Origin of the sequence: Paenibacillus pabuli NBRC 13638, from assembly GCF_001514495.1 — a bacterium.
Lineage (GTDB): Bacteria > Bacillota > Bacilli > Paenibacillales > Paenibacillaceae > Paenibacillus > Paenibacillus pabuli.
Window position 1 is genome coordinate 57,672 of record NZ_BCNM01000006.1, and the last position, 57,671, is coordinate 115,342.

Sequence of the window (57,671 nt, forward strand, 5' to 3'; positions counted from 1 at the left end):
ATCGATCTTCACCCCGAACAAATGCTGTTGTCGTATGTGTGAGTCGATCGGCCAAATCATGCACGGAAAATGCATCCGGGTTCTTGTGAATCACGCTGCACGGCATAATGGTAAAAGCAATCCCTGATTCAACACAGCTAAGCAGGTTATCCATCGTGCTGACTTCAATCATATTTCGAGCAGACAAACCCTCTTCCTGCAAAAACTCCTCCGCAATTTCACGGTATGGACAGCCTTGGGGAAAAACAACCCACGATACCTGACACAGGCTTTCGGGTGGTACGTCCATCCGTTTGGAGATGATATGCACCGTGTCCTGCATTTCATATTCCACCTTCAGCCCCTCTTTCACACAAGCGCCACTAATAAAGGCACCATCGATCTCATACTCCTGTATTTTCTTGCGCAGCACTTTGGGTGAAGTGGCATTAACAAGTGAGATGGAAACCTCGGGATAGGTCACTTGGTATTCATTGAGAATCTCCATGAATCGGCTGGATGCTGCTGTCTCTACAATTCCGATTTTTAACGCGCCTGAAGGTTCACCGGGATCAGTCATATCCTGCTCCAGATCGTATAACAGGTCACGGATGCGTGTTGCATACTGGACAAACTGTTCTCCCTTGGAAGTCAGCACCACCCCTTTGGGAAAGCGTTTAAACAACTGTACCTGATATTCCTGCTCCAGTTTTTTGATGCGTGTGGTGACGTTGGATTGTGCGTAATTCAATTCTTTGGCGGCCTGCGAGATTTTACCTGATCGTGCCACCGCGAGAATAATATCGATATCCGAAAGTTCCATGACTCTGGCCTCCTGATTACTTTTATCTATATAAGTTCCACTAATGGAAATTTACAATGGCACTCCGATGACAGAACAACCTTCCGATCGCTGTTATCCCCAGATTGTTTAGTTAGGTATCTCTCTGAGAGATACATCTATATATTTCAATCATTTTACGATATATATATGCCGGCTTACAATATCGTTATCAACAGCGCATTTTAGAGCGATGGAATCATGCAAAATACCGATAATGAAGAAGGAGTTGTGATGAGAATTATGTCTACATTACTGAGCCCGGTGACGATCAACGAATGGCATTTGAGAAACAGGTTGGTGATGGCACCTCTTACCCGAGGGTTTGCCAATGAACAGAATGGTACGGTGACGGATGAGATGGTGGCATATTACGAGCGGCGTGCCCGGGATGGTGTGGGGCTGATCATTACAGAAGGTATCATCCCTTCGCTTGCAGGCAAAGGCACCTATGGCATTCCCGGATTATATACAGCAGAACAGACCGCTTCATGGAAGAAAGTAACGAATGCCGTCCATAAACACGGAGGGACCATCATCGCTCAGCTGTGGCATGTGGGCAGACTGTCTCACTCGGATCTAATCGGTACCGCTCCGATGGGACCTTCCGACCTTCAGGCGCAGGGAAGAGTCCACAAACTGCATAAGCCATATCAGATACCTCAAGCCATGAGCTTGCAGGATATCCAGACCACCATTCAACAATTTCAAATGGCTGCCCGTAATGCGGTACTGGCTGGATTCGATGGAATTGAGCTTCATGCCGCGCATGGTTATCTGATTGATCAATTTATCAACGAGAAGACGAATCACAGAACGGACGAATACGGAGGCGATATCCAGGGGAGATTGCGTTTTCTTCGGGAGATCATTATTGCAGTCCAAAAAGAAATCAGCGTGGATCGCATATCGGTACGATTTTCCGAGAAAAAAGATGATGACCCTTCCTATGTCTGGGCAGACAAGGCTGGAGTGCTGAACGCCTATCTGAATCTGTTCCGCGAGACAGGCATTACAATCTTGCATCCTTCAACAGATCAATACACCAGAGTCTGGGAGGGGGAACACAATTTCCATGAGGCGGTTCGCCAGCAGTGGGAAGGTATCATCATTGGCGTAGGGGATCTTGAGGCGAAAATAGCAGAGCAGGCTGTGCAAAATCGGAGTATTGATTTGGCAGCGTTCGGCAGACCGTTTATCGCCAATCCCGATCTGGTGCAAAAATTGCGTACGGGGCAGCCGCTGGTCGAGTACGATGCCAATGCACATTTGACTGTGTTGGTGTGAATGTAGAAGGAAAAGGGCAGAAGCTGATCCTGTGGATCAGTCTGCCTGTTGTTTAACGAATCGTATACAAAGTCGTCTGTTTTCGATGCTGACCATGGTTGACTGTCTTTAATGCAGCAGCAACTTGCGGAGGAAGGGTCAGACGCTGTTTGATTGATCCAGCAGCTCCATTTCGCTTTTCCTGATTGAGCTTTTTTCAATATACCCAAGAAGGATCATGCACAACGCATAGACCAGACTGAAGGCCAGAATAATGATCCATACACTCTTCATATCCATGTTTTTGATGAAAATGCCTGTCAGATATGGACTAAGTGTGTAACCCAGACAACCTACGAATAGCAGCAGGCCGTTAAACCGTCCCTGATGTGTATCGGGTACACGCGCAGCAATATACAGATTGATATTGGTCTGCACCAGTATCTCTCCAATGGTCCACAGCACCGTGGATAGGGCGACGATGGAAAAATGGGGGAAGTAACCGAGCAGGTTCAAGGCACCAAATCCAATTCCATAGAAAAGTGCGCCCATAGCTATGGAGTTCAGGGCAGTTAATTTGCGTGTAGCGGACAGAATCAAGGTGGTGAGAATGATGACGCTAATGGCATTAATGGTCATGACTGAACCGTAATAAGCTGCCCCATTCTCCCCAAACGAGTGATTCATCTGGAGCGGGAGGCTAAAGGAGTATTGCATATAGATAAAATAGTTAAGGAATGATACGACGATAAAGAAGGCAATAAGTGGATTTTTCATCAGCAATCTGAATAACGGCGAAGGCGGTTGGCTCGATAGTTGTTGTTCAGCATGTGGGCTGCCTGTTGACGCCACTGCCTTGTGTGCGCCGACCTTGACCTGGTTGATGATGATAAAGGTGGATATCAGAAATACGGTGCCGATACTTATAAAGACGATGTTGACGTGGTCCTTGATGAAAAAACCGGCGATCAGTGGTCCGATGGCGATCCCCAGATTGGCCCCCAAATACATAAGGGAGAAGGCGGATTTGCGCTCTTTCTCCTCTGTACACAGTTGAATAATCAGTGCATTATAGGCAGGCCGGGTAATGCTGATGAAGAACATGACTGCAATCAGAAGATAACCAATGGTAATGGTGCCTGACCAAAAGGAACAGCATATAATCAGGAGGGCAGACAACGATTGCCCGATGACAATGATTGTCTTTTTGCCCATTAGATCGCTTAAATATCCGCCGAGAAGTACACCGGGACCGCTAATCAGGGCTGCCATGGATACAAAGATCCCTGCACTGACCACATTCATTCCCATCTGTAGCGTAAGTACCAAGGTAATCAGGGAGAATACAAAATCTCCGGTGCTGTTAATCGTTCTGGCTAGACAGAGATAATAGATAGTGCGGCTCAAACCTGCGTATGTTTTGAATAAAGACAATAATTTCAGCCCTCCCCAGATCAGCGTCACTCCAGACAAAAAACAGTAAGGCTCCTACGTACTTTTTATACCGTTTCGGCAACCGTCACTTCAATCTTGAAGCGATCGTACATATCCAGCAGGGTTTGACGCAATCCCTCGAACGAATCTCCCTCTACGATGGCAAACCCTGATCGGGTCATGGTATCGTTTACGTCCCCGGCGTGCTGCCCCACTTGATAGGATACATTGAATTCAATGATGCCAGGGATATCCTCATAATCCTCTATCCCGGATATGCGTTGAATCACTCCTGCGCGTGAAGGAAAGCAGACCATGCCTGTGAATTTACAGCTCGTCTCCTGCTGCTTAAATTCATATATTCCAACCTCCAGATCGGTGACGGCTTCGAAGAAATCAACGCCATGGGTGTTCTTGATACAAGGAGGCATAACATGTGACCCCCCGATTCTTGCCCCAACTTCTCCAAATACCACTTCTCCTTCCGGAGTTAGAAAAAGTTCAGCATGTGTTACGGATTGATTGATGCCCAAGGCAGCAATGACCTGTTCATTGACTTCCTTGATGTGAGGGATAAAATCAGCTTCCGTGCCTTCAGGAAATGTAATGCTGGCCGGAGGTTTCTGCTTCGTCGCAATATCCAGACAGTTATACAGGTATTGGGAAACGGATGAAAATACCACCTTGCCCTTGGACACAATGGAATCACAATGAAACTCCGTACCGTGGATGAATTCCTCCAGCAGATCCCTTTGCTGTGCATGTCTTGTATGGTGAAGATAATGTACCAGTTCATCCATGCTGGACAATTTGAACGTATTGATACTGCCATATCCGCTGAGTGGCTTCACAATAATCGGGAACCCGTGTATCGCAGTGAAACGAATATAGTCCTGTTCATGTAGGGCAATGGCAATTTCGGATGTCCGAATTCCGCGTTGATGAAGCATTTGTTTCATAATCCATTTGTTGCGGACAGCCTCAGCCTGATTGCGCTGCATACCTGGGATGCCGAATTCGGAGCGGAGCTGACCCCCGATCTCAATGGCATTTTCACCCGGAGTTAACAAAGCGGAGATGAAATGGGATTCTCGGATCTGAATGATATGCTCCCGGATGGCGTCCACGGATTCCAGATGATCGACATATCTAATTTCATCAAAAAAGTCCCTGAGCACCTCATCATGATGCAAATTATGCCGTTCAATAATCAGAATTTTCTTGTGATCCGTCCATTTTTGCAAAGGTTTAACGAAATTTAATCCAGTTGGAAGCCTGAAATCAGATATGTATACAATCGTTTTCATACGCTCTCATAAATCCTCCCTCAACGAAATACTAAAAATAGAAAAAATACATTTCATAACATTATAGCTCAACATTTTCCATTTTCAATACCCTTTTTAGCGGGAAATATGAACGGAAATACATATTTTTGTTACGTTAAAGTGTTAATTGACAATAGGAATTTTTTGGTATACGATCTTTAGCGGATTAGAAATAAAAAGGAGGATATAGAAATAAATGGAGATTACCAAAGGCAAATATGCCGTACTGGGAACATTGGGAGACGATGAAGGATTCCTGACTTGCAGCATGCATATCGCGAAGAAGCTCAATAATTCTGAACGAATCAAGCCATATCCCGAATTTGAGGCGGCTGCAGAAGACTTGAGATCAGGGGTAATATCCTGCCTGCTGGTCCCCGGGGCGTATCCCAAGCTCAACAGCTTCATCATGGATTCTGAACTAGCGGTGTCTGAGAGCTTTGTGGAGAAGATTCCTGCGCTGGTTCTATCCGGCTGCCATGCGGTATGTCCCGATCAGATCGACATTATCTATCATCATCCAGCAACCACATACCTGTTATCTGAACTTGATACAACCTATAGTGAGAACAGCACCGTATCGTCCAACCCTGAAGCCTGCAGAAAGGTTCTGCACAACATGGAGAAGTCCATTGCGCTCACGAATCAGCTCTGCGCTGATCATTACGGGTTAGTGACCTATAAGGTATTACGTGAGGGAATCAACATGCCGTGGGTATGTTTTACCCAAAATACACAGAGGGTGAATGCAGTCATATGAAGAGAATTGCTATTATACTGGATAAAAATCTGGAGCCGGGAGCCGCGGCTAATGTGGCTGCCCTATTGATGGGACAAGCAGCCCTGAACGAACGGGGGTTATATGCTGATCAACCTGTACTCGATCAGAGCGGGGTTCAGCATGCAGGCATACAGTACAGTACGGTCATTCTAAAGGCAGGGGGGAATCAACTGATTAACCTGGTCAATTCCTGCTCGGATGACAGCGGAGGATTGAGCCATGTTGTTTTTTCACAGACAGGCCAATCGCTCAACAATGCCTTTGAACAATATGCGAGTGAGATTGCTTCGATGGCATTGGAAGCCACCAAAGTGGTAGGGGTCATTGTGTGGGGAGAAGATGAAACGGTTCGGGCAGCGACCAAAAAATTCAGTGTCATGAAATAAGGGAAAAGGGCAGAAGCTGATCCTGGAGATCACTCTGCCCTTCTTTACATATGAAAGGATGCTTAAGAGTTGCTGACGACAGCAGCTTTCTTTTCGGTTAAGTAGTATACGAGTGCCAGCAGAGGCATCACCAGACCAATCAAAGTGGTGAGACTCCAACCCCCATGCGCATAAGACCAGCTGCCAAGTGAGGATCCAATCGCGCCCCCGATAAAAAAGATCGACATGAAGATCCCGTTTACCCGTCCTCTTGCTTCACTTAATGAATAGATAATACGCTGCCCCAGCACCAGATTACCCGAGACCGCCATGTCGAGCGTGATGGCAACGATCACAAGAAGTACAAGGGTAGCGGTAGAGTGACCCTGGAACAGATAGGCGAGCCCAAAAGAACCAGCCGCGATAACCATGGCGAGTCCGGTTAATATGCGGGTAAAGCCTTTATCCGCCCATCTTCCGGCAATGGGTGCTGCAACGGCGCCTCCGACGCCAGCCAATGCAAACCATGCAATTCCTTGCTGGGACATGCCATACTCATTGGCGAGCTGCATGGGAACTGTAGTCCAGAACAAGCTGAAGGCGCCAAACAGGCTGGCCTGATAGAGGGCTCGGCGGCGGAGCATGGGAAATGTTTTTAACAGGGAACCCAATGACAGGATTAATTGTCCATACTTCATCGCCGGTTGGGGCTGACGTGCAGGAAGTGCGCGTGACAGGAGCAAGGTTAACAATACGATAATGATTGCGGAGAAGACAAAGACCGCTTGCCAGCCGAGCAGACTTGTAATAAAACTTGCGACAGGGCGAGCCAGCATAATGCCCAGCAGCAGGCCACTCATCACATTACCGACCACCCGTCCGCGCTGCTCCTCCGAAGTGAGGTAGGTGGCGTAGGGAACCAGAATCTGTGCAACGACGGAACCAATACCGATGAAGAGGGAAGCAGCCAGAAATAATATGGCATTGGGAGAGAAGGCGGCGGCAATCAATGCAACGACCAGAATGATGAGGAAAAAAGTGATCAGCCGCTTATTCTCCAGAATGTCACTGAGCGGTACGATGAACAGCAGGCCAATCACGTAACCGATCTGTGTTAACGTCACAATCAGTCCGGCAGCAGCAGAGGAAAGCCCTGTTGTCATGCTGATCGGTCCTATAACCGTCTGAGCATAGTACAAGTTTGCCGCAAGTAGCCCGCATGCCGCGGCCAAAAGTAAAATCAACCAGCTTGGAACCGGGGTTGTCTTCACATCGTTTTGCAAATGCATGATTATCATCCTCCAATTTTTATGTTAATGATCCTTAGTACCCTAATGGTTCCACTCACACCATGACCGATCAGGCGTCCAAACCTTTGCGGTACTTTTTATGGATTCACTAATTACTAAACGATTCGTTTACTAATTACAAACATATAATAAACTAAACGTTTAGTATTGTAAATAGGCGATAGGAATTTTTTGTATGTCGAAGTAAGGTAAGAACGAAATTGTTTAATGTATCGGTGTTTTAGTATAATGAACGTACAGTTTTTATGAATTAGAGATGCATTTGTTACACCAAGGAGGGCTTATGATGACAGCCAAAAGAGGGCGTCCCCGCAATGTGGAAACCCAGAATGCGATTCTTGCAGCTTCCTATGAATTATTATTGGAACACGGCTTCGGAGCGGTTACGATCGAAAAAATTGCTGAACGTGCTAAGGTGAGCAAAGCAACGATATATAAATGGTGGCCCAATAAAGGGGCTGTCATTATGGATGGGTACATGTCTGCGGCAACGGCAAGATTGCCTGTACCGGATACAGGATCGGTATTCGAGGATGTGCGCATTCATGCGAGCAATCTGGTTGATTTTTTGATCAGCCGGGAAGGAAAAGTGATCACACAAATTGTTGGAGAGGGTCAGTCTGATCCAGGGCTAGCAGAAGAATACCGAACCAGATACATCCAGCCTCGTCGGCGTGAAGCGTGGGGAATTTTTGAAAAAGGTGTAGAACGGGGACAGTTGAAAAAGGATTGTGACATCGGACTGTGTATAGACCTCGTCTATGGAGCGATGTTCTATCGCATGTTGGTGACTGGCGAACCGTTAGATACTGATTTCGTGCAGCGTTCGTTGATCTCATTGTTTGAAGGTATTAAGTCTTGATCATAGAGTAGGCATCTTGGAGGAGGAGTAAGGTGATTCGTAAGAATCACCCTGGATGCTAGAAGCTTTTGGATGAATGGGGAGTGCGTGGAGAACGGAGAACTACACCTGGAAGATGGGTGAGATGGCTGGGGGCCATGAATCGGGAGAATGCGAAGTGGAAGAGGGAAGTGACTGATTCAAGATCGGGGGCTCGTTCCATATGAAACTGGGGATTTCACGTCGTAACACGGGCGCTACATCTTGGGCGAAGCGTTCTACCTGCTCCAGCTGCTCTGCATGGCTGAGTCCATCCACGCTGATGCTCAGTACCTGATGTCCATATGCGGCATGGTAATTGAGGATCTTCTCAATGACCTGCTCAGGACTACCAATGAGTACAGGGCCATGCGCAATGTTATCCTCCAGGTCCTTAAAGGGTGACTGGTTGTGCTGCGCAGCGGCCGTAGCATGAAAGGCCTCATAATAAGGCGTATAACGACGGATCGCCTCTTCGCGTGTATCGGCGAGGTACAGGCTGCCTGCCCCGGAGCCGACCACTGCTTGGCTCGCATCATGGCCATAATAATCGAGACGCTCTCGGTAATGGTCAATTAACGCTTTATATTTTGCCTGCGGGTGGAAGGAATTTGAGCTAAATATCGGTTCGCCATACTTAGCTGCAAGCTCGGTAGAGCGGGTGCTCGATGCGCTGCCATGCCAGATCGGAATGGATTGCTGGAGCGGTCTCGGCTGAGTGGTAACCTCTCGAAGGGGAGGGCGATACGTTCCCTGCCAGGTTACATTCTCTTCAGTCCACAGCCGTTTCAGCAGTTCATAGCGTTCACCGAGTGAATCCCATTGCTCCTCTTCGCTAATGCCAAACAGTGGATAGTGCCGAGGATCATTGCCTTTCCCGATAATCATCTCCAGACGTCCGCCCGATAGTTGATCCAGCGTGGCATAATCCTCCGCAACCCGTACCGGATCAAGTACACTGAGAACAGTGACGGTTGTGAGCAGCCGGATGCGTGAAGTGGCAGCAGCGACAGCGGTCAGTACAACGGGTGGTGAGGAAGACAGAAAAGGTGCACCATGCCGCTCACCAATTCCATATGCATCGAATCCCAGCCGTTCAGCTAGCTTGGCTTGTTCCAGAATGTTGTGGAACTTCTGTTGTGTTGTGAGAGCTTCTCCGGTGACCGCATTGGGCAGATTCATCATGAGACTAAACAAGGCAAATTTCATCTAACCTACTCCTCGGACTGGAATGGAAAAGCATCTGTGTTGTTTAATCCCATGGAAATAGTAGGATATTTAAGTTGGAATTAACTTTACCATGTTGCAAGGCATTCTTCTAATGGATTTTTTCTATAAGGCGGAATAAAGTCGATTCTCCCTGTAAATATGTGGAGGAAATTGCCACGATTTTTATTGACCGCTGTAAAATTTAGGATTAAAATTGTGCATATCATATAAATTCAAATTTATGGATTTTCATTGTGGAGGTGGGAGACATGGAACCTACAACTACGATACGCTCACATATTGAGGACTACATCAGGAAACAAGGGTATACCCTTCAATACTTTGCCGATATATCGGGCGTTAACGCGGGAACGTTAAGTGCGATCATCAAAGGGACAAGGCCCATCGCCATGGCTCAACTCGATCTGATTACAGAAGGCATGAAGCTGGAAGAGGGTCATTTCTACGAAATATACGGCGCTGAATGTTTCGTGGAGTCTGCCCCGCATTGGAGAAGGCTAGAGCCGTTTCTGCAGCGTTGTGCCGAGCTGGACAAGCTCGAATGTATTCAGAGGGTAATCCAGCAAGTGACGGATGATCGTTCGTATATTTCGGAATTGTTCGAGATGGCAGAAGGCATGCTTGAGCGGGGACAGAAGAGGGCGGCACGCATGTTATATGAATGTGTGGCGGAGTGCGAGAAGTATCAACACTCGGAACGCCTCGCGTTGTGCCAGTATCGCATCTTCACACTTTCGCTGGGTCAGGATCAGCATGAGAATCTAAGGGCGGCAGTTCACTTCGAGCCGTATATTAATCGGCTGGATGAAGAGCGACAGCTCGATGCGATCAAGGATCTGGCTAATACATATTTGGCTTTGAGATATTGGGACAAGGTGTCCGATCTTGGGGGAGAGCTTGAACAGAAAACAAGCTTCCTGAACTCTTATAAAAAGAGAAAGTCGGAAACTCTAAGAATTGCATCTTATCCTATTTTTGTATATTCCGCATATTCAAATTTGCTAAGAGCAGCCGCATGTGATGGAAGGGAAGAATACTCTGAAGCCCTCCGATATACTGAGGCGTACTCTAAATTAATTAGAATTGAACAACCGAATGAGGAAGATCTCATATTCATTAATAAGTTTAATGGATGGGCGGAGGTAAACCATTACTTATACAGACTTATGATGGGTGATTCTGAAGTCATACGGCCTTATATTACTTTTATTGAAAAGAATGAGGCAGAGATTTTGCCTGCATTAGTTAAAATAATGGAAGCTGCAAATCATCATAATATGGATGTTGATACAGTCCTTCAACGGTTTGACTCATACATTTCAATGTACGCCAAAACTTATGGGGATATTGGAAGTTATACGGAACAGATTACGAGTGGAAGATACGTGCAATTTCTAAAAGAAGTCGCGATATACCAACTTCAGAGGGAGAGATACACAAAAGGATTTCAGTATTTATTAAATTGTTTGACATTAGCCCAAAGTATGAAGAGTGAATCCATCATTATACAGTGTGTAGGTCTGTTTGAAAGACATAGAGTCAGAGCTTCGATAGAATTAGAAATTAAGTATAAAACTTTAATTGAGGAGGTTTACAGTACTTATGAGAAAGAAAGCAGTTTTGATCGTAGTTTTGTTTAGTGCTGTTTTATTATTTACTTCGTATCCTCAACCTATTCCCAACAATTCTATAATGTATAGTCCAAGCACTCATGGTGGTGCAGGATTGTAATTGCATTGCATCATATTTCAAATTTCCAAACCAAGTAAGCGGTATTGATCCTACCTTAGGACTATACTGCTTTTTATTTTATACAGATTGACCATTGTAAAATACAGGATTAAAATTACATATTATTATAACTTATTGAATTGTTAAGTAAGTATGGTTGATGGAGGTGAGGGATTTGGAACTTGCACCTACGATACGCTCGCGTATAGAGGATTATATCAAGGAAAAAGGGTACAAACTTCAACAATTTTCTAACATCTGTGGGGTTAATGTTGGTACTTTGAGTGCCATTTTAAAAGGCAGCAGACCTCTAGCTATGAATCAGTTGGATCAAATTACGTCTGGAATGGGGCTTGAAAAGGGATACTTCTATGAGATGTACAGTGTGGAATGTTTTGTGGAAGCCGCACCTCATTGGAGGCGTTTGGAACCGTTTCTGTATCGCTGCGCTGAAATTAACAAGCTAGGCTGTATTAAAAAGGTGGTTTATCAGGTTACAGATGATCGATCCTATATTTCAGAACTGTTTGAAATGGCAGAGAATCTGTATTCCAAAGAAATGAATGAAGCAGCGCTTATTTTATATGAATGCGTAGCCGCAGGTGAGAAATATCAGCACTCGGAACGGTTGGCGTTATGCCAGTACCGTATTTTTTTGCTTCATAAAACAATGAGCAAGTTCGATAATTTAGCAGCAGCGGTCCAATTGGAACCCTATATTGAGAAATTGGATGAAGAAATACAACTGGATGCTGTTAAAGATTTAGCGAATGTTTATAATACAATACATCATTGGGATAAGGTTTATGAATTGGCCGAAGAACTGGAACGAAAAGTTGATTTTCAACTTGAACTTCAATCTCGAAGACGCAAAAATAAAAAAAGAATTGCCTTTTACCCCATATTTACATACAAAGCATATGCGAATCTATTGAAGGCAAGTGTATGTGAAGTGCGTAAGGAATATGAAAAAGCTCTGGAATATACAGATGTATACGTGAACATTATTGAAATTTCTAATCCAACGGAAGAAGAGCGAGAATTAATAGAACGTTTCAAGGGGTGGGCTGAGGGGAATCGGTATTTATACCATTTGATGAATGGGAATTATGAGGTTATTGAACCTTACCTGAATTACCTTGACGCTAATCCGCATGAGATTTTAACAGCATTTGTGAATATTGTTCAGGCAGCTAACCAGTACTCATTGGATATTGATTCTGCATTGGATAGATTCGATCCTTATATTAAACAATTCAACACGGATATGCATTTAAAAGGGACGTACAATATGCAAATGTTGAATCATAGATATATACGTTTTTATTATGAACTAGCGAAGTACAGGCTCAACCAACAAAGATACGCAACGGGGATTGACACGTTACTCACGAGCCTGGAGCTCTCATCATCAAGTAACGATGACCTAATGTCTATTAAATCTATTGATTTATATGGTAAATTCAGAAGTCATGTAACGAACCAGCAGGAAGAACAGTACAATAGGTTAATAGAGGGCCTGAGCTCACAAAATTTTGGGAGTAGAATTAAAAATGTATAACCACTGAGAGGCGGTATGGCTTGACGCAACCATCCGTTCTAAAAGATCTAAAAACAAAATTTTGCAAAGCATTCGATTATGAATTTTTAGATAAATGTACCCTAAAATAGGTTGAAAAAGGGGTGCATGCTGTGAGAGGAATCAAGCAGATCAAAGATCAAATCGAGCAGAACCGCCAAGATTTGCAACGGTTGGTGTTGAAGCATGGCATGCATGATAATAAAGTTCTTCAGCAGTCTATGGTACTGGACGAACTAATTAATAAATATAATCGAATTAAAACAAATAGGGGGATTAATTGAATCTGTTGATAGTATTATGAAAGGCGATATGTAGACGGATGAAGAAATATAAATCTACATATTGTAGTTGTGATGAATTTCACGGATTAATGCAACAAAGTTGATTTCTGAAAGTATACCCTTGCAAACAAACATTTTAATTTGCAAAGGAATATAATATGAATTTTTTGGCAATGTATCCTAAAATATTTTAAAAAGAGGGGGTGCATGCTGTGAGTGAACCGAAACAGATCAGAGACCAAATCGAACGGAACAGGCATGAGTTGAGTCGTTTGGCGGAGAATCATGGCATGCAAGACAAACAAGTCCTTCGACAGTCCATGGTACTGGACGAGCTTATTAATGAATATAATCGTTTTAAATATAAAAATCGTTTCCGAAACAGACAGCCGATTGCATAATGCAGTCGGTTTTTCTGTCTGGTTCAACAGATGGGTTCGACAGATGAATTCAGCGGATTCGTTCTATAGAAATAGCGTAGTCGACTGTAGCGATACAGTCGGCTTTTTGCGTTCACCCGGAAGCCAATGCGACCAACTTGAAATTCCGTACCAATCCCATGCTTGGCAGGATAGCCAATGATCATTAAAACTGGATATGATGACCCCAGTTATATCCAGATTGATCTGCGAAGGGGACTCATACAATGATCGGGAGAGGGAGGGATGAACGGAAATGATGGACAAAGTACAGGGTTATCTCGGAAGAAGCATGAACCTGCGCACCAAGCTGCTCCTGTTGTTCCTGGCACTGACGCTGCTGCCGCTAAGCTCGCAGGGAGTGGTGAACTACCTGCACTTCTCGCAGACGATGGATCGCAAGACAGAGCAGTTCACCATTGATATGGTTCGTCAGATTAATACCAATCTGAATCGGCTGTTGAAAGACTTTGAGCGGTTGTCGCTCTTGCCGCTCTACGATCAGATGGTACTCCGTATTCTGGGTAAGTACAATGCTCCGATGGGATCGGGAACATGGGCAAGGTCCGATGATTATTTGAAAATGAAGCTCTACACGTCCGGTCAAGCGTATGACCGACCGGAAATTCGTGGAATCCATCTAATCAGCAACAGCGGTATCCTGTTCTCCAATCTGGATTCGCTGGCCGTACATCCGGTATGGGACAGCAGGCAGGATGACTGGTTTGCAGAGCTTGACGGCTCGGATGGGGAATGGAGTCTGCTTCCTCCGCATGAACCCAGCTATTACACGGGTGGTCATGAAGAATCCTATATATCGGTGGGCAGGGTGCTTCGTGACCCGGGTACGCTCCAGCGATTGGGTTACGTTCTGATCGACATCCGGCTGGAAGCCTTCGGTCAGCTGTTGTCCAATCTGAATTTTGAGCAAAATGCAAGCCTGATGATTGTCGATAGAAAGCGGCGTCTCCTGTTCGAGCGGACCTCAGCCGGAGGGTTGTCCGCGTACGACCAATTGTTCACGCGAGGACAGCTTCGAGGCTATGCGGGAAATCAAAAGGTTGTACTGGATGGGCATCCCTATCTCTACGTACAACACCCCTCCAGCTATTCAGGACTTTCGGTGATCAGCCTTACACCTATTGCCGTTATTCAGAAGGAGTCCGGCGAGATGCTCACGTTTACGTTTGGATTCGCTGTGTTATGTATGGCGGCGGTAGCCGTTCTCGCGGTTCTCATATCCTATCGCATAACGAGGCCGCTGATTCGATTGAAGCACCATATGATTCGGGTGGAGCAGGGAGATTTTAGCCAGCGGGTAGCGCAATTCAGCAATGATGAGTTCGGACAGATTAGCCGGGGCTTTAACCGGATGATGGAAGAGATCCATCGCCTGTTCAATGAGGTGTTTTTACTGGGTATTCGGGAGCGGGAGGCAGAATTATCAGCATTGCAAAGCCAGATCAATCCCCATTTTATATACAACACGCTGGAGTCCATCAACATGATGGCCGTCCGTCAGAAACACGTTGAGGTGTCTGACATGGTGACAGCGCTTGGCAAGCTGCTGCGTTATACGATTGATAAGGTGGACCGGATGGTTCCACTTGGGGAAGAGCTGGCATTTGTACAATCCTATGTACGTATTCAGCAGGTACGTTACGAAGGCAAGCTGGAGGTCATCTATGACATTGAAGAAGCAGTAACGGAGTGTTTGATTCCCAAGCTGATGCTGCAGCCGCTGGTAGAAAATGCGGTCTACCACGGCGTTGAAGGACAGGAAGATGGGGGAATGATCTGGATATCTGCCTTAAAATTCGATCAGGAACTGCTGATTAGTGTACGAGACAACGGCAAGGGTATGACTCAGGCAGAGATGGATGAGTTAAATGAAGCTATCTCCAGACAGCCTGCCAATGAGGCATTACGCGGCCACGCCGGGGACAGTCTGGGGCTTAACAATATCGCTCAAAGGCTACGCCTCATATATGGAGAAAGTGCGAGTCTAAGCATCGATGGTAGTCCCGGACAGGGTCTGGTGGTCACCATATCCATTCAACTTCTACCGAAAGGGGAATGAAGCGCATGTATAAAATATTGCTGGTAGAGGATGAGACGGTCATCCGTCAGGGACTGAGAGAGCTGATTGTACAAGCTTCTCCGCAGTTCGAGGTGTCGGGTGAAGCAGCGAGCGGAGCCGAGGCGCTGGATTTTCTGAGATGTGAAGTGCCTGATGTGTTGATCACGGATATTCGCATGCGTGAAATGGACGGATTGTCATTAGTGTCGAAAGCAAGAGACATGTACCCTGAACTGCTGATGCTCATCATCAGCGGTTATGGTGAATTTGAATATGCACGAAGAGCGATGGAATACGGAGTGTTAAACTACCTGCTGAAGCCGATCGAACGTCATGAATTGGCATTATGCATCCAAAAAATACAATTGCTGCTGGATCGCAAATACGGCATTTCAACCCTTCCAAACACGGAGACATTCGGAAAAGCAGAGCACGCTGGTGGAGATATGCGGAAGATTATCCGAGATGTGAAGGAACATATCAGGCAGCATCCCGATGGGGATCTGCGGCTCCAGACGGTAGCGGCTCTTGTTAACCTGAATCCCACCTATTTAAGTCAGTTGTTCAAGAATGAAACGGGCACCAACTATTCCGAATACATCGCTGCGGCACGTATGGAGCGGGCCAAGTGGCTGCTGATCAACACAGGTCTCAAAATCTACGATGTGGCACGGTTGTCCGGGCATCAGAGTCCCAAACACTTCATGCTGGTGTTCAAGCAGCAGGTGGGATGGACAGCAGGGGAATATCGAGACCGATTCAGTATTTCTTGAGAAACCATACCATTTCTGTAGTTGACGTGATTTATGAGGGAACGATGCTTTCGTTATACTTTGGTTGCACATGTATACCACTACGTCCATAAGGGGGATTTCCATGAAAAAAGCAGGACTTATGCTAATGCTCTTAGTCATGATCATTGCTTTAATCGGGTGCACAAGCTCCAATTCTGGCAGTGATCCTGGCAATGCGGCTGGGGAGAATGGAGAGGTGGAGCTGAAGTTCATGATGTGGGGCAATCAGGCACATATGGATGTGTACAACAAGCTGATTGATGGCTTCACGCAGGAAAATCCAGGCATTAAGGTAACGATGGAATCGGTACCTTTCGCAGAATACCAGCAAAAAATTTCGGTGCTTGCCGCTGGCGGCTCTCTGCCGGATCTCGCCTGGGTATCGGAGCGGATGGTGCCACAATTCAAATCCAATCACATCCTGGCCGATGTATCCGAGTTCAAGGATGACGCACAGTTTAAGCTGGATGATTACATTCCAAGTACATTGGATTTGTTCCGTGATGGCGATCAGCTGCTGGGACTGCCTTTTTCCACACCTCCGGTGGTCATGTTCTACAATAAAACGCTGTTCGACAAAGCCGGCTTGACCGACCCGAATACACTTGCCAGCCAAGGGAAATGGACATGGGAACAGTTCGAGAAGTCCGCCAAGGCGATGACCAGCAAGGAGGCTGCCAACCGGATCTATGGTGCCAACTTTTTTCGCGACTGGAAGACCTGGGCTGTGCTTTCCTCATACGCCTGGTCTAACGGCAGCGGCCCGTTCGACGAAGGCATGACAAAGTTTACCTGGAATGATGCCTATGGCGTACAGACCTTAGAACTGCTGGAGCGCATGATGTTCACCGATGAATCACACCCGAAAGCGGGCGAGCAGGTCAGCTTCGATGCTGGCAATGTGGGCATGTTCTTCGATAACTACAGCTATGTCTCCAAAGCAAGGGAGATTAAGGATTTTGAATGGAGCATCGCTCCGATGCCTTCCGGTTCACAGGGCAGCGTACCGATGCTCGGGCAGGCTGGGTATGCCATGTTCAACGACAGCAAACATCCGGAGGAAACGAAGAAGCTGTTGAAGTATTTTGCCAGTGAGCAGGGGATTCAGGCGACGGCCACCTACTTTGTACCTCCGCGTACCTCTGTACTGAATTCCGATGCGTTCATTAACCAGCCCAATAACCCAAGCAAGGAGCATATTGTGCAGGCAGTGATTGATGAAATGCCGAAAGCGCGCTTGATTCCCGGTCATATCCGTTGGCAGGATATCGACAATGCAGTGTTGCAGGGATTTGACCGATTGTTTGCCCGTTCCGCGACAGCCGAGGATAATCTGAAACAAATGCAGGAAGAGATCCAAAGTTTGCTGCAACCATAAATAATTTCATAAAAGCTGGAGGTGAGCATGATGGGCAAATTCAAGGAATTGCTTGAACAGAAGTCGCTGTCACTGGTGGTCAGTCTGCCCGAGAACGATCTATCTTTGGCCCGGGCAGCAATCGAAGAAGGCGCTGATGCACTGAAGGTACATTATAATGTCGGTCATCGCGCCAGCGGGAATCATTTTGGTCCGCTGGATAACTATGCCGAGGTGTTTCGGGCGATCCGCAGCGAGTATGGTGGCCCACTTGGGGTCGTACCATCCGGCAGTATTGATGGAGCACGGAGGGAGGATGTGGAACGCCTTGCGGGGCTGGGTTTTGACTTCTATTCCATCTATGCCCATCACCTTCCGTCCTTCATGCTGGATGACCTGGGGCTGGACCCAACGTTTGCGATCAATGACGAATATGAACCATCCCTCGTATCGTCGGCAGCATACTTCGGCTTCACTGCTCTGGAGGCATCCATTGTACCTGGAAAAGAATATGGTACACCGCTCAGCTTCGCGGATGTGCTCAAGTATCGCTTTCTGGTCTTACAAGCCCAGGTACCGGTATTGGTTCCTTCCCAGCGAAAGCTGGTGCCGGAGGATGTTCGGGTGCTGCGCGATACCGGGGTAAAGGCGATCATGCTTGGGGCGGTCGTGACTGGCAACACGGAGGAACAGCTGCGAAGGGCTGTGAACGGGTTTCGAAATGCGGTGGACCGTCTGAGCCCTACGGACTAATCAGTGAGGGGGACACCCTTTATTAATGTTCATTCGTTCTAACGAATCGAGCACACGGTAAATGTATAGTTCACCTTATATAGAATCGTCGCAGAGTTCAGTTTTAGAGGGGAATTTGATAAAAGGGGGCCTAACTGTGACCCATTCACGCAAGCGTACAGGAAGAGGGCCGCTCGCCAGAGAGGCCCAGATCGCGGGGTGGCTGTTTATATCCCCGATGGTGCTCGGGTTTACCTTGCTGCTGCTGTTTCCCATGGGTTTGGCGCTATACATGAGCCTGACCGACTGGCCGCTGCTGGGGGATCATCACTTTATTGGACTGGAGAATTACCGGAATGTGATGACAGACGCTATGTTCTGGAAAGTACTTGCCAATACGGTCTATTTCACTGCGGGGCTGGTGCCGCTCAATATAGTGCTCGCCCTGCTGCTCGCATTGCTGCTATCCCGAAGCATTCGCGGCATCGGGATTTTCCGAACAGCTATTTTCGTTCCGGTCATGACTTCGCTGATTGTATGGGCCATCGTATGGAAGCTGATGTATGCGACAGAGTCGGGATTGATCAATCAGCTTCTGTTGATGGTAGGTATAAAAGGTCCGGCCTGGCTCTACAATCAGGATCTGGCGATGCCTGCCGTTATTGTGACGAGTGTATTGAAAAATGTGGGCCTGAATATGGTGCTGTTCATTGCAGCCATTCAGCAGGTACCGCGTTCGCTATACGAAGCTGCTACACTGGACGGCGCGGGCAGAAGGGGAACCTTTTTTCACGTCACGCTGCCCATGATTACGCCAACGGTCTTTCTAACCATGGTGATGACCGTGATTGGCTCGCTCAAGGTGTTTGGGCAGATCTACGTCATGACACAGGGCGGGCCGAGCAACAGCACGAAGGTATTGGTCTATTATATCTGGGAAAAAGCTTTCAAATTATTTCAGTTCGGCTATGCTTCTTCGCTTGCGTATGTACTGTTTTTTATCGTGCTAATCCTGACGCTGCTGCAATGGCAGCTTCGAAAGAGGTGGGTATTCAATGAAAGCGATGCCTAGTTCTTCAGGTCGGAAGATAGGAAGTACCCTTGGGACATATTTGTTGCTTACCCTGATCTCGCTAATCATGATTGTTCCATTTATCTGGATGATATCGACGTCATTCAAGGAGCCGCAGAGCATATTTACCTATCCGCCGCAGTGGATACCAGAACCATTTCGATTTCAGAACTACATCGATGTTTTTCGCTTGATTCCGTTTCACCGATTTTATTGGAATAGTGTCTACATTTCTGCGTTAGTTGTGCTGGGAACGGTGTTCTTTGCATCTCTCGCCGGGTACGCCTTTGCCAAAATTCCGTTCAAGGGACGCAATGTGGTATTTCTCATCCTGCTGAGTGCGATGATGATTCCCCATGAGGTGACGGCAATTCCCATGTTTCTGTTCATGCGGCAGTTGGGGTGGATTGATACACATCTTCCGCTGATTTTACTGCCGATCTTTGGGGCGGGCGGCGTGTTTGGCATCTTTGTGATGAGGCAGTTCTTCATTACGGTACCCACCGAGCTGGAGGAAGCGGCGATGATTGACGGCTGCAACCGATTCCGGATCTATGCGCGAATTATGCTTCCGATTGCCAAGCCCGGTATGGCTACGTTAACGATCTTTACTTTTGTGACGATCTGGAATGAGTTTTTCGATCCGTTGATTTTCATTAACTCGCGTGAACTGATGACGCTGCCGCTTGGGTTATCCCTGTTCACGGATGAAGTGGGTACAGCCTGGCAATATCTGATGAGTGCCACCGTCATGGCGACCCTGCCACTGCTGATTGTCTTTTTCCTGGCACAACGGCGCTTTATTGAAGGAGTTGCCATGACAGGACTGAAAGAGTAGCCCATGCAATAGAACGGAAGGAGTGATAACTTGAGTGAACGGATAAGTATGAGTATGAAAAAGGAAGAAGCGGATGTGGTTGTTGTGGGAGGGGGTCCGGCGGGTATAGCGGCAGCCATCGCTGCTGGACGACAAGGTGTTCGAGTAGTACTGGTGGAACGGTACGGGTTCGTTGGTGGAATGTCGACTGCCGCCATGGTCTACCCTTGGATGACCTTCCATACGGAGAGTGGTGAACAGGTGATTCGGGGCATTGCCCAGGAGATCGTGGACCGACTGCAGGCGGGTGGCGGTTCTCCAGGACATCTGCGCGATACGGTTGGATTTGTGCATACCGTTACGCCGTATCATCCAGCCATCTATCAGGTGGTTGCGGCGGAGATGCTGCAGGAAGCCGGTGTCCGCTTGTTATTGCACAGCTTCGTGGATGAAGTGGTCATGGTAGATGCTCGGGTGAAGGCGGTGCGTCTGACGAACAAGTCTGGCCGCATGGAGATCAGAGCGAACGTATTCGTGGATGCCAGCGGTGATGCGGATGCGGCTTATCTTGCGGGCGCCTCTGTGGCAAAGGGGCGAGACGGCGATCACCAGTCACAGCCGATGACGATGAAATTCAGAATGCGTGGTGTGGATCTTGGACGAGTGAAACAGTACATGCAGGAGCACCCGGAGGATTTCTATGCCAAGACGCCTTTCTCCGAGCTGGACAGTATTCCGTTAACCGGCGTGAGCGGCTTCTATTCCCAATGGAAAAAAGCGGGTGTGCCAATTAATCGTGACCAGGTGTTATTTTTTACCGGACCGGCTGAAGATGAAGTATTGATTAACTGCACCCGGGTGCAGGGGCTCGATGCCACAGATGCGGAGGATCTGACCTCTGCTGAACAGGAAGGCAGGAAGCAGGTGCTGATGATCGCTGAGTTCTTGCAGCGCGATGTGCCTGGATTCGAACGGGCCTCAATCTCAGCGGTAGCACCGCAGATCGGTATTCGTGAATCCCGGCGGATCATCGGGCACTATGCGCTGACCCAGGCGGATGTGGTAGCAGGGCGGAAGTTTGACGATGTAATCGCCAGAAGTGGCTATCCGATTGATATTCATGATCCTTCGGGTCAAGGCGTCGTAGCGGCTTTTATAGAAGGAGATGGGGCGTACGATATTCCGTACCGCTCTCTGATTTCCCGGAATATCTGTAATTTGCTGGCGGCAGGACGCTGCATCTCGACGACACACGAGGCTCACGCAACGACAAGGCTGACTCCAAGCTGTATGGCTACGGGAGAGGCAGCGGGAACAGCCGCTGCATTAGCTGTGAAGATGAACCTTGTTCCGTTGGAGCTGCCGATCGCGGTACTACAGGCAGAATTACGTCGCAGCGGAGCGGCGATTTGAGGGTGAACGGAGTAGTGTGTGAGTGGCAAGAACGTGTCCGAATGTGAAGTTGATCCTTGGAAAATGGGTTGGACGTCCGCAGGCAATTTCGAAGAAATTTCTCAATAAATTGTATTGGAGAGGGCTGGGCTGGTTGATCACGTAGTCACTCTGTAGTAAATTCTAACGAACCCGAGACATCTTATTCGGGCATTTAAACTGAGATGTAAAATGTAACGAACCTCAGGGAAGTTATTTCGCCGAAAACGATAAAATAGCTGGTGAGAGAGGGGAAATCGGGGAAGTAAGACGTCCCCGATTCGTTAGATTAGAAACTGTCTCAAAAATGGTTAAATAAGCTTCCCTCAGTTCGTTAGACATTGGTGGGAAGTTCGTGAATTTATGAGCATATCTGTAGGCCCCAAAAAAACTCCAAATCCACTGTATACGTGGATTTGGAGCCTTTGGGGCGCTTTCACTCTTTTCATCAAGTTGGTTCTTTCCTTCTTGCCTTATTCCTTCCGTGCATCAAGTCATTCGTGCTTCAAGCCGCCGTGCCACAATGGACAGCGTGTAGTTGATGACGAAGTACAATACGGCTGCGAGCAGCAGGGCAGGGATGACATAATCGAAGCTTTGTCCCCCAAGAATCTGCACATTGTGCATCAGCTCAGGCAGAGAGATAATGATCGCCAAGGACGTATCCTTGAGCAGAGAGATGAACTGGCTCACCATCGGCGGCGACATGCGCCGCAAAGCCTGGGGCATAATAATGCCGCCGAGTGTCTGCATGTAGCTCAGACCGGATGAACGGGCGGCCTCTACCTGACCGCGCTCAATCGATTTGAGCCCGCTGCGGACAATCTCTGCGATCATGGCGCCTTCGAACAGGCTTAGTCCAACGACTGTGGACCAGAAGGCCGACATTTTGATCCCAAGCTGAGGCAACACAATATGAATGAAGAAAATGATTAGCAGCAGCGGCAGATTCCGGATCGTATCCACGATGACGGCTACAATCTGTGACAAGACCGGAATGCGGGTGTACCGAATGGTACCGAGCACCGTTCCCAGTACAAAACTGAATACAATGGACAACCCTGCGACTTGCAGAGTGATCAGGAAACCGTGCAGCAGGAAACGAAGGTTGGGCCAGGCATAGGCCCCGCTAAAGTCCATAATTCATCAGCCTCCTTCTGTGTGCGGACAGGAAAATGTAGAAGATAGAACATCGGTTGCATAGCATAGTAGGGATGCACCTTGAGTTGATGTGCTGAACAGAGAGAGAATATAGCTCAAATGTTACATCGTGACCTGACCTGCTGGTTTGGTCTTTTTCGGTTTGCCTTTGGTCCTGCCGGCGTCTGCATCACTTTGTCCAAACCTACGCTCCATATAGTGAACCAGGAAGCTGAGCGGCAAGGTCAACACCAGGTAGAACAGCGCAACAATGGTGTAGACACTCAACGGCAGGAATGTATCCGAGTTGATCAGGTCGGCAAAATACATCAGATCCATGCCGGCCACGACCGCCAGGATGGACGAATTTTTGACCAGGTTGATAAACTGGTTGCCAATGGACGGCAATACAATCTTGATCGCCTGCGGCAGAATGATCAGGTTCATGGCCTGTACGTAGGACAGACCGGAAGATCTTGCGGCCTCCAGCTGTCCGCGAGGGACTGTCTGAATACCCGCCCGGATCGCTTCGGCAATGAAAGCTGCAGTATAGATGGTCAAACCGAGTGTGCCGGAGATGAATCCATCCAGTGAGATCCCGAGTGCCGGCAGTCCGAGATAGAAGAAAAACACAACCAGCAGCAAGGGGATGTTGCGGATAAACTCAACAAAAGCCGTGCCGATCCAATTGAGCGGTCGGATGGGTGATATTCGGAATATGGCCATAATGGCGCCAAGAATAAAGCTGCCGATCAAGGCCATAATGCTCACCTGGATGGTATTGAGGAAGCCTTCCAGGAATCGATCCGAGTGTTTGATTAGTATGCTGAAGTCCAATTTGCCCATGTAGGCGAAGCCTCCGTTCTCCAGATGTAGAAACGGCGACTACGTCCTGCCCATGCAGCGCATATCACAGGCGAAGTCGCCGCTTGACCATCATTAATCGGGGTTACTCAGGCTTGCTGCCCAGCCATTTCTCATGCAGCGTATCGTATTCTCCGCTATCCTTCATACTTTTGAGCAGGTTGTTTACTTCTTCAACAAAGGCAGTGTCACCTTTGCGAATGGCCATGCCGTAAGGTTCACTTGTGAAATTACCGCCAACCAGCTTGTAGTTGTTATCGGTCTGCTGCATGCCGATCAGGATGATATTATCGGTCGTCAGTGCCTCGCCTTTACCTGCTTTGAGTGCAGTGAAGGCATCCTGATAATTGTCGTATTCGAGCACCTCGGCATCCGGGGCTTTCTCGCGAATATTTTGGGCCGAAGTGGAGCCTTTCACAGCCAGCACTTTCACGCCACCCAGACTATCCAGACCGGTAATGGTGCTGTCATTTTTTACAAGAAGGGACTGCCCGGCTTCAAAGTAAACATCGCTGAAGTCCACTTGCTCCTTGCGTTCGTCCGTAATCGTCATCGTGGCGATGATGATGTCAATATCACCATTTTGCAGCATCGGAATCCGTGTTTTGGACGTTACTTCTTTCAGTTCGACCTTGGTTTCGTCCCCGAGGATCTGCTTGGCGAGTGCTTTGGCAATATCAATATCGAATCCTTCGGCTTCTCCGCTTGCGGGATCTTTCAGCCCGAACAACTTCGTATCGTATTTCACGCCGGCAATGAGCTTGCCGCGCTCTTTAATCTGTTCAATCGTCCCTTTGGCCGCGGCATCCCCGCCTGAACCGCCGCTATTACTGTTTTCCTCGCCTGTACTACAACCGGATAAGACAAGGGATAGAATCAATACGAGCATAAACGACGACCACTTCAACCTATTCTTCATTGGATAAAGACCCCTTTTCGAAATGGATTATGGTATCAATGTTGTGAATCTCAGTGGTGAATCAGACGGCTCAGGAATTGCTTGGCCCGTTCTTCCTTCGGGTTGTCGAAAAACTCAGCGGCGGCGGCTTCTTCCACAATCCGGCCTTCATCCATGAAGATGACCCGGTCTGCGACCTCGCGGGCGAACCCCATCTCATGTGTCACAACAACCATCGTCATCCCGTTATGGGCCAGAGATCGCATGACATCGAGCACTTCCCCGATCATTTCGGGGTCCAGCGCGGAGGTGGGTTCGTCAAAAAGCATGATTTTGGGTTCCATGGCGAGACCTCTTGCAATGGCTACACGCTGCTGTTGTCCACCGGACAACTGGGAAGGATAGCTGTCTGCTTTGTCGGCAATGCCTACGCGGGTCAGATATTTCATCGCTGTCGAAGCTGCCTGTGCTTTGGGTTGTTTGCGCACCTTCACGGGTGCAAGGGTAATGTTGTCGATGACTTTTTTGTGAGGATAGAGATTGAAGTGTTGAAATACCATGCCTATGTCTCGGCGGAAGAGGTTGATGTCCACCTTTTTCTGATGTAAAGGGACACCACTGACGACAAGTTCACCTTCGGTAATCGTCTCCAGGCGGTTAATGCAGCGGAGCAAGGTACTTTTGCCTGAGCCGGAAGGGCCGATAATCACAACGACCTCTCCTTCTTCAATGTGAAGATGAATATCTTTGAGGACATGAAAATGACCAAAATGCTTCTGGACACCCCTAAATTCAATCAAGAGTACACCCCGTCCTTTCTGCCACGTTTGTTTAAGAAGGAATAATAAGGAATAAATTGAAACTAGTTATTTAATCATACATACTCATCCTGCCAAAGGCAATTGGTTTGTTATAAAACATGACATAAGTAATAGGTATTATAGGGCTATAGCCCAAAATTATGTTATATATTTGTCATATTATTAAACCCTTTGTGACGAATCCTGACAGAAAAATGAATCCATTCTCCTAGTTGTTTTACAACCATTGGAATAGTTGTATAGAGTATACTGGAAGAGATATTCAATTTATGACTCTGATCATAAAAACAAATAACATGAAGTTCTAATCGCACTTGGCAAAAAAGATCAACCTGGCTGCCTTGGGACATTGATATGATGGAGTGAGATGCCATTTCATTGAAAGAGTGTTGTGCAATAGCGTTAAGAGTCCGAGTCCGATCCCATTCCATGTAGAGAGGATGTTCTGAACGATGAATACATATTACTCCCCGCTCCGTAAAGGTCAAGGTATTGAATCCGATATGCAAGGTTATGAGGTCACGTTACCGGACATTCCGGCCCGTGAATTTCAAATTACGGATTTTGGAGCTGTAGGGGACGGTGTTACGGATAATACCGAGATGTTTCGTCTGGCCATTGCGACTTGCGCAGAAGCCGGCGGCGGTCGGATTGTTATCCCTGCGGGGATCTGGCTGACGGGTCCGATTGTCCTCCGCAGTCGAATTGAACTTCATGTTCAGACAGGTGCGCTGGTTACGTTCAGCCGCAATTTCGATCAATATCCCTTGATTGCGTCCAGCTTCGAAGGTTGGCAGGCAGTGCGGTGTCAGTCGCCCATTGATGCGGAACATCTGGAGGATATCGCAATTACGGGCGAGGGCATTTGGGATGGTGGTGGTGAGGCCTGGCGCCCGGTGAAGCGTTCCAAGATGACTTCCTCGCAGTGGAACCAGTTGGTTTCATCCGGTGGTGTTGTAGAGCAGGCGGATGGAGATAATGCGATCTGGTGGCCCTCGACTTCGGCCCTTGAAGGGGGTGCTATTGTGAATCGTCTGCATGCGGAGCAAGTGCGTGATGTGGCAGCTTACGAGGGAGTCAGAGACTTCTTGCGCCCTAACATGGTTAGCTTGCGTCAATGCAAACGGGTGCTGCTGGACGGCCCAACGTTCCAGAACTCGCCTGCATGGAATCTGCACCCATGGGCATCGGAGCATGTCACGATTCGTAACGTGAGTGTGCGGAATCCGTGGTTCTCCCAGAATGGGGATGGACTGGACATAGACTCCTGCCGACATGTCGTGGTGGAAGACAGTGTATTCGATGTGGGTGATGATGCAATCTGTCTGAAATCCGGCAAAGATTCGGAAGGGCGGGAACTCGGTCTGCCATCGGAATACATCACTATTCGGAACTGCACGGTGTATCACGGTCATGGCGGTTTTGTCATTGGCAGTGAAATGTCTGGCGGCGTGCGGCATGTGCGGGTCTCGGACTGTACGTTTATCGGAACGGATATTGGGCTTCGCTTTAAAAGCGCACGTGGACGCGGCGGGGTGGTTGAAGATATTCAGGTGGAGCGCATCTATATGAAAGATATCATTATGGAAGCCATCTCGTTTTCTTTTTTCTATGCGAATCAGGAAGGCACGGCTCGAGGCAGCGATCTGTCCCATGAAATCAGCGAAGAGACCCCGGTGTTTCGGGATATTCGAATTTCGGAGGTCGTCTGTGCGGGGGCAGAGACGGCGTTGTTGGTGAGCGGTCTGCCGGAAATGCCTTTGGACGGTCTGGTGATTGAAGGCTACCAAGTGAATGCACGTAAAGGGGTGCACTGCGCGCATGCGAAACATCTGCGGATTGCCGACCTGAACGCGCATATTACCGAAGGATCGTTGATTCATTTGCATCAGTGTAAGGGTGCGGAACTCGAAGCGATTGAGGGTGTGGGCGCGGACGGTCGGCTTCTGACGGTGACAGGACATGAATCAGCAGGGATTGTATGCCGGGAAAGTGATGCAGATACAGAGGGGCGACAGATCTCGGTCGGTCCTGAAGTACGGAGTGGTGTAATCATTCGCAGGTAAAAAATGCTGTTTGGCTAAAATGGAGAGCGATTGTCGTTATTCATTACGTATACAATCTCTAATGTCCATGTTAAAAGGAGCGTGCCGCAGGTCCATTTCTGACCCGTGGTACGCTATTAGTTGAATTGTCCGCCTAAGAAGGAAAGGGAACTGGGTCGGCATGTGGTTTTTTATGACTGAACCCCTTGTTCTTTGCGATACCGGAGCGGTGTAGTTCCGGTTACCTGTTTAAATGTTTTATTAAAATGAGCCGTGTGCTCGAATCCTACCTTTTCCGCAATCAATTGCACCCGCTCCTGAGTCGAAAGTAAACGTCTCTGTGCTTCGCGAACCCGTACAACACGCAGATATTCACTAAACCGGAAGCCGGTGAACCGGCTGAACATCCGGCTCAAATACGATGGGCTGATATAAAAGCGCGCTGCTGCCTCTTCCAACGTAAGGGGTTCACTATAATGATTATTCACATATGTTGCAATTTCACTGATCTTATCCTGCATCGGATGAACCGGACCCGGTGAGGTCTGACGGGTATTCTCTTCAACCCGGTGGATATTAATCAGGACCTGGGCAAGCAGGCTTCTGACTGCGATTTCATAATGGGGCCTGCGTTCCTTGCATTCCTGCAGCATTTGCCACAACATTCGTTCCATTTCAGGCTGGTCCGCTTCGGGGAAATGCAGCAGCCTTGAACAATCAAAGGGCAGCAGACCGCATAGGCCGAGCTCCATTCCGGTGGCAAAAGTAGGCGAGAACCCAATCAGAATCCGCTCGAATCCGGGCGTGTTTCCTTTGGACGTTGTATGTATATCATGAGGATTGATCAGGATCAGATCGCCTTTGCTGGCGGTGAGAAGCTGCCCATTCATGGAGTAGACGCGTTCTCCTTCGAGGAGATAGTACAGTTCGTAAAAAGGATGGGCGTGAGGCTGTGGCATGGCGTTTCCATCATGTCTGCGCATATATTCAATGGTGAATGAATTCTCGCCAATTCGATATTTGGGTCCAATCCGATCCTCTATAACACTCATAACACGGCTCCTCTCTGCGGCAGCTTGTTTACGGTTATCCATATCATAACGGAAAATCCAGTTTGTTGTAAACGCTATCATAAGGGTGAGAGCTTAGGTTAACCTGTATGAATGGAACGCTAGGCCAGATGAAAGAGGTTGGGCCTGTCTAACCTGGAAAGGTGACAAAAGTCTATTCATGTTTTACAGTAGGGATAGTGAGGCTGCACTCTGGATATGGAGTACCTCCAATACGATTTGGAAGGAAGGAAACAGGTTATGACGACACATGAATTATCGCCATTGGTTGCTGCGCTGAATATGCAGCCCCACGTTGAAGGCGGTTGGTATAAGGAAGAATGGAAGGCATCTTATCAAATTCCACAGTCCGTCCTGCCGGATACATACTCGGGCCCTCGATTCTCGGCAAGCTCGACGTATTTCCTGCTGCACTCGCATGAAGTCTCGGAATGGCATACCGTTCTGTCCGATGAGCTCTGGTTGTGGCATAGCGGCAGCCCGGTTGAATTGAAATTGGGCGGCAGCGGGGAACACCCGGAAAATGAGGAAGTGCTTGTATTGGGTATGGATATCGAAGCGGGGCAATCTCCGCAGGTGCTCGTCCCGGCCGGCGTATGGCAAACGGCACGTCCACTGGGCGATGAGCCTGTGCTGGTAACGTGCGTTGTAGCACCAGGCTTCCATTTTGATGATTTCAAATTGGTTTCCAAGGGCTAATATAACTATGAATAAACAAGCAAAATCCCGCTCCAGGTGCGTCTGTATCCGGAGCGGGATTTTTTTGATGGTTGAAATCCTGATTATATGTTAAAAGTTAAAGTTATCCGGATCAGAACCGAAGCGTTTATTCTCGTTCAGTTGATTAATGTGCTCGACTTCTTCCGTCGTCAACTCAAAGTCGTAGAGATCTGCATTATCACGAATGCGCTGTGGTGTAACCGATTTCGGTATGGTCACAATGCCATTTTGCAGATCCCAACGCAGGATAACCTGTGCAGGTGACTTGCCGTACTTGGCAGCAATGTCCTGAAGCAGCGGATGTTCCAGGAGATGTCCCTGACCAAGTGGAGACCAGGCTTCGATCTGAATCTGATGTTTGCTGCAATACTCCCGAAGTTCCGTCTGGATCAGAAGCGGGTGGAGTTCCACCTGATTCACGGCAGGTTTAATGGTGGCATCCGCCATTAGGTCTTCCAAGTGATGAATCTGGAAATTGCTTACGCCAATTGCACGGATGCGTCCTTCTTTGTGCAACTTCTCCAATGCTCTCCAGGTATCCTTGTACTTTCCTTTGACTGGCCAGTGAATGAGGTAGAGATCCAGATATTCCAGTTCGAGTCGTTCCATACTGGCTTCGAAGGCTGCCAAAGTGGATTCGTAACCTTGATCCCCGTTCCACACTTTGGTCGTGATGAACAGATCCTCGCGAGCGATTCCGGATTCACGAATACCCTGGGCTACACCCGCTTCATTGTTATACGCTTTGGCCGTATCGATGCTGCGGTAACCTGTTTGAATCGCCGTTTTGACAGCTTCAACCACTTCTTCTCCGTCCTTCACCTTAAATACGCCAAAACCCAGCCAAGGCATTTTGACTCCGTTGTAGAGTGTCGTTGTGTCCTGCACGTGTTTCATGATCCGAAATTCCTCCTTTGATTCATCAATGATTTCATGATGTAATTACCCTGTGGTCAGACCGCCAATCGGGAAAAGGGAAGCCGTCTGTATTAATTATACTAAACCTCGCTGGCATTGGAAAAGAATACAACCTTTTCGGGTAGGGAAAACCCTTATTTTATCCTTTTTCGCCAGACAGAGGTTTGGTTTTGACGCTTGTGGGTGATAAGATGAAGTATACGAAATATGGAAGTTAAGACTTCGCTAGTGGAGAGTTTACATAAGAAACGAAGAAGTGCGGAGTCGGACTGTTCCGGGCCGTGCGATTGACGATAAAGGAGCAAGATTACAATGGCTAAACCTAAACAAACCAAAAAAGCTGCAGCCTGGTCTCTCGTGGTGATGGGTGCGGGATTTGCTGCATCATTGCCGTTCCAGGGCGGTGTTGTGGGCAAACTGCTGGTAGGCTCATTTGAAGCGGGGTTGGTAGGCGGACTTGCAGACTGGTTCGCTGTAACAGCGCTGTTCCGTCATCCGCTGGGTATTCCAATTCCACATACGGCACTGCTGCCGAAGAATCGGGATAAGATGACCGAAGGTCTGGTCTCTGCGGTGGAAAATAACTTGCTGAACAAGGATAGCATCACCGAGAAAATCGCAGGCTTTAAAGCGGCGGAGACGGTACTGGATACGTTAACACGTGAACTCCATAGCGATGGAATCAAAACCATGATTGATACACTCTGCAAACGCATCCTTGCCGGTCTTCCGCTGGAGCAGATTGCCCCACTGGTGGCGGGTGAGATCAAATCACAGGCAGGAGCCTTCGATCTGGGTCCGATTCTGGAACGGGCTTCGATCCAGATGAGTGAGCGTGGATATGATGCCAAAGCGCTGGACTACGGCCTGAAGCAGGCAGAGGAGTGGCTGGTGAAGCCAGAGACCATTATGTTTTTGGGCGAAAGCGGTCTGAAGGCGATCAGCGGAATCCAAATGAACGGATTGATGCAATTTGCGATGAATGCGTTCATGGGCTATCTGAACGAGGAGCGTATGGGGAGCATTTTGCAAGGGTATCTGTTTGACCGGGTAGAGGACATGAAGCGGGAAGGCAGTGCTCTCCGTTACAAAGTGCTCGATCTGCTGCGAACCCAGGCTATCCGACTGGCGATGAGTGAGAGTGTGCAGGATGGAGTCAACGGCTGGAAGAACAGCATGCTGGATGGATGGAACGCCGAGGAAACCGTGCTGAACAAGCTGGTCGAGCTGAGGGAGAGGGCGCTGGCTGCGATGGAAGATGGACAGTATGTGGATACATATGCGCTGCCTGCCATTGAGCGCGTTTTGTCTGATTTGCGTGCCGATGAAGCATTGTTAGCAAGCTTGAATGCCAAGATAGTGGAAGGCGTTACAACCCTGCTGGAGAAAAACCATTCCAAAATCGGCAACCTTGTGCGCGAAAATGTGGACAAAATGGACAATGCCTCCTTGATCTCACTGATCGAGGACAAAGTAGGGCAGGATTTGCAATGGATTCGGATTAATGGGGCCGTTACCGGTTTCATTATCGGGATTGCGCTGACTGCCCTGCGGATGGTGTTAGAGTAACATGCAAAGAGCCACCCTTGATGAAGGGGCAGGCTCTTTTTGTTATGCCAATTATCGATGGGTAGATGGTTGTAGTTGTCCATGTCCCCTACTTGGAGGTTAGCTGTTTCACGGGTCCGGGCAAATCGTCTGCCGTAACCTCTTCCCAGTGCGTTACGCCACGCAGCGTGGATACATATAGTTTCAGGTAGGCACCATTTTTAAGTAGCTTGCTGGTAGAAAAGTTCAGTGTTTTGGATTTTCCCTCATCCGGTTTAGGATGATGCGATGTCTTTGTATTTCAGGCGGCGTATGGACCAGATAGCAAACAGAAGAATAAAGAGACTGTTCATCAACAGAAAGACGATATTCTCCGAGGAAGTCAGTCCCTTCTGGCTCAATACGCCCATGCCTATGGTTAACAACGAATAAGGGAATAACATGCCGATTTTCAGCACATACATGCCCAGTCCGAGAAAGACTGCACAAAGGCTGATGCCAATTGGCGTAGCGAAGCTTCTTATCCGTATCGATAACCCCAGTTGCAGTGCAGCAATGGATATAGCGGCGAACCATCCTCGTAGGCTCCACACTACGGTTTCCATCGGGAATGGACCCGGAATGGTGAACAGCTGGCCTGCTGCCCAGTACATGAGCATGAAGAAGGCTTGAGCCGAGAAGATCAATATGCCGACAATGACCAACTTGGCGACGAAAAGGCTGGTGACCGACATTGGAGAAGCCAGAATCATGTTCCAGTTGCGATTGCTATGTTCCAGGCGGCATACAAAGGCACAACAAATGGCGATCAGAATGGGTAGGAAGAACTCCCCATAAAATAAACTGACCTGTGTCCACAAGCTGTACCACCCGTTTTGCAAGGCCGGTTGATTGAAATAAAAGTTAAAGCATCCGATGAGCAGGCTGATGATCGGCAGAATTGCCAGTACCAGACTGATCCGGGAATGCCGAAGTTTAAGCCACTCTGCGGAAATGCTCCTCAGCATGTGTTTCCCTCCTCAAATCTCTTGTCTTGAAGCATGAATATTTCCTGCAAAATAGAAGATGGCAGCCATCAACAAGGCGGCTAAGAAAAGACCGACAGGCAGCATACCCGATACATAGGTACCCGAAGATGCGCTGTAAATGTAAGTGACAGGATTCAGATCCATGTAGTAAGACCATATGAAAAGGTGACGTACGCCTGCTGGAAACAAACCCGATGTTGTTCCAATGAATCCGCCCAGCATACCTAGGCATAATGCAAAGGCCTGATTGCGGACCGTAAGAGACAACCATTGTTGGAGTGCCGTTATTGCAAGCGTAGTTAACAATGTCCCTGCAGCGAACTGCACAAGCAGGGAGAGTGGCAGCGGTCCGGGAATATTTTTGGATAGACCAAAACCTATAATGAAGACAGCCTGCGCAAGGATACCATACAGGATCAGGCTGTTCGCACATATGTATTTGGCTGTGTAGACGTGATTGCGTCCGGTGTTGGTCGTCATAAGCATCTTCCACGTGTTCCCTTTATGCTCCATGTCACAGATGCGAGATACAACGATAGCCGATATAATCGGCAGAAACAGACCGTTCATGGAAGCTATGCTGAAAATCAACGCTTCCCAGCTCGCATTGGCTTCACTTCGGGAGATGGAGATACTCATGGACATGGAAGCCCAGATCATCTCTGCGGCCAGAAACAGGGTTAGCATGATCCAGATTTTTTTGCGGCGGATTTTGAAATACTCCAGGGACAGGGCTTTCATTACAAGCTCCGCTTCTTTCCGGTCAGATCGAGGAACATATCCTCCAGACTTTTTTTGTGTTCCTCAATACGGATAACGGGAATATCGTGTTCCACCAGCACCTTGTTCATCCGAGAGACTTCCTCGTCACGAAGATAGTCAAACACCAGCTGCTTTCCGTGGACTTTGGGCATGTAGCCTTGAGTCAAAAGTATTTTCTCTGCCCTTGCCGGGTCTGTGGTCTGAAAACGAATGGTAGCCTTGTTGTTGGCCTGAAGGCTCTGCATGGTTCCCTGGAACAGCAACTTACCATCGCTGATAATACCCACTGAAGTAGCAATCTGTTCAATCTCTGACAACAGGTGGCTGGATAACAGGACTGTTATGCCATATTGACCCGGAAGGGACTTGATTAATTCCCGGATCTCACCGATCCCGGCAGGATCAAGTCCGTTTGTAGGCTCATCCAGAATAAGCAGGCTTGGAAAGGCAAGCAGGGCCATGGCAATACCAAGTCGTTGCTTCATCCCTAGGGAATACTGATCGGCCTGCTTATGTTTTTGGTTTTCGAGTCGGACAATTTTGAGAGCTTTATCAATATTTTTGTTCGGTACGTTCCGCAGTCGCTGCATGACTTTCATATTCTCAAGTCCAGTCAAGTGGCCATAATAAGATGGGGATTCGATCAATGATCCAGTCTGGTTCAGAATGGACGGACGATGCTTATTCAGATCTTTGCCGAACACCTTTACATTGCCATCGCTGGGTTTGATCAGACCCAACAACATTTTTAACGTGGTAGTTTTGCCTGCTCCGTTAGGACCCAAAAAGCCAAAAATCTGTCCCGTTTCAACCGCCAGATTAACCTGGTGTACGCGGTTAGTACCGCCATAAGATTTGGACAGGTTATGAGTTTCCACGATGGGGGAACTGTTCATCATTGATCTCAACTCCATTTCACTAGTGTCTCTGTTGCTCTAAATATAGATCAGGCTTCTTGCTCGTGGCTGAAGATATCCTTACATTTACCTTAAATGAAAATGGAAAATATCGGGTGAATAGCTTTATCATGTATAATGAAAAAGGTGATATGTATGGACTTAATGAAGAATAAGAAAATATTGATCGTTGATGATGAGCCCGAAATTCGGGAAATGATTGAGCGTTTTTTACGTAAAGAGGGTTTTTTTCGGGTATACACGGCCGATAACTTCGTGAATGCCTTGGCGGTATGCAGGCTAGAAAAGCCGGATGCAGCCATCCTGGATGTGATGCTTCCGGATGGGGATGGTTTCTCTCTGCTCTCTTCGATCCGGTCATTCTCGGACATGCCCGTCCTGTTCCTGTCAGCGCGTGGTGAAGATGAGGATCGACTGCTCGGTCTGGGCCTGGGAGCAGATGATTACATGGTCAAACCCTTTCTTCCAAGAGAGTTGATCCTTCGGCTGATGGCCATTCTGAAACGGGTATATGCCTCTAATACGGTGGAGAGATTGCCTGTATTCCGTTTGGGTGGACAAACCATTGATTTGGAAAGCGCTGTTGTACGGGGGAGAGATAGGGAGCTTCCACTGACAGCCAAGGAGCACGCCATACTGATCAAGTTGCATGAGAATCAGGGCCGGATTGTAACCAGTGATGCCCTGTGTCAAGCCGTATGGGGAGACGAGAGTTATGGTTATGAAAATACACTTATGGTGCATGTTCGACGAATTCGGGAGAAGATTGAGCAAGACCCATCCAAACCGGTATTTCTGCTAACGGTTCGGGGGCTTGGTTACAAACTGATGGCTCAGGAGTCCAGGTAATGGATGGCGTTGTTCGAATCCTAAGAAGGTTCGTCGGATCTACCATTCTGGTATCTGTGGTGCTGTTATTGTTCAATCTAATTCTGCTAGGTTCGCTGATCTTCAAGGAAATTCATGAGGGTCTTTCCCCCGGTGCGGTTGTGAAACAGATGGCCAGTGGCCTGAGTAAGGGCGAGCAGGGGGACTATGCGCTAAACAGCGATGGAATGCAACTGCTGGATACATATCAGGCTTGGGCAATGCTGCTCGATCCCCAGGGCAAGGTACAGTGGAGCGAACGTCTTCCGGCTGAAATCCCGCGCTCTTATAACGTGACGGATGTTGCGAAGTTCTCGCGATACTATCTTAAGGAATACCCGGTGTACGTGTGGGAACGTGAAGATGGATTATTGGTTGTAGGCTACCCTAAGAATACGTACGGAAAATACCAGTTCGACTTTCTGGCAGAGTGGCTCAAGTCATTGCCTATTCGGATCATACTATTGTTGGTGTGTAATGTGGCTCTTGCTCTACTGGTATCCATACTCATTGGAACGCGGGTGATCCGTAGTATTCGACCGTTGATCCATGGCATTCACGCACTGGCAAAGGAAGAGCCTGTTCACGTCGAGACCAAAGGTATATTTAATGATCTGTCACAAAGCATCAATTCAACATCCCGCATGCTTCAGGACAAGGATGATGCGCTAAAAGCGAGAGATGAAGCGCGATCCAACTGGATCGCAGGCATTTCTCATGATATACGGACACCCTTGTCCATGATTCTGGGTTACGCGAGTGAGTTGGAGGAGCAATCGGATTTGCCGGCCGAGCAGAAACAGCAGGCAGCCATTATTCGTCGTCAGGGTGAACGTCTGCGATCACTGGTCAGTGATCTGAATCTGGTATCCATGCTGGAGTATGAGATGCAGCCCTTACAGTTGAAGTCGATTCGACTCTCCGTTCTGGCGAGGCAAGTTGTTTCGGATTTTTTGAACAATGGCTTGGATGAACGATATCCGATCTCGCTACATGTTCAGGACGAGAGTCTGCATGTGATGGGAGATGAGCGATTGCTGTATCGTGCAGTAACGAATCTGGTACAAAACAGTATTAGGCATAACCCGGACGGGTGTGCAATTGAGCTGGAAACGATGCGTGCAGCGGAGGATTTATTTTGTGAATTTGTGGTGTCTGATGATGGAAAAGGGATTCCCAGAGAGTACCTAGACGATGTGGTGGTTCTCCCTTATACCGCAGGGCGTATACGGCCTTCCCACCAGGGCCATGGTTTGGGACTTCCCATGGTATCAAGGATTGCTCAGGCCCACCAGGGAAAGCTTATTCTTGAAAGTGAAAGCGTAGAAGGACTTAGAGCTGTATTGAAGTTGCCTTGCTGGGACACATGACAAATTGATTGGACGATGTAAACGGTACAATAGTCTCGTACGCGAACAGTTGTCTGAAACGGGGCACAGACAGTATGGATAAGGATTGCGATAATGCTGTTAACAGAAGAAATGGGCTTTCTTTTCTGCATAGGACGTGTTGAAGAGAAAGCTTTTGGTTACATATGAAAAAAAGAATAGTTAAAATGATGCAAAATCAGTTGAATTGGGTAATGTACACCGGAATGCTTCATTGGAATCATTTAGGAACAAAGATACATAAAAACGATGCCAACAGCCGATGTGTCCATGGTAGTTTTATACTATGATGCAGATAACAGAAGAAAAAAGTGGATAACTAATGGGGCCAGGTCGCATAAGCTAGATCATGATGACCGTGGAAGTGTTGGGCGTTTGGGGAAGTGGGACAAGAAGTTCGATAGGGCTATTCATGAATCGAAAAAGAAAAGGTGATTGATATGAGGTTGAAGCGACCATTCGCATGTATACTTTCTTTGATCATACTATCCACTTTCATTTTGGGAGGGTGTCAGAACATGAAGGAAAGTGAAAAACAAGCCTATTTTAAAGAAGCGGAAGCAGAGGCTGTAAAATATCTGAAGAATAAATATGAGTTGGATGTAGTCATCACGAATAAAGAGTTGCTACCTGAGATGGCGCTTGATTCTATTGCCATGGAAGGACATGTGGTTGATCATGAAGAGCAAGAATTTACGATCGCGTACGATTATGAGGATAAAAAAATCAAAAACTTTGGCATGAGTCCAGCAATAAAGGAAGCTATTATAGCAAAGGGATATGATCCGTTTAACAAATAAATCATAATTCAGGATTGATTTTCTTGGAGGTGCAGCAGTTGTGAGCGAATCACCAAAAATTGATGATGAAACATACAACAAGATGTCTGAATTAGCTTATGAGAACCTGAAATCAGGTGTCGAGTTTGAGGACCTTCCCGGATGGCAGGTCCTTGAGGATACTTATGGAAACAAAAAATCCGGGTTTGATGCGGTGACCTTCTATAATCCTGAGACCAAACAGGCGGTTATCGCTTATCGGGGCACGGAGGGAAGTGCATCGTTGGATCGCAGCGCCCCTGACTATTATGCGGACGCTCAAATCGGTTTGCCTGAGCTTGGCAGAAAGATCGAACAAAGTACTGACCTTACACCTGATTGGTTGGCTAATGGAATTCAGAAGGTAAGAGATGTGACCGGAATTACTAAAGTCGAGAATGCTGTGGGAGAACTGGATAAAAAGCTGGATAAGACATTCGGACTGGGCCCCAACCAAATGTATGAAGCGGAAGACTACGCCAATGATATGCAGAACAAATACAAGGATTTGGATTTTTCGCTGACAGGACATTCGCTTGGAGGGGGGAATGCCCAATATGCAGCTGCATACACGGGACTTACCGCGGTGACGTTCAGTGCGCCATCTGTAATTTCCAGTCTCACACCAGAGGCGAAACGAAAGGCTGAAGAGGGTGGGTTTGATGGCCAAATTATCAACTACGGACATCCCGGAGATTTTGTAACCAGCGGATTTTTTGGTGGATATGATCGTCACGTCGGTTCCATGTATTATATCAATTCCAACTACAAGGATATGAATGATGACATGAGCATGATGGATAAAATCAGTAACACCTTTGGTGGTGAAGAATACCACAGTCTGAAACAGTACAAGTTCGAGAACGGCTATGTTTCCAACGATCTATACGATCCGGTTACAGGCGAGAAAATCAGTTATTCACCACGTCAGCCATCGAATGTCCTGTCTGATCTCGCGGCATTTATGCGGAACCTGGGTGGGCAAGCAGGCAGCCTTGCAAGAAGCGTCGCCGCAGCAGCATCTGGTCTGATTCAAGTAACGCCGGAAGAACTGAAAAGTGTCGCCGCCCGGTGGAAGCAAAATGCACAACAGTGCAATGCAGAGTTGAATACGGTAAGGAGTCGGATGGCCCAATACCTGCATTCCAGCCGTAGTCGCAGACTTGAGCCTATCGTCACTCATCTGGATGCATCTATTAACGAATTGAGCACATGGCACTTGAAGCATACCAGCCAGTTCCTGGACTTCATCGATGCCAAGGCTGACGCCTTCAAACAGGCGGATGAGAGTCCGGTCCATTTTAATTAAGTTTCAGGTGTGGCCGATTTGCTAAATCACGTACATAAGGAGGGAACACGAGTGAGCGGACAATTGCTGGTGGAATTAAACGATCTCCGAATTGCGGAAAAAGAACTGACACAACTGCTTGCCCGACTGCAAGCCGATGAGCAGGAAGCCCGGATGTTATATGGCCGGCTTAATGATTGGAAGGGACAATCCGCTGATTATACAAGAGAGCAGATTGAATCGTTCTTTGCCGGTCTGTCGGGAAGGATTCAGTCGATTGAACAGCAGAAGAAGAGTTTACTGCAATACATTGAAGTAATGATCCAGACGGATGAGGGACGATAGTGAAAAGAGCCGTAAAGGACGCTGCTCTAATCAGTGAGCACAAGCATCCGTATGAAATCGTGGTCAGTGCAGTGTATGGATACAGATGACAAAAAGGAGCCTCAGCACATCGGGACAGACCCCCTATGCAAGAAGCTCCTTTCTTTTTCTATCTACATGTTAGACTGCAGGGTAGCTTTTAACGTTTTTTGCGACGTGTTGCCAGAGCAATACCCAGGAAGGACATAATCAATGCCAGAATGGATACGATCAGCGTTGCCTGTTGCAGCTTCAATGTGCCGGGGTCGGAATTTGTATTGTTTGGCTCACCTGTAACGGTATCGTCCAAGGCGTCTCCCAGAGTGGTATCATCGTCTGTCTTGTTATTATCACCTGTTGCTGCTTCATCATCATGACCTGCATTGCCGGCTGTGCCTGCACTATCATGACCTCCGCCTGCAGCAGCATTACCTGTAGCCGCAGGATCTTCACTGATGGCCGTGATGCTGTGCGGGTTGCTGTCACTTGGTCCGCCTGTCCATTCCACGATGCTGCCATCGCTATAATACTGGAATGCATCCCAGGCTACTTCCGTTTCGGCATCCGGATTCTGTGCCACGAAGTTGAACTGCTGGAATTGACCAGCCAAAATCCCTTCGTTGTCTCCGTCCACTTCCCACGTGATCGATGTTACTTCATTGGAATCATTTTTCTCCGTAGAGATTTTCCAGCCAGCCAGCGGTTGGTATTGTTTGAATGCAACGCCTTTCGGTACTTTCAATGTAACTTTGGTGGTAGGCAGCTCTTTTTCGGATGGAATCTTGATGCTATACGTCTGCCATGCTCCCGTTTGTGCCACGGTTGGGTTAACAGTGACGTGTGCGCTGGCGAATCCGGCGAACAGCATGAGTGCAGCGGCGCCTGCAGTGAGGCTTGATGTCAGCTTGGAAGTCCATGATGTTTTCTTCAAAATAATGTACCCCTCTCAATTCTTATCATTTATGTTTCGGCCCATTTTCTAAAATAAGTGCCTGATGTTCTGCACAGTCACCGTTCCGGTTACGAATCGTTCTTTCAATCGCTGTTATTCCCAGATTTTTTTTGATCCACTTTATAAGTGGAAATCCGGGAATAGCGTATGCTTCCGAAGCAGCTTTCTTGCAGAAAGCTTTTAGGCGAACGTTGCACTTCTCCAGAACCGATTTCGTCCCCTTCACTACAATTGCAGCTTGTTGAGACACTAATTTTAGATGGGGTCGCGTTTCAAATCTGAATCGGTTTAAACCTACGGATTAGCGGTGTCGATCTCAAATTCGGCATCCAGCGAATCCAGAGATCGGGTTAGTAGATGCACTTTGATGTTCCAGCGTCCTGGCATGGAGATATACTCTTCTGCCTCGTATACGCCAGTATCATTTTTCGGAATTGTAATCTCGTATATGCCCATATCCATATCCAGGTGGGTCAGTGACAGTGTGATCTGTTCCAGGTCGTTAACTGTAGTGCCATCCGGTTTCTTCACGTCGACCTTGAACTGATTCTCTCCGGTGACATTGGGGCTTATCTGGAGAGTAATCGTCGTGCCATCATCCATGGTCTGCGTTTCTTTGTAAGGTCCTGCAACTGCTGGTTGTCCGGGAGACAGGTGTGTCAGCACGGCGGCCAGCGCAAGTACAACAGCCCCAGCGATCAGCTCCGCCTTGAGACTGCCGGCGAGTCGGTTTCCGCTGCCTGCACGTGCCATTCTGGCATGGCGCGCAGCTAGCACAAGCATGACAACAAGCAAGACCACTTTGGCGATAAGCACGAGACCATAAGCCGTTGTGAACAGCGATGTAAATATAGGTGCTGGCAAAATGATCAAGCTGCTGTATATCCCCGTAGCGACGAGAGCAGCAACAGCGCCAATGCCCCAGGCTGTAAAGCGCCGTATAGCCGTCCAATAGACTTCTCCTCGCACAGTAGAGGGCAGTTTATCCGCGAGCGGAGGCAGACACACAGCCATGGCGGTTAAAGCGCCGATCCAGAAAGCGGCTCCGATCAGATGAACAAAGTCCATTGCAATGGCTAGCGTGCGTTGTTCGGCCGCAGCCGGATGTCCTGTCATCGCATGGGTGAACAACCAGCCAAGAACGAGGACCAGTGATCCATATGATGACCAGATCCGGATACGCAGCGAGCGATCCCGGTCATATCCCGAGAGGATGGTCACCGCCAGCAGCATCACAATGAGTATCTGTACCATCCAGATCTGGCCAAATGACGTCAATTTGAGTGCGCTGCCCATCAGTGCCCAGCTGAACTCCCCGATGGAAACGCCTGATTCATACAATGTGTTCAGGGGCAGGCTGATCAGAGCGGCAGCTGAAGCAGCGCCATAGCTGATCCATAACAACCTGTAGCTTCTGGGTACTTCCAGAGGTTCTCTCGCCATGGATGCAGGTGCAATCCGGAACAGCAGGAAGGTAAGTGTGCCCAAAATCACAGACAACGCTAGATACTGAATCCAATCTGTCAGTGATAGAATCCATTTTAACGGCCCGCCAACCTGCCCTGAACCTGAGGTTAAATCCGCAAGACCGGCAGGAGAGCCGGAAGGTTCTCCAATATGAAACACATAAGCGCCCTGAATGGGGTGACCATCGGCGGATACAGCCTTCCAATTCACGGCGTAGGTTCCGTTTCCAAGCCCGGTACGAAGACCGGTCTCCAGAATATGAGGACGAGCCTCATCGACATGCACATTGCCGTCATCAGCCTGTGCCCCGTCCGGTCCAGTGATTTTAATATCAAAAAAGGCCGTTTGCAAAGACTCGTTGAACTCGAGAGTCAGACGTTCAGGTGCCGTCGCAACCAGTTCGTCTTCACCTGGTGAAGCCTGTACGATATAAGCATGGGCAGAAGCCCATTGCGGCATAACAAGGCAGAACAATACCATCAGGGCGGTCATCAGTGCCCAGTGCCGTTTGCCTAATTTGACAGTAAACCTTCCCAAAATCAAAAAATCATCACCCTTAGGTCTAGAATTGTAAGTCTTTCTTTGTTAATTACGCACAATCTATACCATTATAACTTTGTCCAAAATCATGCCGTATGACTACATTGGGCTATAAAAAAACGAAATGATCCATCGAATTGTGACAAAAACATGAATGCTGGCCTATTTACGAAGCTTCCGGCCCGCGAGTCCGCTTTCCAGTGCGTAGCGGGTCAACTGCACGCGATTTTCGAGCTGGAGTTTTTGCAAAATATTTTTCAGGTGATTCTTCACGGTTTGATCCGAAATGCCAAGCTGGTCCGCAATCTCACGATTCGTGTATCCGGCAGAGACCCATTGCAGGATTTCCAGTTCACGCGTGGTTAGAGGATTGTCCGGTACATCTTCGCTGCGCGGCGCAGGAAACTCCTGAAGAATACGGTAGGCAAGTTCTTTACTCAAAGGTGCATCATCACTTACGATGGCGCGAAGGTATTCCAGCCAGGTGGAGGGGGCCAGGTTTTTGAGCAGATATCCTTGAGCTCCTTGCTTTAGCGCTTCAAACAGGTAAGTTACATCATCCGATACCGTGACCATGACAATGATAACATATGGAAAGCGCAGTTTGATCTGACGGGTGGCTTCGAGCCCATCCATATCCGGCATTTGCACGTCCATCAAAATCAGATCGGGCATCCATTGCCCGGTAAGCTCCAGTGCCTCCAGTCCACTCGAAGCAGTGCCAATGACCTCAAACAAGCTGTCCTCGGATAAAATACTGCAGATCGCTTCACGCGCATGCGCGTGATCGTCGACGACTAATACTCGTACAAGTTTCATATTAAGTATGCCCCTTTCCAATGGTCATTTGTGTGTATCCAGGCCTTGAATCGAGGGCGAATGTCCAGCCCATCTGAACGGCGCGTTCCTTAGTTATTCGCAGGCCGTACCGATCCTTGAGGTGCAGTGGATCTCCGCTCACACCAACACCGTTATCGCGGACGCGTACCGACCAGGCAAAAGGAGTGCCGTCTGCAATTACCTGAATATCTGTAGCCCGGGCATGCTTGCGCACATTGAGCAGTGCTTCCCGAACACAAGCGAGCAGCTCCACCTGTTCCTTAGCTGAGAAGAAGGCGCTGTCCAGATTCCATTCCAGATGCGCCGAAGGAACCGTCTCCTCTATAAGCAGTTCAACCTGTGCCAGCAGGGAGGTTCCCTCTGTTACTGCCGCTTGTCCAGGGACATAGCGGAGCTGGGCAATGGCCTGCCGTACGTAGTCGTTAACCTCATGTACTGTTTTGCGTATTTCCTGTATTTCATTCTCGTGACCACTCCCAGCCAAGCTGCGCTCGGCCTTGTCTGTTTTTACGGACAGAAGAAAAAGAGACTGCGATATGCCGTCGTGAAGTTCACGGGCCAGTTGGTCCCGCGCTTCGAGCGCCGCTTTGGATGCGCGCTCCTGCTCCAGTGCAGCCCGGGCGCTTTCCAGCATATTGAATAGACGGCTCAGCAAGGTGACGCTTATGAGGTAAAGGATAACGGGAGTAAGCCAGTTCCCCGCATCCATGGAAAGGTAGGGCATCAGGAATTGGTGACGGATGTATTCCCAGAGGCCAACCGTGAATGTGGGGACCAGCAGAATCATCCACTTAATCTGTTTGTATGACATGAATACAAAACTCCTTTGAGATAAGATCCACTTTTATGTATCCGTTTCAAGGGATGGCACCATTATAACGCAAGCTTGCCCCAGACCCTAGTCTGTCTTTTTCGGAGGAATTTGGGGTGTATAAGGGAGTATTTAGAAGGATATCTAAGAACAACCGGGGGTGAAATTATGTCACGCAGGGTGAGGCTTGGTGAGAACAGATGAGCGAAGCTGTATCCATTTTCCCTAAGGAAGAAGGTCCTCTATACTTATAAAGAACATAAAAATCATGACAAAAGATGTTAAGGAGTGGACGCAACAACATGAATCAAGAGGTATTGGAACGTCGCAGTGAGTTGCTCAAGAAGAACATTCATCAGATGCTTATTCAAGACAATCAGCACGGAATCAGTCGTCAGGATAACATGTTTTTGCAGCAGATGATTAAAGAGCTGCATCAGACTTCATACGAACTGAATACTACTCGATAAGTAGAATCTGCACGAGAATGAAGCAGTCTGGTGTACGATTCATTCCATCATGAACATGAAAATGGCGCTATCCCCGATCAGACCGGGGGTAGCGCTTTTGGCTTTACCAAGCGTTATCAGGGGGCATGGCCGCTACACCATGTACTGCTGTAAGCTCCGTTTTTGAATATATCGGATGAACAGCTCGGCCAGCTCGGGATCGAACTGTGAACCTGAGCACATCTGCAGTTCCTTGATCGCTTCGTCCACGTTTTTCGTTTCCTGATACGGTCGCTCCGTCGTCATTGCGTCAAAGGAGTCAATTACCGTGAGCATACGGCATAATCGGGGAATCTCACTGCCTTTTAGACCATAAGGGTAGCCGGCCCCGTCATATCGTTCATGATGCAATTCAATATAGGGAATCAGATCGGCGAAGCGTTCGTTGGTCATGGCCATTTTTTTGCCCCAAGTGACATGGCCCTTGATGGTTTCCCATTCTTCCGCAGTAAGCTTCTCTTTCTTATTGAGGATGGACCATGGAATCTCGAGCTTTCCGATATCATGAATCAGAGCACCCAGCACGAAATTACGCTTTTCCACATTCTCGAGCTCCAGCAGCTCACTTAAATCGAGCGCATACTTGTATACGCGTTTGGAATGCTTGAATGTATCCATATCCTTATATCGAAACAGATTGAGCTGCTGCTCGATATCCCGTACATCCTGAACCAGATCGATCTCATGCTCCATACCATCATTGCTGCCGTGGCGATGAACATTGTTTTTTCCCTGTTTCTTGGCATAATACAGCGCCTTGTCTGCCTGATCCACAAGTTGGGACTTGTTATACATATCCACCTCGTAACGCGCCACACCTGCAGAGAATGAAAGGCAACCGTGCGGAAAGACTTCAACCCCTTCAAAAGGCGTATCGTTTAGCTGCTTACGGAGCTTGTTCATGAACGCATAGGCTTGGTCCAGGTCTATCCCCGGCATGAGCAGGGTAAATTCTTCACCGCCATAACGAAAAGCAGTGATGTTCGAGCCCTCGGTCTTCCGATTGAGAAAATCCCCAAGAAGGGCGAGCAGACTGTCACCTTGCAGGTGACCGAAGCGGTCATTATATTTTTTGAAATCATCAATATCGATGAGCCCAAGTGAAAGAGGGGTTCCCTGGGAACGAGCAATAGCGAGCTCACTCTCCAGCATGCTTTCGAAATGGCTGTGGTTGAACAGACCTGTGCGTTGATCGGTATTCGCCTTTTCCTCGATACTCTGATACATGATGAACAGCTGTTTGAACGCGTGAGATAGCAGGATGCTGAGACTCAAATAGAGAAGCAGGCCAAGCACGCCATTATGCACGACAAGAATGGTCAGAACAAGTGACAAAATCAATGTACATAAATAGACAAGCAGGGACTCGGTAACGAACGCGCGCTTCATCTGCTGTAATGCATCCTTTGTTGAGAAGTGAAAGAACATCCCGAGGGTAATTGTATTAATAATGAAATACGCGGCGAGTGCTGCAAAATAAGGCAACAGGTTGTATCCGTTGAGTGCTCCCGGCATACCACCAGTCCATGTAAACACCGAAGCAGCTCCGGCAATCATGAGGCTGTAAATGCTGAAGTTGACGATATGTTTCCACCAGGCCAGCTTGCGATCCTTGATTAACAAAATGAGGGAAACGGGCAGCAGAACAGACAGACTGAACGCACCGCCGAACATGAAGATACAGGCGAGGTACACGGATGAGTCCATGGATTGCTGATTTCCCTTGGGCGGTATCTGAAATGTGAAATAATCCAGAATCAGCGCTGCACCGAGCATCGTGTAGACCATTACCCATTCGTCAGTAGATAGGCGGAAATACGACCATTTGTTCAAATATAAAAAAATCCCGATGCCTGCGCAGCTGAGCAAGACAACATACATGCTGCTTCGATCTGCTTTATGGATAAGGTTACGAATAAAGTTCATAAAAATTCTCCTGCTTGGTTTAGTCTGCTCTTGATGTGTATATATCGGTTTGTACTATATTGATGTATACCATAACAAGTTACCTCCCAAAAATCCAGAAAGAAAAAACAGGCCGCTGGCAGCCTGTTTGTCTTGGATGGCGAGTTTATGTACTAGCCTCCCAGTTTGTAACCAGAAGTCAATGCAACAACGACAGAAGCGACGATGATCGCGTTGATGACAATGCGAGAATACTTGATGCCTTCGAATTTTTTCATGGAATAGACCTCCCTTCCTTGGAGTCTGTCCTACTCACTTTATGCCTGATGGGTTTCGGTGGCTTGTACCGCCTTACTGCTTCGATTCACCATCATGTACTGGATAAACAGGAAGATGCCAACGTTCATGACAACATCACCAATGCTGATGACCTGAGTACGCGGGTACGGGTTGGACAGCGGGATAATATCGCCAAGAAAGGATAGCCGAGTCGAGGCATCCATCATAAAATGCTTCGAGATTGCGCCACCTTCCCGCAACATATCTACATAATAAGGGCCTAGCACGGCCGAGGCTTCAATGGAAACCGGCATGCGTCCGCCATTCACTGCCATGACTATAAAATTGAGAAGTACCCCAATCCAAATCAGCATGAATCCTTGGTAATGCCTGTTCAACCATAGAAACGCGAGGCCAGTGATATACACAGCGGCAAACAGATAACCGTTAATGGATGCGACCCACGCCAACTTCTCCTGTAGGAAAAAGATGCCGAATTGGGCCAGTAACAACAACGGGAAAATCCAGCCGCCTCGCAGCTTGAGTGCTGCGAACTGGTGGAGCCCATACCGGAATCCTCCCCGGAAGAGTCCAACGATCAAACCAAGCAGAATACCATCGTATACCATCAGTAACTCCTGTTCGTGCGGATATGTGTAATGTCATTGCGTGTTTATGTACCTATGTTATTCGACCTTTTACTGGTAAATCCTGCAACGAAATCATGTTATCAGCAAAAGAAATTTGCAAAAAAATAAATAAAAAACCGTTTTTACGAACCAAAGGGTCGAAACCCTTGTAAAGTTCAATAAAAACGGCATTTAATGGAGTCAAAGAATGTTGATTATTGCAAAGTGTTGCGTGTGATCTATTCGGATTCTCCATTCAGATAGTTGAAAAATGGTTGATCTACCCAGAAGGTGTAACTGGAGATGTTAGCCTCGGGAGCCAGCTTGCGGAAGCCTTCCTGAATGGCTTTGGCATTCTCTTTCAGGGAGAACGATTGTGCATAATAGTTGCCAAGCGTAATTTTGGTATTGGCAATCACAGGGTAACCTGCAATTTCTGTTGGGGAGTAATACAGCGGCTGCCACCAGGAAGCGTAGATCAAGGCAGACGTATCATCGCTGTTCTTTTTGGCATATTTCGAAATGATGTCATTGAAACGGGCTTTGTCCGCCGTATTGTTAAACTCAAATTGAATATCATATTCCTTGGCGTAGGCAATATAGTTGCCGTTCTCAATCTGTGTCACCTTGTAATCCGGTGTTTCCTTAGGCTCGCCCCATTCTTTTAAATAGATGAAGGCCGACGTCTTCGGCTGGAACTGCACGTCAGCATCAATGCCCTCGCTGCGCAGCAAACCAATCAGCTGAACCGCATGTTTGATATCGTCATGTCCATAGGACAGTGTCAGTTCATCAATAAAGTTGGAATTATAGCGATTATCCTTCAGGTTATATCCTGTGACGAGATTGTCTCGCAGAGCCTGATCCACAATCTGTTTCAATTCTGGAGCCTCAATAAGATCCGCTGTACGGTATGCATCATATAGCTTGGAATAGATGTCGGCATCACCGGAGCGTCCAATCTCATGTTTATATTTACCCTGACTTGTCAGTACCCGTCCAAGCAAGATGTTGGCAAAGTCGGAACTTGCATCGCCGCCCTTGCGAAGCGCGGGGTACAGGCTTTCCGGGATCAGACCTGTATCTATGGCAGCGGCCAGTTCCTGTGCGGCTTGTCCTTGAACACGATTCGGGCTAATGCCGAGTTTCGCAAGTGCCTTCGCTGTCTTAGCTTCAGGATATGTATAGGCCAGCTCTTTGAATCCGGCTGCTTTGACTGCGATGAAGACAGCAGCATAAGTACTCAGCTTGTCGTTGGCACGAATTTCCGTGCCTGACAGGATGCCATTGTTATATAAGGAAAGGGTAGCATCATAAGTGGAATCATCCGGGGTTAGATCGGTAAAATTCGGTGCCTTGGAATCACTGTCACTTCCCTTATCCGCAGTAGCCGCTTGATCTGCCTGGATAAGGGCGGCAACCGCCTGTATAAAAGCACCCTTGGTTAACGGCTGGGGCAATTGCACATTATACTTGGCCTGCAAAAATTGAGCGTAGTCGGCAGCGCTTTCGGAATAGGAAACCGATGGAGCCTGAGATACCGGGCCGGAGGCACTCTGAGAGGCAGTTTGTCCCACTGGCTTGGCATTTGCTGCTGAAGCCGAAGCGGGCAAACCGAAGCTGCTGAATGTAACCGGAGCGGCTAGTAGTGCCGAAAGGGTGATCTTGGTGATCTTTTTCAAATGAATAGCCTCCTTAAAATAGGTTGGAAAATAATGAAGATCAGGGTATAATTCTGACAAAACCTATCTGAATATAATAATTGGATTGACTTTAGCACGGAGAAGTACTGGATGTCAACGGAAAAAAGCCTGATATATAGCTCCTTCCAGCACTTCGGAACATTCAAAATAGCAATTATATTTGATTTGAGTGTAAACGCTCAAAGATTTATTGACAAGGATCGACAGTATCCGCTAGGATTATAAAAAAGATTATTGAAAAGGGGAATTTTCGAAATGAAAAGAGGTTTATCGTTCGTCTTATCGATCATGATGTTGGCTATTTTGTTGGCGGCTTGTGGAACTTCGGCTTCTAAAGACGAACAATCAGCCCAAGGTAACGATTCCGCCCAAGGCGGCAATTCGGAGAAATCACTGCGCATGGCGCTTGTCCTTCCTGAAAAAATCGGGGTTAACCCATTCTTTGTACAAATGGATGAAGGCTTCAAAAAAGCAGGTGAAGAGTTTAAGGTGGATACCAAAACGATTGAGTCCACAGATCCGGCAGCATTTGAGCAAAATCTGCGTGCCGCGGTTGCGGAGAACTATGATCTGATTATTACAGCAACTTTCCAGGCAGAAGATGCTTTGAAAAAGGTTGCTGCGGAGAATCCGGACAAGTCCTTTGCCATTGTGGACACCACCGTTGATCTGCCGAACGTTCGAAGTGTTGGTTTCCGTGAATATGAAGGGGCGTATCTGCTTGGTGCAGCTGCAGGATTGTCCACGAAAACAGATAAAGTCGGCATGATTGCAGCCATGGACGTTCCATTGATCAAGAAATACACCGAAGGTTTCAGAGCCGGTCTGGAATCGGTAAATCCAAAAGCGGAATTCCTTGTAAACTATGTTGGCGGATTTAATGACGTAGCCAAAGCAAAAGAGCTGGCCTTGGTACAATTCGGCAAAGGCGCTGACTTCATCGCCGGTGCATCTGCTGTAGGTGATCTCGGCGTGTTCGAAGCCGCGAAGGAAAAAGGCTTCTATACTTCCGGACAAGATACGGATCGTACCGTTGAAGATCCGGAACATATCGTATTGTCTCAATTGAAGTCGACCGACACGGTTGCTTATCAGACCGTGAAAGATTTTGTAGAAGGAAACTTCAAGGCAGGCGCTGTAAACTACGGTCTGAAAGAAGATGGCGTTGGCCTGACTTATGTAACACGTGATAGCGAATCTCCGTTGAATGCTTTTGTTGGACAAGAAGTAATCGACAAGGTTAAAGCGATCAAGGACGACATCGTATCCGGCAAAATCGTTGTGAAAGATCCATTGCAACAGTAATATTGTTTGTTCCATAAGTAAGTGATGGAGTTGATCAGCCGGCTGCCCGACCAGGCAGCCGGTTTTGCTGCTATTTAATGCCCGAGGCCGAGAGGAGAGAACGCGAGATATGCTGTTGGAGATGGAGCAGATTACGAAGAAATACGGCGGCTTCACCGCTAATCGGGACATCCGTTTTAATTTGCGAGAAGGAGAGATTCATGCCCTCGTAGGGGAGAACGGAGCTGGTAAAACAACCCTGATGCGCATGTTGTATGGCATGGAGCAGCCCTCATCAGGCACAATCAAAGTTCGTGGACGCGAGGTAAGCTTCGCTACACCGTCTCAGGCCATGGCAACCGGTATTGGCATGGTGCATCAGCATTTCATGCTGTTTCCTTCCTTTACGGTTGCCGAGAACATCGTGATTGGCCGTGAACCGTCTGCGGCAGGTGTCTTTGACCGCAAACAGGCTGCGGCCCAGGTGAATGAGCTCGGCAGAACGTATGGCATGCCGGTTGATCCATGGAAAAAAGTATATGAATGCCCACTCGGCATGCAGCAGCGTGTTGAGATTTTGAAAGTGCTGCATCAGGGCGCGGATATCATTATATTGGACGAACCATCAGCGGTATTGACACCGTTGGAAGTGAAAGAACTACTCGCGAATATGAAGTCCCTTGCCAAGCTCGGCAAAACATTTGTGTTGATCACGCACAAGCTGCAGGAAGTTATGGATGTAGCAGACCGGATCACGGTTCTTCGTGATGGTCAGGTGACAGGCACGCTGGAAGCGAAAGACACGAATGTAGAGGAACTGTCTCGCCTGATGGTTGGGCGTGAGCTGGTACGCATGGACAAGCAGCCATCCGTTCCGGGAGAAGCTGTGCTGCAGGTGGAAGCGGTGAATTTATCGGGGGCGGAGGACCGTTCTGCACTTAAGGATATCCATATGGAAGTTCGAAAAGGCGAGGTTGTTGGGATCGCCGGTATTTCTGGAAACGGTCAGTCTGAACTGATCCAGATCATTGCGGGACTACGCAAGGCAGAAAGCGGTCGCGTTCTGCTGTCAGGACAGGATACGACGAACTGGCCTGTGCGACGCATTCGGGAGCATGGACTTGCCCATATCCCGGAAGACCGCTATATGTGGGGAGCGGCGAAGGATGCAAGCGTTCGTGAAAATGGACTGATGGGTCATCATCACCGGCTTCAATCACGCGGGATCATTAAAGCAAAGGCTGCACGGACCATGGTGGAGAACTGGATCAAGCAGTTCAGCATCAAAACCGGTTCTGCGGAAACGAAGGCACAGTTCCTGTCTGGCGGTAACTTGCAGAAGCTGATTGCCGCGCGTGAATTTGCCCAGGATACGCCGTTTCTGATTGCGGCTGAACCTACACGGGGCGTAGACATCGGAGCGATGGAGACCATTCATGCCGAATTGCTGCGCAAACGGAATGAGGGCGCGGGTATTTTACTCGTTTCTTCCGAGTTGTCCGAGATTTTGCAATTATCTGATCGGATCATTGTCATGTATGAAGGCGGAATCGCTGGTGAATTGAAGGCAGATGAAGCAACAGAAGAACAGATCAGCTTGTTGATGGCAGGAGGGAAAGAGCGGATATGAATCGGGTAAAAGAAACACTTCGCGGACTCGTACAGCCGCTGCTTGCCGTATTCATCGGTTTGCTTGCAGGAGCTGTAGCGATTCTGGTCGTTGGCGGGTCCGTAGTGGATACGTATGCGGAGATGTGGAAAGGGGCCTTCGGCAACTTTTACTTCTTCACCAACACATTAGCACGTTCCACGCCAATTATTCTCGCGGGATTGGGCGTAGCGCTCGCGTTCCGTGCCGGATTTTTCAACATGGGTGCTGAAGGTCAGATGGTTCTCGGCGGACTTAGTGCAGCGCTGACAGCGCTATACCTGCCGGGTCCAGGCTGGTTTGTCTGTATTGCAGCCATTGTGGCGGGGATCATTGCCGGTGGAGTCTGGTCGCTGTTTGCAGGCTGGTTGGATGCCCGCTTTGGCATGAATCTGTTGATCACCACGCTGCTGCTCAACTATATTGCGATTTACTTTGGTGGATACATGGTATCCTATCCGTTTAAAGACCGCACTGGATCGGCGGCGATGGCCCAGACACCCATGATTGATCAGAGTGTCTGGCTGCCGAAGCTGTTCCAGGGCATGGGACTGCATGCCGGATTCATCATTGCGATCGTAGCGGCTATTCTCATCTACTGGTTCACGCACAAGACGGTAACCGGTTATGAGATTCGCATGCTGGGCAGTAATCCTTCGTTTGCAGCGTATGGCGGTGTGCGCCGCATCCGCATGATGATGCTGTCCATGATCATCAGTGGTGGACTCGCAGGCCTTGCGGGTGCAGGAGAAGTGCTGGGTACACAGTACCGTTTCCTAGATGGCTCGTTGTCATCTGCTAGTTATGCATGGAGCGGCATTATGGCAACATTGCTTGCCCGCTCGCATCCGCTGGGGACAGCTGTAGCGGCAATCCTGCTTGCGGCGCTCCAGACCGGTGCCATGGGGATGGAACGGAATACGGATGTACCGCTGGAAGTTGGCAGTGTGATCCAAGCTGTATTGACGTTATTTGTATCGGCTCAGATCGGATATTCATTCCTGAAGCGGAGAAAGGAGAAAAAGTCCAATGCAACAACTGTTTGATGCAGCCATGTTTGGCTCAACTCTGCGGATTATGACGCCGATTCTGCTGGCAGCACTCGGCGGGGCTTTGTGCTCCCGTGTCGGTCTGTTCAATGTGGGTCTGGAAGGACTCGTACTGATCGGCGCTTTCTCCGCTATTGTCGGTAACTATCTGTTCGGTAATGTACTGCTGGCCGTAATTTTCTCGATTGTGATCGTCATGTCGTTCTCTGCGCTGTTTGCTTTTATTAGTATTAATCTGAAGGCGAACGCCATTGTGGTCGGGATCTCGCTTAATTTTCTGGCAACAGGACTGACGACGTTTGCGCTGCGGGCGATTTTTGATGTAAAGGGTGCGTACTACGACAGGGATATGGTGGGACTCCCCAAATGGGACATCCCTCTTATAAAAGACATTCCGTGGGTGGGCGATGTGATCTCAGGGCATAGCCCGCTGGTGTATTTGGGAATTATTATCGTCATTGCCTTGCAGTTCTATCTGTTCAAAAGTGTCTCCGGTTTCCGTCTTCGTTCGGTTGGCGAGAATCCGGTAGCGGCACAGAGTATCGGCATCAAGGTGCGCGGTATTCAATATGGTGCAGTTCTGATGTGCGGCGTATTATGCGCCCTGGCGGGTGCTCAGCTCTCGCTCGGTCAGGTTACGATGTTTACCGAAGGCATGACCGCAGGTCGCGGGTTTATCGCATTGGTAGCAACCATGCTGGGTCAAGCGAATCCGCTTGGCGTTATGGGGTCCAGTGTGCTGTTTGGATTCATGGAAGCACTCAGTATTCGATTGCAGGGCTTCACTCTGCCAACGCACTTTACAATGATGCTGCCGTATATTGTGACATTGGTAGCCATGTTCTTCTTCAAGGATCGTACCTATGCACAAGATGCACTCAAAGCGGGCGGAAGCTCGCGTTAATTCCTGAATGTTATGCTGGAGGCATATAAAGAAGGAGGAATCACACATGCATAATAAGGCTGAACGTTTGAAAAAAACGAAAAGCCCGTCATCCAAAGCGGGTGCCGAGCACGGAGATCGACTGCCACCGGGGCAGGTACTGACTGAGAAATTCCCGATTCTGCATGAAGGTGAAGTGCCGGAATATGATCTTTCCACCTGGGACCTGAAAGTATTCGGGGAGGTTGAAGAGGAGAAGGTGTTCTCCTTCGCTGAGCTTCAGGCCATGCCGCAAGTGAATACCGTCAGTGATATCCACTGCGTCACCCGTTGGTCCAAGTTCGACACGCCGTGGGAAGGCATTCGGTTCTCGGATTTCATCAAGCTTCTGGGTGTCAAACCGGAGGCAAAATACGTCATGATCCATGCAGATCATGATTATGAGACGAATGTTCCACTCGAAGAATTGATGCATGACGATGTATTGCTTGCTTTTAAATATAACGGCGAGCCGCTTACACCGAAGCACGGTTATCCATTGCGTCTGGTTGTTCCCCAGCTCTATTTCTGGAAGAGCGCGAAGTGGATACGGGGTCTGGAATTCATGAAAGAAGACCGCAATGGCTTCTGGGAAGTCAATGGGTTCCATCATTTTGCCGATCCATTCAAGGAACAGCGCTTCTCGGGAGAAGATCTGCCGATTCCGGAAGACGAATGGACGAAGAAGGAATTTGATTAAAAAGAGTTTGAGTATAGGAGTTTTGAGTAAAAGAAGTTTGATAAAAAGGAGTGGATGAACATGTTGCTGCCCATTTTGCAAATTCATTCAGAAGACATGCCCGCTTATGCCATCGTCTGCGGTGACCCGGCACGGGCAGAGAAGATTTCCCGCAAGCTGGACGGAGCAAAGGAACTCGCATTTAGCCGCGAATATCGTACCTTTGTAGGGGAGTTCGAAGGGGTACAGATGGCGGTGGTCAGCCACGGCGTAGGTTCTCCCGGAGCAGCTGTCTGCTTCGAAGAATTGATTCGGGCAGGGGTAACAACCCTGATACGTGTTGGTACAGCAGGCTCGTATACCGCGGATTATCCAGCGGGCAGTGTGATCGTCAGTACGGCAGCCGTTCGTACGGACGGGCTGACACGTCAGCTGGTACCGGATGGTTTTCCTGCGGTAGCAGACATTGGCGTGACAAGTGCATTGATCGCCGCAGCCCGTGGGCTGAATAGCGGTGCAAGCAGCGAAGCAGCTATTGTTGATGCGGGTACCCCAGCCCTGGGCGGAGGCAAAGTCGGCGCGGGGATTACCGTGACGCTGGACGCCTTCTTCGCCGGGGTGGAAGATATTCCGCATCGCAAATACAAGCAGGCAGGCGCGCTTGCCGCCGAGATGGAGATTGCGGCGCTTTACATCGTCAGCACGTTGCGCGGTGCACGGGCGGGAGCCATTGTTGCCATCGACGGCTTCGCGGACAGCGATCTGGCTGCCGAGTATGACCCGCATACGGATGCGGTAGCCCAGGCGGTGGAGCACGAGATTGAAGCCGCACTGCGTGCGCTGGCTGCAATCGCTCGTGAGGATCGGGCATAAAGCTGAGATCTTCAGGGCATTCTATGGTGCTGCTGGTAAAAAGCAAAACACGTAAATGATGTCCATCTGAGGTGGACAATACTAGGAGGGCGTTCCAAGGTCAGAACATTGACCTTGGGACGCCCTTTTGTTTGCGGGTATATGGAGCATTTACTTTCTTTCCATGTGAGCCATAGATGTACTGCGCACCCGCACCCACTCTTTACTCTACTATACGGACTGTTGCCCAAACAACTGCTGCGCAGTCTCAATAAATAACCGGGATGCAGGAGAAGCTTCAACAAGTGAAGGAACGGCAATCTCAATATTGCGGTAGGCTTTCGGCTCTGTGGGGAGTGCTTTTACACCCGGAGGCAGCCAGGATAGAGAGATGGCAGGCAGCATGGCGGTCCCGAGTCCCTGCTCAATCATGCTGAGACAAGTGTTTACGTTATACACGACAAACCCGAACTGTAATTCTGCCTTTGCTCGATGGAACAGATCAACAATCGGTACCTCGTAGCCGCCTTTACAGATGATCATGGGGTGCTTGTCCAGCATCTGTACGGGGAGAATCTCCTGATTTGCAAAAGGTTCATCGTCCCGAAACACCGCCAGCATCTCCTCGCTATAGAGTGGAAGCGTCTCATAAGCCACATCAACTGGTTCTTTATCTGTAGCAATAATGAGAGCCACATCAATGGCGCGTGAACTTAGCCACTCCTGAATTTCAAGGATGTTCCCCTCGTGCAGCTCAAACTGAACCTGAGGATAGCGGTCCCGAATCGAGCGGATAATCTTCGGCAGCAAATGGGCGGATGACATCGGGAAAGAGCCAATACGAATCGTACCAATCTCCAACCCTTTTTCGGCGGCAACGACCTGCTGTACCTTATCAAATTGCTGTAAGATTCGGCGGAAAATGACCAAAATTCGCTGTCCCACATCGGTAAGCACAATGCCGTTTCGTCGGTCCCGTATGATTAGAGTCACATCCAGTTCATTTTCCAGTGAAGAGATGGCTCGGCTGACTGCGGGCTGAGTCATATTCAGTTCCTGGCCTGCACGTGTGAAACTTCCTGTCTCTGCAATTTTCACAAATAACTGCAATTGTGAGTTGTTCATAACAAATATGGTATGCTCCTTATGATTAACATGCATTTCAATTATTTCGATCCTTATTGTATCATGAAGACACGGAACGATCAAAGAACGGATGTAGAACGGGTCTGGGTCGGATTCCAAATGATTTGCAGGCACAGAAAGAGCGCAGGATAATGTGTACGATTAATTAAACTGCGCCTGTAGATGTGTGCCGGATAGGAGAATAAACATATGGCTTTATCACGTGCAAAAGCAGGCTGGGTCCTGGCTTTTCTAGTACTCATGTGGGGAGTGAACTGGCCCCTGACCAAATACGCATTAAACTACACACCGCCACTTATATTCGCGGGCATGCGCCTGTTAATCGGGGGCTTGGTACTGGGGTTATATGCTTTTCCCCGCTACAAAACGCTGCGGCTGAAGCAAACCTGGCATATCTATGCCATATCTGCAGTGCTTAATATTATTTTCTTCTACGGCTTTCAGACGATGGGGCTGACGGAAGTGCCGGCAGGATTATTTTCATCCATCGTGTTCCTCCAGCCTGTGCTGCTCGGAATCGGGGCCTGGTTATGGTTGGGAGAGTCCATGTATGGAATGAAAATTGCCGGATTGGTGATCGGTTTTGCAGGCGTGGCTACGATCAGTATTGGCGGCATGACAGGCAAAGTATCCCCTGAAGGGGTTATGCTTGGGCTGTTCAGCGCAATTAGCTGGGCGATTGGAACCGTATATATGAAGCGAACTTCAATGAAGGTCGATGGAATCTGGATGACAGCCATTCCGATTCTGATCGGCGGAGTTGTGCTGACATTGACAGGTACGGTGACGGAGAGCTGGGCAGATGTGCAATGGGTGCTTCCTTTTATACTGGATATGCTGTTTATTTCGGTGTTTGTCATTGCGTTGGGCTGGCTCGCATTCTTCAAGCTGGTCAGCTCTGGCGAAGCCAGCAAAGTAGGATCGTTCACGTTCCTGATTCCGCTGATTGCCCTGCTGTGCAGTGTGCTGTTCCTCGGAGAGTCGGTGACGGTCAATCTGATCGCAGGTCTGGTTATGATTATTGCCAGCATCTTGCTTGTGAATGTTAAAGTGAAAGGTAGTAAGGTGGCGAAAATATAAAGTATGCGGTGAGCTTTCTTCAAGTGGTGATGAACCTTATATACATTCAGAATGACAATGCAAAAATTGGGTAAGTTATATATAGGAACATCACCATGAATACGAAAAAGGAGGACTCCAGCATGACACAACAGAACAATCAACCTCAGGATGAGGCAGAAATTCGCAACAAACTGGATGAAGACGGGGATTCCTTGATGGAGAAAAAGAA

The 57,671-nt window shown here is 48.3% G+C and carries 55 protein-coding genes and 1 pseudogene (2 of these 56 cut by a window edge); 32 read left to right on the forward strand and 24 right to left on the reverse strand.

Annotated elements, in window-relative coordinates; all coding sequences use genetic code 11:
- On the reverse strand, nt 1–802 hold the 5' portion of the coding sequence (locus PPA03S_RS10175; RefSeq protein WP_062322409.1) for a LysR family transcriptional regulator. 62 nt of this gene lie to the left of the window's left edge; the window shows 802 of its 864 coding nt (coding positions 1–802); it begins with the start codon at nt 800–802; its stop codon lies beyond the left edge, outside the window.
- Nucleotides 803–1,063: 261 nt separating this feature from the next.
- Here PPA03S_RS10175 and PPA03S_RS10180 point away from each other — a divergent pair, with 261 nt between their 5' ends.
- Nucleotides 1,064–2,107 carry an alkene reductase gene (locus tag PPA03S_RS10180; protein ID WP_062322769.1) on the forward strand — a complete coding sequence of 348 codons (1,044 nt, stop codon included), beginning with the start codon at nt 1,064–1,066 and terminating at the stop codon, nt 2,105–2,107.
- A 138-nt stretch (nt 2,108–2,245) separates the two neighbouring features.
- Here the strand turns inward: PPA03S_RS10180 and PPA03S_RS10185 are convergent, their stop codons facing one another.
- Nucleotides 2,246–3,550 (reverse strand): MFS transporter, encoded by a 1,305-nt coding sequence (locus PPA03S_RS10185; protein WP_245683575.1) that lies wholly within the window; start codon nt 3,548–3,550, stop codon nt 2,246–2,248.
- A gap of 35 nt (nt 3,551–3,585) precedes the next feature.
- Complete coding sequence (locus tag PPA03S_RS10190; RefSeq protein ID WP_062322413.1) at nt 3,586–4,827, reverse strand: ATP-grasp domain-containing protein; 1,242 nt, start codon at nt 4,825–4,827, stop codon at nt 3,586–3,588.
- Between the two features lie 217 nt (nt 4,828–5,044).
- On the opposite strand from PPA03S_RS10190, the gene PPA03S_RS10195 reads away from it, so the two are divergent.
- Entirely contained in the window at nt 5,045–5,608 is a 564-nt protein-coding gene (locus PPA03S_RS10195; RefSeq protein ID WP_062322415.1) for a hypothetical protein, read from the forward strand.
- Nucleotides 5,605–6,015, forward strand: coding sequence for a DUF2000 family protein (locus PPA03S_RS10200; protein ID WP_062322417.1), 411 nt, complete (start codon nt 5,605–5,607; stop codon nt 6,013–6,015). Before PPA03S_RS10195 ends, PPA03S_RS10200 begins: the two co-directional genes overlap by 4 nt.
- Before the next feature lie 62 nt (nt 6,016–6,077).
- Here PPA03S_RS10200 and PPA03S_RS10205 read toward each other — a convergent pair whose 3' ends face one another.
- On the reverse strand, nt 6,078–7,283 hold the full coding sequence (locus PPA03S_RS10205) for an MFS transporter (protein ID WP_062322419.1): 1,206 nt from the start codon (nt 7,281–7,283) through the stop codon (nt 6,078–6,080).
- Between the two features lie 307 nt (nt 7,284–7,590).
- Between PPA03S_RS10205 and PPA03S_RS10210 the strand changes: the two genes are divergently transcribed.
- Nucleotides 7,591–8,166, forward strand: coding sequence for a TetR/AcrR family transcriptional regulator (locus PPA03S_RS10210; protein WP_062322420.1), 576 nt, complete (start codon nt 7,591–7,593; stop codon nt 8,164–8,166).
- A 102-nt stretch (nt 8,167–8,268) separates the two neighbouring features.
- Here PPA03S_RS10210 and PPA03S_RS10215 read toward each other — a convergent pair whose 3' ends face one another.
- The gene (locus PPA03S_RS10215; protein WP_062322422.1) at nt 8,269–9,393 is read right to left on the reverse strand and encodes an LLM class flavin-dependent oxidoreductase; all 1,125 of its coding nucleotides are present in this window, start codon (nt 9,391–9,393) and stop codon (nt 8,269–8,271) included.
- A 269-nt stretch (nt 9,394–9,662) separates the two neighbouring features.
- Here PPA03S_RS10215 and PPA03S_RS10220 point away from each other — a divergent pair, with 269 nt between their 5' ends.
- From PPA03S_RS10220 to PPA03S_RS10230, 4 genes are all read left to right on the forward strand, one after another.
- Nucleotides 9,663–11,054 carry a hypothetical protein gene (locus PPA03S_RS10220; protein WP_062322424.1) on the forward strand — a complete coding sequence of 464 codons (1,392 nt, stop codon included), beginning with the start codon at nt 9,663–9,665 and terminating at the stop codon, nt 11,052–11,054.
- A 266-nt stretch (nt 11,055–11,320) separates the two neighbouring features.
- Nucleotides 11,321–12,706: a helix-turn-helix domain-containing protein gene (locus PPA03S_RS10225; RefSeq protein WP_062322426.1), complete on the forward strand. Its 1,386-nt coding sequence runs from the start codon at nt 11,321–11,323 to the stop codon at nt 12,704–12,706.
- Between the two features lie 131 nt (nt 12,707–12,837).
- The gene (locus PPA03S_RS32235; protein WP_157284060.1) at nt 12,838–13,008 is read left to right on the forward strand and encodes an aspartyl-phosphate phosphatase Spo0E family protein; all 171 of its coding nucleotides are present in this window, start codon (nt 12,838–12,840) and stop codon (nt 13,006–13,008) included.
- A 212-nt stretch (nt 13,009–13,220) separates the two neighbouring features.
- Nucleotides 13,221–13,409, forward strand: coding sequence for an aspartyl-phosphate phosphatase Spo0E family protein (locus tag PPA03S_RS10230; protein WP_062322428.1), 189 nt, complete (start codon nt 13,221–13,223; stop codon nt 13,407–13,409).
- 23 nt (nt 13,410–13,432) lie between these two features.
- Here PPA03S_RS10230 and PPA03S_RS33255 read toward each other — a convergent pair whose 3' ends face one another.
- Nucleotides 13,433–13,594, reverse strand: a complete 162-nt coding sequence (locus PPA03S_RS33255) for a hypothetical protein (RefSeq protein ID WP_167666008.1) — start codon at nt 13,592–13,594, stop codon at nt 13,433–13,435.
- An 89-nt stretch (nt 13,595–13,683) separates the two neighbouring features.
- Here PPA03S_RS33255 and PPA03S_RS10235 point away from each other — a divergent pair, with 89 nt between their 5' ends.
- The 7 genes from PPA03S_RS10235 to PPA03S_RS10265 all read left to right on the forward strand — a co-directional run bounded on the left by PPA03S_RS10235 (nt 13,684) and on the right by PPA03S_RS10265 (nt 21,692).
- The gene (locus PPA03S_RS10235) at nt 13,684–15,507 is read left to right on the forward strand and encodes a sensor histidine kinase (protein WP_082704082.1); all 1,824 of its coding nucleotides are present in this window, start codon (nt 13,684–13,686) and stop codon (nt 15,505–15,507) included.
- Between the two features lie 5 nt (nt 15,508–15,512).
- Entirely contained in the window at nt 15,513–16,280 is a 768-nt protein-coding gene (locus PPA03S_RS10240) for a response regulator transcription factor (RefSeq protein WP_062322430.1), read from the forward strand.
- A 103-nt stretch (nt 16,281–16,383) separates the two neighbouring features.
- The gene (locus tag PPA03S_RS10245) at nt 16,384–17,679 is read left to right on the forward strand and encodes an ABC transporter substrate-binding protein (protein WP_062322432.1); all 1,296 of its coding nucleotides are present in this window, start codon (nt 16,384–16,386) and stop codon (nt 17,677–17,679) included.
- A gap of 27 nt (nt 17,680–17,706) precedes the next feature.
- Nucleotides 17,707–18,411, forward strand: coding sequence for a beta/alpha barrel domain-containing protein (locus PPA03S_RS10250; RefSeq protein WP_062322434.1), 705 nt, complete (start codon nt 17,707–17,709; stop codon nt 18,409–18,411).
- Nucleotides 18,412–18,547: 136 nt separating this feature from the next.
- Complete coding sequence (locus PPA03S_RS10255; RefSeq protein WP_062322436.1) at nt 18,548–19,462, forward strand: carbohydrate ABC transporter permease; 915 nt, start codon at nt 18,548–18,550, stop codon at nt 19,460–19,462.
- Nucleotides 19,446–20,300 (forward strand): carbohydrate ABC transporter permease, encoded by an 855-nt coding sequence (locus tag PPA03S_RS10260; RefSeq protein WP_062322438.1) that lies wholly within the window; start codon nt 19,446–19,448, stop codon nt 20,298–20,300. The genes PPA03S_RS10255 and PPA03S_RS10260 overlap by 17 nt, the downstream gene beginning before the upstream one ends.
- A gap of 54 nt (nt 20,301–20,354) precedes the next feature.
- A complete protein-coding gene (locus PPA03S_RS10265) occupies nt 20,355–21,692 on the forward strand; it encodes an FAD-dependent oxidoreductase (protein WP_062322772.1) in 1,338 nt (445 codons plus the stop codon).
- A gap of 507 nt (nt 21,693–22,199) precedes the next feature.
- On the opposite strand, the gene PPA03S_RS10270 is transcribed toward PPA03S_RS10265, so the two are convergent.
- The 4 genes from PPA03S_RS10270 to PPA03S_RS10285 form a co-directional block, all read right to left on the reverse strand.
- Nucleotides 22,200–22,850 (reverse strand): amino acid ABC transporter permease, encoded by a 651-nt coding sequence (locus PPA03S_RS10270; RefSeq protein ID WP_062322440.1) that lies wholly within the window; start codon nt 22,848–22,850, stop codon nt 22,200–22,202.
- A gap of 123 nt (nt 22,851–22,973) precedes the next feature.
- Entirely contained in the window at nt 22,974–23,696 is a 723-nt protein-coding gene (locus tag PPA03S_RS10275) for an amino acid ABC transporter permease (protein WP_062322442.1), read from the reverse strand.
- Between the two features lie 103 nt (nt 23,697–23,799).
- Complete coding sequence (locus PPA03S_RS10280) at nt 23,800–24,633, reverse strand: transporter substrate-binding domain-containing protein (RefSeq protein ID WP_062322444.1); 834 nt, start codon at nt 24,631–24,633, stop codon at nt 23,800–23,802.
- A 50-nt stretch (nt 24,634–24,683) separates the two neighbouring features.
- On the reverse strand, nt 24,684–25,412 hold the full coding sequence (locus PPA03S_RS10285; RefSeq protein ID WP_082704083.1) for an amino acid ABC transporter ATP-binding protein: 729 nt from the start codon (nt 25,410–25,412) through the stop codon (nt 24,684–24,686).
- A 473-nt stretch (nt 25,413–25,885) separates the two neighbouring features.
- On the opposite strand from PPA03S_RS10285, the gene PPA03S_RS10290 reads away from it, so the two are divergent.
- Nucleotides 25,886–27,499 carry a glycoside hydrolase family 28 protein gene (locus tag PPA03S_RS10290; RefSeq protein ID WP_082704084.1) on the forward strand — a complete coding sequence of 538 codons (1,614 nt, stop codon included), beginning with the start codon at nt 25,886–25,888 and terminating at the stop codon, nt 27,497–27,499.
- 170 nt (nt 27,500–27,669) lie between these two features.
- Here PPA03S_RS10290 and PPA03S_RS10295 read toward each other — a convergent pair whose 3' ends face one another.
- Nucleotides 27,670–28,530 carry an AraC family transcriptional regulator gene (locus PPA03S_RS10295; protein ID WP_068964040.1) on the reverse strand — a complete coding sequence of 287 codons (861 nt, stop codon included), beginning with the start codon at nt 28,528–28,530 and terminating at the stop codon, nt 27,670–27,672.
- 258 nt (nt 28,531–28,788) lie between these two features.
- On the opposite strand from PPA03S_RS10295, the gene PPA03S_RS10300 reads away from it, so the two are divergent.
- Nucleotides 28,789–29,247: a cupin domain-containing protein gene (locus tag PPA03S_RS10300; protein WP_062322448.1), complete on the forward strand. Its 459-nt coding sequence runs from the start codon at nt 28,789–28,791 to the stop codon at nt 29,245–29,247.
- A 90-nt stretch (nt 29,248–29,337) separates the two neighbouring features.
- On the opposite strand, the gene PPA03S_RS10305 is transcribed toward PPA03S_RS10300, so the two are convergent.
- A complete protein-coding gene (locus tag PPA03S_RS10305; protein ID WP_062322450.1) occupies nt 29,338–30,165 on the reverse strand; it encodes an aldo/keto reductase in 828 nt (275 codons plus the stop codon).
- 333 nt (nt 30,166–30,498) lie between these two features.
- Between PPA03S_RS10305 and PPA03S_RS10310 the strand changes: the two genes are divergently transcribed.
- Nucleotides 30,499–31,755: a DUF445 domain-containing protein gene (locus tag PPA03S_RS10310; protein WP_062322452.1), complete on the forward strand. Its 1,257-nt coding sequence runs from the start codon at nt 30,499–30,501 to the stop codon at nt 31,753–31,755.
- 88 nt (nt 31,756–31,843) lie between these two features.
- Here PPA03S_RS10310 and PPA03S_RS34355 read toward each other — a convergent pair.
- The 4 genes and pseudogenes from PPA03S_RS34355 to PPA03S_RS10325 form a co-directional block, all read right to left on the reverse strand.
- Nucleotides 31,844–31,990 (reverse strand): annotated as a pseudogene (locus PPA03S_RS34355) (DUF1093 domain-containing protein); the annotation flags it as partial.
- Nucleotides 31,991–32,009: 19 nt separating this feature from the next.
- Nucleotides 32,010–32,741, reverse strand: coding sequence for an ABC transporter permease (locus PPA03S_RS10315; protein WP_062322454.1), 732 nt, complete (start codon nt 32,739–32,741; stop codon nt 32,010–32,012).
- Between the two features lie 12 nt (nt 32,742–32,753).
- Nucleotides 32,754–33,503: an ABC transporter permease gene (locus PPA03S_RS10320; protein ID WP_062322456.1), complete on the reverse strand. Its 750-nt coding sequence runs from the start codon at nt 33,501–33,503 to the stop codon at nt 32,754–32,756.
- Entirely contained in the window at nt 33,503–34,420 is a 918-nt protein-coding gene (locus tag PPA03S_RS10325; protein WP_062322777.1) for an ABC transporter ATP-binding protein, read from the reverse strand. The genes PPA03S_RS10320 and PPA03S_RS10325 overlap by 1 nt, the downstream gene beginning before the upstream one ends.
- Before the next feature lie 156 nt (nt 34,421–34,576).
- On the opposite strand from PPA03S_RS10325, the gene PPA03S_RS10330 reads away from it, so the two are divergent.
- From PPA03S_RS10330 to PPA03S_RS10355, 5 genes are all read left to right on the forward strand, one after another.
- Nucleotides 34,577–35,290: a response regulator transcription factor gene (locus PPA03S_RS10330; protein WP_062322458.1), complete on the forward strand. Its 714-nt coding sequence runs from the start codon at nt 34,577–34,579 to the stop codon at nt 35,288–35,290.
- Nucleotides 35,290–36,678 carry a sensor histidine kinase gene (locus PPA03S_RS10335; RefSeq protein WP_062322460.1) on the forward strand — a complete coding sequence of 463 codons (1,389 nt, stop codon included), beginning with the start codon at nt 35,290–35,292 and terminating at the stop codon, nt 36,676–36,678. The genes PPA03S_RS10330 and PPA03S_RS10335 overlap by 1 nt, the downstream gene beginning before the upstream one ends.
- Nucleotides 36,679–37,214: 536 nt before the next feature.
- Nucleotides 37,215–37,496, forward strand: a complete 282-nt coding sequence (locus PPA03S_RS10345) for a hypothetical protein (protein WP_062322464.1) — start codon at nt 37,215–37,217, stop codon at nt 37,494–37,496.
- 82 nt (nt 37,497–37,578) lie between these two features.
- On the forward strand, nt 37,579–38,823 hold the full coding sequence (locus tag PPA03S_RS10350; RefSeq protein WP_062322779.1) for a Tle-like phospholipase domain-containing protein: 1,245 nt from the start codon (nt 37,579–37,581) through the stop codon (nt 38,821–38,823).
- Nucleotides 38,824–38,874: 51 nt separating this feature from the next.
- On the forward strand, nt 38,875–39,147 hold the full coding sequence (locus tag PPA03S_RS10355; RefSeq protein ID WP_062322465.1) for a hypothetical protein: 273 nt from the start codon (nt 38,875–38,877) through the stop codon (nt 39,145–39,147).
- Between the two features lie 178 nt (nt 39,148–39,325).
- Here the strand turns inward: PPA03S_RS10355 and PPA03S_RS10360 are convergent, their stop codons facing one another.
- The 4 genes from PPA03S_RS10360 to PPA03S_RS10375 form a co-directional block, all read right to left on the reverse strand.
- Complete coding sequence (locus PPA03S_RS10360) at nt 39,326–40,096, reverse strand: YcnI family copper-binding membrane protein (RefSeq protein ID WP_245683569.1); 771 nt, start codon at nt 40,094–40,096, stop codon at nt 39,326–39,328.
- A 315-nt stretch (nt 40,097–40,411) separates the two neighbouring features.
- A complete protein-coding gene (locus tag PPA03S_RS10365) occupies nt 40,412–42,127 on the reverse strand; it encodes a copper resistance CopC/CopD family protein (protein ID WP_062322470.1) in 1,716 nt (571 codons plus the stop codon).
- A 159-nt stretch (nt 42,128–42,286) separates the two neighbouring features.
- Nucleotides 42,287–42,943, reverse strand: coding sequence for a response regulator (locus PPA03S_RS10370; protein ID WP_062322472.1), 657 nt, complete (start codon nt 42,941–42,943; stop codon nt 42,287–42,289).
- 1 nt (nt 42,944) lies between these two features.
- The gene (locus tag PPA03S_RS10375) at nt 42,945–43,775 is read right to left on the reverse strand and encodes a sensor histidine kinase (RefSeq protein ID WP_062322474.1); all 831 of its coding nucleotides are present in this window, start codon (nt 43,773–43,775) and stop codon (nt 42,945–42,947) included.
- 302 nt (nt 43,776–44,077) lie between these two features.
- Between PPA03S_RS10375 and PPA03S_RS33260 the strand changes: the two genes are divergently transcribed.
- Nucleotides 44,078–44,245 carry a hypothetical protein gene (locus PPA03S_RS33260; RefSeq protein WP_167666009.1) on the forward strand — a complete coding sequence of 56 codons (168 nt, stop codon included), beginning with the start codon at nt 44,078–44,080 and terminating at the stop codon, nt 44,243–44,245.
- A 132-nt stretch (nt 44,246–44,377) separates the two neighbouring features.
- Here PPA03S_RS33260 and PPA03S_RS10380 read toward each other — a convergent pair whose 3' ends face one another.
- From PPA03S_RS10380 to PPA03S_RS10390, 3 genes are all read right to left on the reverse strand, one after another.
- On the reverse strand, nt 44,378–46,210 hold the full coding sequence (locus PPA03S_RS10380) for a bifunctional diguanylate cyclase/phosphohydrolase (protein ID WP_062322476.1): 1,833 nt from the start codon (nt 46,208–46,210) through the stop codon (nt 44,378–44,380).
- Nucleotides 46,211–46,506: 296 nt separating this feature from the next.
- Entirely contained in the window at nt 46,507–47,097 is a 591-nt protein-coding gene (locus tag PPA03S_RS10385; protein WP_062322478.1) for a DUF5317 domain-containing protein, read from the reverse strand.
- Nucleotides 47,098–47,336: 239 nt separating this feature from the next.
- Nucleotides 47,337–48,779 carry a hypothetical protein gene (locus tag PPA03S_RS10390; RefSeq protein WP_062322480.1) on the reverse strand — a complete coding sequence of 481 codons (1,443 nt, stop codon included), beginning with the start codon at nt 48,777–48,779 and terminating at the stop codon, nt 47,337–47,339.
- 276 nt (nt 48,780–49,055) lie between these two features.
- Here PPA03S_RS10390 and PPA03S_RS10395 point away from each other — a divergent pair, with 276 nt between their 5' ends.
- The 6 genes from PPA03S_RS10395 to PPA03S_RS10420 all read left to right on the forward strand — a co-directional run bounded on the left by PPA03S_RS10395 (nt 49,056) and on the right by PPA03S_RS10420 (nt 55,255).
- Nucleotides 49,056–50,105, forward strand: coding sequence for a BMP family lipoprotein (locus PPA03S_RS10395; RefSeq protein WP_062322481.1), 1,050 nt, complete (start codon nt 49,056–49,058; stop codon nt 50,103–50,105).
- A 109-nt stretch (nt 50,106–50,214) separates the two neighbouring features.
- Nucleotides 50,215–51,714: an ABC transporter ATP-binding protein gene (locus tag PPA03S_RS10400; protein ID WP_062322483.1), complete on the forward strand. Its 1,500-nt coding sequence runs from the start codon at nt 50,215–50,217 to the stop codon at nt 51,712–51,714.
- Nucleotides 51,711–52,778: an ABC transporter permease gene (locus PPA03S_RS10405; protein WP_062322485.1), complete on the forward strand. Its 1,068-nt coding sequence runs from the start codon at nt 51,711–51,713 to the stop codon at nt 52,776–52,778. The genes PPA03S_RS10400 and PPA03S_RS10405 overlap by 4 nt, the downstream gene beginning before the upstream one ends.
- Nucleotides 52,762–53,685, forward strand: a complete 924-nt coding sequence (locus tag PPA03S_RS10410; protein ID WP_062322487.1) for an ABC transporter permease — start codon at nt 52,762–52,764, stop codon at nt 53,683–53,685. The genes PPA03S_RS10405 and PPA03S_RS10410 overlap by 17 nt, the downstream gene beginning before the upstream one ends.
- A gap of 46 nt (nt 53,686–53,731) precedes the next feature.
- On the forward strand, nt 53,732–54,403 hold the full coding sequence (locus tag PPA03S_RS10415) for a sulfite oxidase-like oxidoreductase (protein ID WP_062322489.1): 672 nt from the start codon (nt 53,732–53,734) through the stop codon (nt 54,401–54,403).
- 60 nt (nt 54,404–54,463) lie between these two features.
- Nucleotides 54,464–55,255 (forward strand): nucleoside phosphorylase, encoded by a 792-nt coding sequence (locus PPA03S_RS10420; protein ID WP_062322491.1) that lies wholly within the window; start codon nt 54,464–54,466, stop codon nt 55,253–55,255.
- A 210-nt stretch (nt 55,256–55,465) separates the two neighbouring features.
- On the opposite strand, the gene PPA03S_RS10425 is transcribed toward PPA03S_RS10420, so the two are convergent.
- Nucleotides 55,466–56,359 (reverse strand): LysR family transcriptional regulator, encoded by an 894-nt coding sequence (locus PPA03S_RS10425; protein WP_062322493.1) that lies wholly within the window; start codon nt 56,357–56,359, stop codon nt 55,466–55,468.
- 210 nt (nt 56,360–56,569) lie between these two features.
- Here PPA03S_RS10425 and PPA03S_RS10430 point away from each other — a divergent pair, with 210 nt between their 5' ends.
- Nucleotides 56,570–57,460, forward strand: a complete 891-nt coding sequence (locus tag PPA03S_RS10430; RefSeq protein WP_062322495.1) for a DMT family transporter — start codon at nt 56,570–56,572, stop codon at nt 57,458–57,460.
- 122 nt (nt 57,461–57,582) lie between these two features.
- On the forward strand, nt 57,583–57,671 hold the start of the coding sequence (locus tag PPA03S_RS10435; RefSeq protein WP_062322497.1) for a hypothetical protein. 97 nt of this gene lie beyond the right edge of the window; 89 of the gene's 186 nt are visible here — the first part of the coding sequence; the start codon lies at nt 57,583–57,585; its stop codon lies beyond the right edge, outside the window.

Excerpts from the sequence above, each read along its gene's own strand:
- PPA03S_RS10345 (WP_062322464.1), top strand. The coding sequence starts at position 37,215 with ATGAAGGAAAGTGAAAAACAAGCCTATTTTAAAGAAGCGGAAGCAGAG.
- PPA03S_RS10410 (WP_062322487.1), top strand. The coding sequence starts at position 52,762 with ATGCAACAACTGTTTGATGCAGCCATGTTTGGCTCAACTCTGCGGATT.
- PPA03S_RS10290 (WP_082704084.1), top strand. The coding sequence starts at position 25,886 with ATGAATACATATTACTCCCCGCTCCGTAAAGGTCAAGGTATTGAATCC.
- PPA03S_RS10330 (WP_062322458.1), top strand. The coding sequence starts at position 34,577 with ATGGACTTAATGAAGAATAAGAAAATATTGATCGTTGATGATGAGCCC.
- PPA03S_RS10190 (WP_062322413.1), bottom strand. The coding sequence starts at position 4,827 with ATGAAAACGATTGTATACATATCTGATTTCAGGCTTCCAACTGGATTA.
- PPA03S_RS33255 (WP_167666008.1), bottom strand. The coding sequence starts at position 13,594 with ATGATCATTGGCTATCCTGCCAAGCATGGGATTGGTACGGAATTTCAA.
- PPA03S_RS10315 (WP_062322454.1), bottom strand. The coding sequence starts at position 32,741 with ATGCTGAGGAGCATTTCCGCAGAGTGGCTTAAACTTCGGCATTCCCGG.
- PPA03S_RS10265 (WP_062322772.1), top strand. The coding sequence starts at position 20,355 with ATGAAAAAGGAAGAAGCGGATGTGGTTGTTGTGGGAGGGGGTCCGGCG.
- PPA03S_RS10280 (WP_062322444.1), bottom strand. The coding sequence starts at position 24,633 with ATGAAGAATAGGTTGAAGTGGTCGTCGTTTATGCTCGTATTGATTCTA.
- PPA03S_RS10430 (WP_062322495.1), top strand. The coding sequence starts at position 56,570 with ATGGCTTTATCACGTGCAAAAGCAGGCTGGGTCCTGGCTTTTCTAGTA.
- PPA03S_RS10275 (WP_062322442.1), bottom strand. The coding sequence starts at position 23,696 with ATGGGCAAATTGGACTTCAGCATACTAATCAAACACTCGGATCGATTC.
- PPA03S_RS10425 (WP_062322493.1), bottom strand. The coding sequence starts at position 56,359 with ATGAACAACTCACAATTGCAGTTATTTGTGAAAATTGCAGAGACAGGA.
- PPA03S_RS10335 (WP_062322460.1), top strand. The coding sequence starts at position 35,290 with ATGGATGGCGTTGTTCGAATCCTAAGAAGGTTCGTCGGATCTACCATT.
- PPA03S_RS10325 (WP_062322777.1), bottom strand. The coding sequence starts at position 34,420 with ATGAACAGTTCCCCCATCGTGGAAACTCATAACCTGTCCAAATCTTAT.
- PPA03S_RS10245 (WP_062322432.1), top strand. The coding sequence starts at position 16,384 with ATGAAAAAAGCAGGACTTATGCTAATGCTCTTAGTCATGATCATTGCT.
- PPA03S_RS10205 (WP_062322419.1), bottom strand. The coding sequence starts at position 7,283 with ATGCATTTGCAAAACGATGTGAAGACAACCCCGGTTCCAAGCTGGTTG.
- PPA03S_RS10235 (WP_082704082.1), top strand. The coding sequence starts at position 13,684 with ATGATGGACAAAGTACAGGGTTATCTCGGAAGAAGCATGAACCTGCGC.
- PPA03S_RS10295 (WP_068964040.1), bottom strand. The coding sequence starts at position 28,530 with ATGAGTGTTATAGAGGATCGGATTGGACCCAAATATCGAATTGGCGAG.
- PPA03S_RS10415 (WP_062322489.1), top strand. The coding sequence starts at position 53,732 with ATGCATAATAAGGCTGAACGTTTGAAAAAAACGAAAAGCCCGTCATCC.
- PPA03S_RS10395 (WP_062322481.1), top strand. The coding sequence starts at position 49,056 with ATGAAAAGAGGTTTATCGTTCGTCTTATCGATCATGATGTTGGCTATT.
- PPA03S_RS10200 (WP_062322417.1), top strand. The coding sequence starts at position 5,605 with ATGAAGAGAATTGCTATTATACTGGATAAAAATCTGGAGCCGGGAGCC.
- PPA03S_RS10310 (WP_062322452.1), top strand. The coding sequence starts at position 30,499 with ATGGCTAAACCTAAACAAACCAAAAAAGCTGCAGCCTGGTCTCTCGTG.
- PPA03S_RS10305 (WP_062322450.1), bottom strand. The coding sequence starts at position 30,165 with ATGAAACACGTGCAGGACACAACGACACTCTACAACGGAGTCAAAATG.
- PPA03S_RS10240 (WP_062322430.1), top strand. The coding sequence starts at position 15,513 with ATGTATAAAATATTGCTGGTAGAGGATGAGACGGTCATCCGTCAGGGA.
- PPA03S_RS10210 (WP_062322420.1), top strand. The coding sequence starts at position 7,591 with ATGACAGCCAAAAGAGGGCGTCCCCGCAATGTGGAAACCCAGAATGCG.
- PPA03S_RS10180 (WP_062322769.1), top strand. The coding sequence starts at position 1,064 with ATGTCTACATTACTGAGCCCGGTGACGATCAACGAATGGCATTTGAGA.
- PPA03S_RS10380 (WP_062322476.1), bottom strand. The coding sequence starts at position 46,210 with ATGAACTTTATTCGTAACCTTATCCATAAAGCAGATCGAAGCAGCATG.
- PPA03S_RS10195 (WP_062322415.1), top strand. The coding sequence starts at position 5,045 with ATGGAGATTACCAAAGGCAAATATGCCGTACTGGGAACATTGGGAGAC.
- PPA03S_RS10405 (WP_062322485.1), top strand. The coding sequence starts at position 51,711 with ATGAATCGGGTAAAAGAAACACTTCGCGGACTCGTACAGCCGCTGCTT.
- PPA03S_RS10260 (WP_062322438.1), top strand. The coding sequence starts at position 19,446 with ATGAAAGCGATGCCTAGTTCTTCAGGTCGGAAGATAGGAAGTACCCTT.
- PPA03S_RS10220 (WP_062322424.1), top strand. The coding sequence starts at position 9,663 with ATGGAACCTACAACTACGATACGCTCACATATTGAGGACTACATCAGG.
- PPA03S_RS10400 (WP_062322483.1), top strand. The coding sequence starts at position 50,215 with ATGCTGTTGGAGATGGAGCAGATTACGAAGAAATACGGCGGCTTCACC.
- PPA03S_RS10215 (WP_062322422.1), bottom strand. The coding sequence starts at position 9,393 with ATGAAATTTGCCTTGTTTAGTCTCATGATGAATCTGCCCAATGCGGTC.
- PPA03S_RS10375 (WP_062322474.1), bottom strand. The coding sequence starts at position 43,775 with ATGTCATACAAACAGATTAAGTGGATGATTCTGCTGGTCCCCACATTC.
- PPA03S_RS33260 (WP_167666009.1), top strand. The coding sequence starts at position 44,078 with ATGAATCAAGAGGTATTGGAACGTCGCAGTGAGTTGCTCAAGAAGAAC.
- PPA03S_RS10270 (WP_062322440.1), bottom strand. The coding sequence starts at position 22,850 with ATGGACTTTAGCGGGGCCTATGCCTGGCCCAACCTTCGTTTCCTGCTG.
- PPA03S_RS10385 (WP_062322478.1), bottom strand. The coding sequence starts at position 47,097 with ATGGTATACGATGGTATTCTGCTTGGTTTGATCGTTGGACTCTTCCGG.
- PPA03S_RS10250 (WP_062322434.1), top strand. The coding sequence starts at position 17,707 with ATGATGGGCAAATTCAAGGAATTGCTTGAACAGAAGTCGCTGTCACTG.
- PPA03S_RS10420 (WP_062322491.1), top strand. The coding sequence starts at position 54,464 with ATGTTGCTGCCCATTTTGCAAATTCATTCAGAAGACATGCCCGCTTAT.
- PPA03S_RS10300 (WP_062322448.1), top strand. The coding sequence starts at position 28,789 with ATGACGACACATGAATTATCGCCATTGGTTGCTGCGCTGAATATGCAG.
- PPA03S_RS10370 (WP_062322472.1), bottom strand. The coding sequence starts at position 42,943 with ATGAAACTTGTACGAGTATTAGTCGTCGACGATCACGCGCATGCGCGT.
- PPA03S_RS10350 (WP_062322779.1), top strand. The coding sequence starts at position 37,579 with ATGTCTGAATTAGCTTATGAGAACCTGAAATCAGGTGTCGAGTTTGAG.
- PPA03S_RS10320 (WP_062322456.1), bottom strand. The coding sequence starts at position 33,503 with ATGAAAGCCCTGTCCCTGGAGTATTTCAAAATCCGCCGCAAAAAAATC.